We start from the raw sequence: 54214 nt of genomic DNA on the forward strand, positions 1-54214 counted from the left end.
TTTACCCACAACACGCGGCCCCGCCCCCCCGCGTCGGACTCACGACCCCCCGCGCCAACCGGCCCGACGGACTGCGGGACCGGGGGCCCCCACCTGGGGGGGCGCCCGCCCCACACCGCGCCGCACGCCTCCCTCCCGTTTAAGGTGAAGATCACCTGATACGACCGCGCACGCCCTGTAATGTAAGAGAAGCGTCAATTTTTGACGCCTGAAAGTCTCAGGGTGCGCCGGGAAGTCTGGTCGGCAACAGCATTTGCCATGCCGTCGACCACCCGGAGGTTCCCCACCGTGGCCACCCCCACGCCCACCCGCAAGTTCCTCGGTCGGCTCTCGCTCCCCGAGTCGCGCTTCGTCGGGAACGCGCTGCGCACCGAAACCGTCGGCGGCGTCCTCCTCCTGGTGGCCGCGATCGCCGCCCTCATGTGGGCGAACATCCCCGGTATCTCGGACAGCTACAACAGCGTCCGCTCCTTCCACATCGGGCCCGCCTCCCTCGGCCTCGACCTCTCGCTCCAGCACTGGGCGGCCGACGGCCTGCTCGCGATCTTCTTCTTCGTGGCGGGCATCGAGCTCAAGCGCGAACTCGTCGCCGGCGACCTCAGCGACGCCAAGGCCGCTGCCCTCCCGGTGATCGCCGCGCTCTGCGGCATGGCGGTACCCGCGCTGGTCTACGTCCTGGTCAACACGTTCGGCAGCGGCTCGATGGACGGCTGGGCCGTCCCGACCGCCACCGACATCGCCTTCGCGCTCGCCGTCCTCGCGGTCATCGGCACCTCCCTGCCCTCCGCGTTGCGCGCCTTCCTGCTGACCCTCGCCGTCGTCGACGACCTCTTCGCCATCCTGATCATCGCGGTGTTCTTCACCAGCGGGATCAACTTCCTGGCCCTGGGCGGAGCCGTCGTCGGCCTGGTCCTGTTCTGGTTCCTGCTCCGCGCCGGCGTCCGCGGTTGGTACGTGTACGTCCCGCTCGCCCTGGCCATCTGGGCCCTGATGTACAACAGCGGGGTCCACGCCACCATCGCCGGTGTCGCCATGGGCCTGATGCTCCGCTGCACCCGCGAGGACGGCGAGGAGCACTCCCCCGGCGAGCACATCGAGCACCTGGTCCGGCCGCTGTCCGCCGGACTGGCCGTCCCCCTCTTCGCCCTGTTCTCCGCCGGGGTCTCGCTCTCCGACGACTCCATCGCGCAGGTCTTCACCCGCCCGGAGACCCTCGGCGTGGTCCTCGGCCTGGTCGTCGGCAAGACCGTCGGCATCTTCGGCGGCACCTGGCTCGCAGCCCGCTTCACCAAGGCCGAGCTGAACGACGACCTGGCCTGGCCCGACGTGTTCGCGGTGGCCTCGCTGGCCGGCATCGGCTTCACCGTGTCCCTGCTGATCGGCGAACTCGCCTTCCCCGGGGACGCCGTCCTGATGGACGAGGTCAAGGCCGCGGTCCTCATCGGCTCGCTCATCGCGGCGATCCTCGCGAGCGTCCTGCTGAAGATGCGCGACCGCAAGTACCGGGCCCTGACCGAGGCGGAGGAGCTCGACGAGGACCTCGACGGCATCCCGGACATCTACGAACAGGACAAGCCGGACTACCACCTGCGGATGGCGAAGATCTACGAGGACAAGGCCGCGGAGCACCGCCGCAGGGCCGCCGCCGCGACTCCCGCCGGCTCCGAAGCGGCGGGCGGGTCCAGCGCGGGCGGCAACCGTCCGGCATGATCTGTCTGACGACGCAGGACAGCCGCCGGAAGCAGACGACAGAGGGAGATCAGAGATGAGCGCAGTGGAGGACCAGGGGACCCCGGGAGCCGAGCGCACGCTCGGCCAGCTGGTCGCCTCGGCCACCGCCGAGATGTCGGCCTTGGTGCACGACGAGATCGCCCTCGCGAAGGTGGAGATCAAGCAGGACGTCAAGCGCGCGGGCATCGGCAGCGGAGCCGCGATCGTCGCGGGAGTGCTTCTGCTCTTCTCCCTCCCCGTACTGAGTTTCGCCGCGGCGTACGGCATCCACAATCTCGGGCTCGGGCTCGCGTGGTCGTTCCTGATCGTCGGTGGCGCGTTCTGGCTGCTCGCGGGCCTCATCGGACTGCTGGCCGTATCGAAGTTCAAGAAGGTCAAGCCGCCCACGAAGACGATCGACTCCGTCAAGCAGACCGCGGCCCTCGTCGGTACCGTCAAGCCGCACCCGCGCCCGGTCAGTGACAACGTCGTGGGTGTGGCACGCTCGACCTCATGACAGCCCCCTCGCCCGACGCCGGTACCCCGCCCACCGCCGCCACGGCGGTCCGGCTCGACCTGCCCGACGGGCGGCCGGTGACCCACCGGGACGTCGCGGCGAACGGCGCGAGGTTCCACGTCGCGGAGGTCGGGGAAGGCCCGCTGGTCCTCCTGCTGCACGGGTTCCCGCAGTTCTGGTGGACCTGGCGGCACCAGCTGACCGCCCTCGCCGACGCCGGCTACCGCGCGGTCGCCATGGACCTGCGCGGCGTCGGCGGCAGCGACCGCACCCCGCGCGGTTACGACCCGGCGAACCTCGCGCTCGACATCACCGGCGTCGTACGGTCCCTCGGCGAGCCGGACGCCGCCCTCGTCGGGCACGACCTGGGTGGCTACCTCGCCTGGACGGCCGCCGTGATGCGGCCCAAGCTGGTGCGCCGACTGGTCGTCTCCTCGATGCCGCACCCGCGCCGCTGGCGCTCGGCGATGCTGGCCGACTTCGGTCAGACCCGGGCGAGTTCGCACATCTGGGGCTTCCAACGGCCGTTCATCCCGGAGCGGCAGCTCGTCGCCGACGACGGGGCCCTCGTCGGGCAGTTGATCCGTGACTGGTCCGGGCCGCGCTTCCAGGAGGACGGGGCGGACGAGGAGGCGCTGGCCGTGTACCGGCGGGCGATGTGCATCCCCTCCACGGCCCACTGCTCGATCGAGCCGTACCGGTGGATGATGCGGTCGATGGCCCGCCCCGACGGACTCCAGTTCAACCGGCGCATGAAGCGGCCCGTGCGGGTACCGACCCTGCACCTGCACGGCTCCCTCGACCCCGTGATGCGTACGCGCAGCGCCGCCGGATCCGGCGAGTACGTCGAAGCCCCGTACCGCTGGCGGCTGTTCGACGGGCTCGGGCACTTCCCGCACGAGGAGGACCCGGTGGCCTTCTCGACCGAGCTGGTGAACTGGCTGGGGGATCCCGAACCCGACCGGTGACCGGCTCTTCCGCACACCGGCACCCGGTCCGACGGTTCTTGACGGACCGTCCGGCGTCGATGACGGGTCCGCGGATGATTCGTATGTCTGTCTTACGAGCATTCAATTGCCCGACGCATAGGCCAATTGGCCGCCCCGCACGGGATTACCGACCTTGGGCCCCGGGCACAGCTCGTTGTATGGGCTGGACGCACGACTACGGTGACACCGCACGCGAACGCCGCTCGGCCACAGCGCCGGGCGATCACGACAGGACCGGTCGGGACCTTCACGACCCCCGGCTCGGAATCCCACGCATCCTGCGCCGCCGGGCCCGCTGGGTCTCGGCCAGGCTGCGCCACCCGCGCATGTAGAGACGGCGCGGGGAGACCGCGAAACCAGCAGGGGCACCGCGCGGAACGCGGTGCCCCCTCACACGTCAGTCGACGGCCGTCACAGGGCGCAGCCCTGGCTGTCGGCCCGCCGGTCGGCGGTCCGGCCGATGCGGATGTCCTCGCGGATCTCGTCCGCCGTCAGGGCGTACCCGGTGTTCGGGTCGTCGAGCGACTTCGCGAAGACGACCCCGTACACCTTGCCGTCGGGCGTGAGCAGCGGGCCGCCGGAGTTGCCCTGGCGCACGGTCGCGTAGAGCGAGTAGACGTCGCGCTGGACGGTGCCCCGGTGGTAGATGTCCGGGCCGTTGGCGTTGATCCGGCCGCGGACGCGGGCCGCGCGCACGTCGTACGCGCCGTTCTCCGGGAAGCCGGCGACGATGGCGTCGCTGCCGCTCGCCGCGTCCTTCTCGGCGAACTCCAGTACCGGGGCCTTCAGCTTGGGCACGTCCAGGACGGCGATGTCGCGCTCCCAGTCGTAGAGCACGACCTTGCCGTCGTAGAGCTTGCCCTCGCCGCCGACCTGGACGGTCGGCTCGCCGACGCCGCCGACGACGTGCGCGTTGGTCATGACCTTGCCCGGGGCGAAGACGAAGCCGGTGCCCTCCAGGACCTTGCTGCAACTGGGCGCGGTCCCGACGACCTTCACGATCGAGAGCTTCGCCTGCTCGGCCACGCCGCTGCTGGCGAGGTCCGGGTCGGGCGCCTTGACCTCGGTGATCGGCTCGTTCGAGAACGGGCTGAAGACCTGCGGGAAGCCGTTGCGGGCGAGGGTGGTGCTGAAGTCGGAGAACCAGGTGTTCGCCTGGGCGGGGAGCACTTCCGACACACCGAGGAGGATCTTGGAGTTGCGGACCTCCTTGCCCAGCGTGGGCAGCGAGGTCCCCGCGAGCAGCAGCCCGATCAGCCAGGCCACCAGCAGCATCGCGACGACGTTGACCAGCGCCCCGCCGGTCGCGTCGACGGCGCGGGCCGGTGACCAGGTGATGTGGCGTCTGAGCCGGTTGCCCAGATGGGTGGTCAGGGCCTGACCGATCGAGGCGCAGATGATGATCACGACGACGGCGATGACGACGACGGTCGTGGTGACCTGGGTGCCGTTGTCGGTCACCCGGTCCCAGATCAGGGGCAGCAGGGACACGGCGACGAGACCACCGCCGAGGAAGCCGATCACCGACAGGATGCCGACGACGAACCCCTGGCGGTAGCCGACGATCGCGAACCACACGGCGGCGACCAGCAACAGGATGTCCAGCACGTTCACGTGGGCCACCGTCTCATGCACGCCAGTCGAGCGGGACGTGACGTGAGCGGTCCCACGGCAGCTCCCAGCCCGCGAAGTGCAGGATCCGGTCGATCACCCCGGCGGTGAAGCCCCAGACCAGGGCCGATTCCACCAGGAACGCGGGGCCCTGGTACCCGCCCGGGTGGACCACCGTGACCCGGTTCTCGGGGTCCGTGAGATCCGCCACGGGCACCGTGAAGACCCGGGCCGTCTCCGCCGGGTCCACCGCGCCGACCGGGGAGGGCTCGCGCCACCAGCCCAGTACCGGGCTCACCACGAACTCGCTGACCGGGATGTAGAGCCGGGGCAGCACCCCGAAGAGTTGGACCCCCGACGGATCGAGCCCGGTCTCCTCCACGGCCTCGCGCAGCGCGGCGCGCAGCGGGCCGGTGGTGTGGGGGTCGCCGTCCTCCGGATCGAGGGCGCCGCCCGGGAAGGAGGGCTGGCCCGCGTGCGAGCGCAGGGTGCCGGCACGTTCCTGGAGCAGCAGCTCCGGGCCGCGCGGGCCCTCACCGAAGAGGATCAGTACGGCGGACTGCCGGCCGCGGCCGTCCTCGGGGGGCAGGAAGCGGCTGAGCTGGCGCGGCTGCACGGTCCCGGCCGCCGCCACCACGGGTTCGAGCCAGGCGGGCAGGCCGGTGGTCGTGAGGGTCAGGCCCTCGCGGGCGGCCGGGGCCGCCGTGGTCTCGTCCCGTGTCCCGCGCGTCATAGGCACCCCTGTCCGTGTTCTCCCACACCGCTGAACGCGGTCCGGGTACCGATTCGTTCCGCGACACCCCGTACGGCGGTACGGGGGCCGCCGGCTCCCGTTCCCTCCGTACCCGGTGCACCGCCGCTCAGGCCTCCGTACGGGCCCCCAGCGGCGGGGCCGGCAGGCCCGGGTAGTCCGGGGGCGGGGTCAGGCGCTGGCCCGGCTGCCCGCCCTTCTCGTACTTCAGCAGCTTCTCGGCCTTCTCCGGGTCCGTTTCGCCCTCTCCGTACGACGGGCAGAGCGGGGCGATGGGGCAGGCGCCGCAGGCGGGCCTGCGGGAGTGGCAGATGCGGCGGCCGTGGAAGACGACCCGGTGCGAGAGCATCGTCCACTCGCTCTTGGGGAAGATCGCGCAGATCTCCGCCTCGACCTTCTCCGGGTCCTGCTGCTCGGTCCACTTGAAGCGGCGCACCAGCCGTCCGAAGTGGGTGTCGACGGTGATCCCGGGGACCCCGAAGGCGTTGCCGAGGACCACGTTCGCCGTCTTGCGGCCGACTCCCGGGAGGGTGACGAGGTCTTCGAGGCGGCCCGGCACCTCGCCGCCGAAGTTGTCCCGCAGGGCCTGGGAGAGGCCCAGGAGGGACTTCGACTTCGCCCGGAAGAACCCGGTCGGCCGGATGATCTCCTCCAGGTCCTCGGGAGCGGCCGCCGCCATGTCCTCGGGCGTGGGGTAGGCGGCGAAGAGGGCCGGCGTCGTCTGGTTCACCCGCAGGTCGGTGGTCTGCGCGGACAGCACGGTGGCGACCAGCAGCTCGAAGGGATTGCGGAAGTCGAGCTCCGGATGGGCGTACGGGTACACCTCGGCCAGTTCCCGGTTGATCCGGCGGGCCCGGCGGACCATCGCGAGGTGGGATTCCGGCTTCGCGACCGCCACCGGCTTCGGTTTCTTGGCCGAAGCTTTGCCCTGAGGGGCGGGTGGGGCCTTCCTGGGCGCCGCCACGGGGGCTTGTTCGCCCACGGCTGAATTTTGGGTCCCCGTCACTCCTGCGGACCCCTTGGCCTGTGCTCTCACCGGCTTATTGGACACCCGGCCAGCCTAAGGGTGGGCGCTGACACCCGCCCGGACCTCAGGTAACACCACTCCGATTGGTCCCTCGCCGCACAGCACGCCCCTCCGTCCGGCATCCTTGTGATTGATCGCACTGTTTGAGCCGTCCGGCAAAATGGGGAGCGGTCCCCTGGCTGGTCGACATAGGAGAGAGACTCGTGGACGACGTTCTGCGGCGCGCCCCGCTCTTCGCGGCGCTCGATGACGAGCAGGCCGCGGAGCTCCGCGCCTCCATGGGCGAGGTGACCCTCGCACGCGGTGACGCCCTGTTCCACGAGGGCGACCCCGGTGACCGGCTGTACGTGGTGACCGAGGGCAAGGTGAAGCTGCACCGCACCTCCCCCGACGGCCGCGAGAACATGCTGGCCGTCCTCGGCCCCGGCGAGCTGATCGGCGAGCTGTCGCTCTTCGACCCGGGCCCGCGCACCGCCACCGCCACCGCGCTGACCGAGGTCAAGCTCCTCGGCCTCGGCCACGGTGACCTCCAGCCGTGGCTGAACGCCCGGCCCGAGGTAGCGACCGCGCTACTGCGCGCCGTCGCCCGGCGCCTGCGCAAGACCAACGACCAGATGTCCGACCTGGTCTTCTCCGACGTTCCCGGCCGCGTGGCCCGGGCGCTCCTCGACCTGTCGCGCCGCTTCGGCGTGCAGTCCGAGGAGGGCATCCACGTCGTCCACGACCTGACGCAGGAGGAGCTCGCGCAGCTCGTCGGCGCCTCCCGCGAGACCGTGAACAAGGCCCTGGCCGACTTCGCGGGCCGCGGCTGGCTCCGCCTGGAGGCCCGCGCCGTGATCCTGCTGGACGTGGAGCGCCTCGCGAAGCGCTCGCGCTGACGCACCGCGCCGCGCACCGCGGCAGTCGTCGTGAAGGGGTCCTGCCCGGTCGGGCGGGGCCCCTTCACGCGTCCGGCCGTACGGGTCCGCGCGCGGATCGGAGGAGAACGCGACGGGGAGAACGCGACGGATTCCGGCCGGCGGAAGGGCAGAGTGGGGGCCATGGAGCACAGGGGGCTGGACGCGGACGGGTACTTCGAGCGGGAGGGCTCGCTCGGCCGGGTGCAGCCGGCGTTCGCCGACCTCGTCGCGGCCGCCCGGGGCCGGATCGCCGAGGCGTACGGGCGCCGGCTGCACAGCGCCTACCTGTACGGGTCCGTGCCGCGCGGGACCGCCCGTCCGGGGCGCTCCGACCTCGACCTGCTGATCGCCCTGCACCGGGAGCCGACCGATGAGGACCGGGACACGACCGAGGCGCTGGGTCGTGGACTCGACGAGGAGTTCGGCGAGATCGACGGCGTCGGCATCCTGCTGTTCGGCAAGGACCGGCTGCTGAGCGAGCAGGAACGTGACGACCTGGGGTGGTTCCTCGCCTGCCTGTGCACGCCACTGCTCGGGGACGACCTCGCCGAGCACCTGCCCCGGTACCGTCCGGACGCCCTGCTGGCCCGCGAGCTGAACGGCGACCTGGCCACCTTGCTGCCCCGATGGCGCAAGCGGGCCGAGGCCGCGCGCACGGCCGCCGAGCACCGCAAGATGAATCGTTTCTTCTCCCGGCACCTGGTGCGCACCGCGTTCACCCTGGTGATGCCCCGGTGGGGAGGCTGGAGCAGCGACCTGCGCGCGTCCGCGGAGGTCTTCGGCCGCTACTACCCCGAGCGCGCCGCACAGCTGCGGGAGGCCGCCGAGGTGGCCCTGGAGCCCGTTGCGGACCCGGAGGTGACGCGCCGGTACCTGGAGGACCTGGGCCCGTGGCTCGCGGACGAGTACACGGCCCGGCTGGGCACGAAGTCGCCCCGGCCGTGAGCGAGGGCCTCAGGCCCGCGAGGAGACGTCCATGGCCTCGACGGCCCGCTTGGCCTCGACCAGGCTCGCGCCGGTGATGCCCCGGTAGACCTTGATGGCCGAAACGGTGCGGCCCTCGCGCATCAGGGCGCGCACCTCGTCCAGCCCGGCCGGCTCCGGCTCCTCGATGCCGAGGTGGTCCAGGACCAGCCCGAGCCGGCGTTCCAGCCGGTCGACCTTGTCCTCCAGGGCCTTGGCGCGCAGCGTCGCGGACGAGGTGATCCACCCGGCGGTGGCCAGCACGGCGAGCAGCACGAAGAGCGTGTTCATTCGGGTCCCCCCGGGATCAGTCCGTGATCTTGAAGGTACTCCAGCTGCGCCCGTACGGACCACGTTGCCGCCGGCCAGAGGGACCGGTCCACGTCCGCGTAGACCCGGGCGACGACCGCTTCGGGGGTGACGCAGCCGTCCTCCACGGCCGTCTCGACCTGGGCGAGCCGGTGGGCGCGGTGGGCCAGGTAGTACTCGACGGCCCCCTGGGCGTCCTCCAGGACCGGCCCGTGGCCCGGCAGCACCGTGTGCACGCCGTCGTCGACGGTGAGGGAGCGCAGCCGGCGCAGGGAGTCCAGATAGTCGCCGAGGCGCCCGTCGGGGTGGGCGACGACGGTGGTGCCGCGACCCAGGATCGTGTCGCCGGTCAGGACGGCCCGGTCGGCCGGCAGGTGGAAGCAGAGCGAGTCGGAGGTGTGCCCGGGGGTGGCCACGACCCGCATCTCCAGGCCGCCGGTTCGGATGACGTTCCCCGCGGCGAGTCCCTCGTCGCCCAGCCGCAGGGCCGGATCGAGCGCGCGGACCTTCGTACGGGTGAGTTCCGCGAAGCGGCCCGCGCCCTCGGCGTGGTCCGGGTGGCCGTGGGTGAGCAGGGTCAGCGCGATCCGCTTGCCGGCCTGCTCGGCGGCGGCGATGACGGCCTTCAGGTGGGCCTCGTCGAGCGGGCCGGGGTCGATGACGACGGCCAGCTCGGAATCCGGTTCGCTGACCAGCCAGGTGTTGGTGCCGTCCAGGGTCATGGCGGAGGCGTTGGGGGCCAGGACGTTGACCGCGCGGGCGGTCGCGGGCCCGGAGGAGACCACTCCGCGGGGCTGGCCGGGCAGGGCTGCGGCGTCGGTCATGAGGGGGCCCCCGGCCGGTCGGAGCGGACGCGCTTGGTGAACTCGTCGTGGCCCGGCCAGCTGAGCACCAGCTCGCCGTCCTCCAGGGTGGCCCGGGCGACGATGGCGGTGAGGTCCTGCGCGGCGGCGCCCACGAGCGCCGCGGCGGCGCTCCCGTACGGCTCCAGCGAACGCAGCGTCGCGATGGTGGGCGGCATCATCAGCAGCTCGCCCTTGTCGTAGCCGTCGGCCGCGACGGCGGGGCTGATCCAAACGGTCCGGTCGGCCTCGGTGGAGGCGTTGCGGGTGCGCTGCCCCTCGGGGAGGGCTGCGACGAAGAACCACGTGTCGTAGCGGCGGGGCTCGAACTCCGGGGTGATCCAGCGGGCCCACGCGCCGAGCAGGTCGGAGCGCAGCAGCAGGCCCCGCCGGTCCAGGAACTCGGCGAAGGACAGCTCGCGGCCCACGAGGGCCTGCCGGTCGGCCTCCCAGTCGTCGCCGGTGGTGTCGCCGACGACGGTGTCCGCGGTCGGCCCCGCGAGCAGCACCCCGGCCTCCTCGAAGGTCTCCCGCACGGCTCCGCACACGATGGCCTGCGCGGAGGCGGCGTCGGTGCCGAGGCGTGCGGCCCAGGCGTCCTGGTCCGGGCCGGCCCAGCCGATGCGGTGGTCCTCGTCGCGGGGGTCGACCCCGCCGCCCGGATAGGCGTAGGCGCCACCGGCGAAGGCCATGGAGGAGCGGCGGCGCAGCATGTGCACGGCGGGGCCGGCGGGTGTGTCGCGCAGCAGCATCACCGTGGCGGCGCGTCTGGGCGCGACCGGGGTGAGCGAGCCGTCCGCGAGCGCGCGGATGCGGTCGGGCCACTCCGGGGGGTACCACTGGCCCCCGGCGGGCTGGCTGGACGACGACTGACCGTGCTGACCGTTCGGCATGGCCGGATGCTACGACCATCCGGCCCGATGTTCGAGGGGCACCCGCTGTGACCTGCCCCGACGGCGGACCGGCCGGCGGCCTCCACGGGCCCCAGCGGGCGCGACCCGAGCGAACGGAGGGGGTCGGAACCGCGTGAACGGAGGAGGTCGGAGCCGCAGGAGGCGGAAGGGTCGGAGCCCCGGGAAACGGAAAGGGCCGCTGCCGGAGCAGCGGCCCGATGCCCGAAGCCCGCGCGGCCGGGCTGCGGTCGCGCGGTGCGGAGCCCGGATCAGGCTCCGGGGACCAGCTCGACCTGGATCTCGACCTCGACGGGGGCGTCCAGCGGCAGGACCGCCACGCCGACCGCGCTGCGGGCGTGGACGCCCTTCTCGCCGAGGACGGCGCCCAGCAGCTCGCTCGCGCCGTTCAGCACGCCCGGCTGGGCGGTGAAGTCCGGGGCGGAGGCGATGAAGCCGACGACCTTGACGACGCGGGCGATCTTGTCGAGGTCACCGACCACCGACTTGACGGCGGCCAGGGCGTTCAGCGCGCAGGTCGCGGCGAGCTCCTTGGCCTGCTCCGCGGACACCTCGGCACCGACCTTGCCGGTCACCGGCAGGCTGCCCTTGACCATCGGCAGCTGGCCGGCGGTGAACACGTAGGAACCCGAGCGCACGGCCGGCTGGTAGGTGGCCAGCGGAGGAACGACCTCCGGCAGCGTCAGGCCGAGCTCGGCCAGCTTCGCGTCGACGACGCCGCTCATGCCTTCTCCCGCTTGAGGTAGGCGACGAGCTGCTCGGGGTTGTTCGGGCCGGGCACGACCTGGACGAGCTCCCAGCCGTCCTCGCCCCAGGTGTCCAGGATCTGCTTGGTGGCGTGGACCAGCAGGGGGACCGTCGCGTATTCGAACTTCTTGCTCATGGGGCGAGCGTAATGCCTGTCGTGCGGGCCTCATGCGCGGCCCGTGGACCGAGTCGTTAGGCTCGGACGCTGTGAGCAGGCTCCAGGTGGTCAGCGGCAAGGGCGGCACCGGCAAGACCACGGTCGCCGCGGCACTCGCGCTCGCCCTCGCACGCGAGGGCAGGCGGACACTTCTTGTGGAGGTCGAGGGCAGGCAGGGCATCGCGCAGCTGTTCGGCGCGGAAGCGCTCCCCTACGAGGAGCGGAAGATCGCCGTCGCGCCCGGCGGGGGCGGGGGTGAGGTGTACGCGCTCGCCATCGACGCCGAACGGGCGCTGCTGGACTACCTCCAGATGTTCTACAAGCTCGGTTCGGCCGGCCGCGCGCTCAAGAAGCTCGGCGCGATCGACTTCGCGACGACCATCGCGCCCGGCCTGCGGGACGTCCTGCTGACCGGCAAGGCGTGCGAGGCGGTGCGGCGCAAGGACAAGGCCGGCAGGTTCGTCTACGACCACGTGATCATGGACGCCCCGCCGACCGGGCGGATCACCCGCTTCCTCAACGTCAACGACGAGGTCGCCGGGCTCGCCCGGTTCGGGCCGATCCACAACCAGGCCCAGGCCGTCATGAAGGTGCTCAAGTCCCCGGAGACCGAGGTGCACCTGGTGACGCTGCTGGAGGAGATGCCCGTCCAGGAGACCGCGGACGGCATCGCCGAACTGCGGGAAGCCGGCCTTCCGGTGGGCCGCGTCGTCGTGAACATGGTGCGCCCGCACCACTTGGACGAGGACACCCTGCGCTCCGCCGCCGGCGAGCACCGGGCCGAGATCGCGCAGGCCCTGTCCCGGGCCGGGCTGGGCGGCGCCCGCCGCGGCGGGCTGGCCGAGCGGCTGGTGGAGCCGCTGCTCGCGCAGGCCGCGGAACACGCGGGCCGGGTCCGCCTGGAGCGCGAGCAGCGCGCCACGCTGGCGGGGCTGGACGTGCCGACGTACGAACTCCCCCTGCTCGGGGCGGGGATGGAGCTGGCCGGGCTCTACGAGCTGGCCGCGGAGCTGCGCAAGCAGGCGGACGCCGAATGAGCGAGGGTGTGGACACCATGGGCCTGGACACTCCGCCGAGGCTGGCGGTCGACGCGCTGCTGGACGACCCGAAGATCCGGATCGTGGTGTGCTGCGGCTCGGGCGGCGTCGGCAAGACCACCACGGCCGCGGCGCTCGGCGTACGGGCGGCCGAACGGGGCCGCAAGGCCGTCGTGCTGACCATCGACCCGGCCCGCAGGCTCGCCCAGTCCATGGGCATCGACTCGCTGGACAACACCCCGCGCAGGGTCCCCCTGGAGGGGGACGGCGGGTCCGGCGAACTGCACGCCATGATGCTGGACATGAAGCGGACCTTCGACGAGATCGTCGAGGCGCACGCGGACGGCGAGCGGGCCCGGGCGATCCTGGCGAACCCCTTCTACCAGTCCCTGTCGGCCGGTTTCGCGGGCACGCAGGAGTACATGGCGATGGAGAAGCTGGGACAACTGCGGGCCCGGGACGACTGGGACCTGATCATCGTCGACACGCCGCCGAGCCGGTCCGCGCTGGACTTCCTCGACGCGCCGAAGCGCCTCGGGTCCTTCCTGGACGGGAAGTTCATCCGGGTGCTGATGGCGCCGGCCAAGGTCGGCGGCCGGGCCGGGATGAAGTTCCTCAATGTCGGCATGTCGATGATGACGGGCACGCTGAGCAAGCTGATGGGCGCCTCGCTGCTGAAGGACGTCCAGACCTTCGTGGCCGCGATGGACACGATGTTCGGTGGCTTCCGCACCCGCGCGGACGCGACGTTCCGGCTGCTCCAGGCCCCCGGTACGGCCTTCCTCGTGGTCGCGGCGCCCGAACCGGACGCCCTGCGGGAGGCGGCGTACTTCGTCGAACGGCTGGCGGCGGAACGGATGCCGCTGGCCGGCCTGGTGCTGAACCGGGTCCACGGGAGCGGCGCCGGCCAACTCTCCGCGGAACGGGCGCTGTCCGCCGCAGAGAATCTTGAAGAGGGCGGCATTGTCGATCAGGAGTCCGGGAAAGCTGGACTTCGTGACGCCCCCGACGACGGCTCCCCCGACGTGGACGAGGTCACCGCAGGACTGCTGCGCCTGCATGCGGAACGGATGCAGGTGATCGCGCGTGAACGGCGCACACGCGATCGCTTCACCTCGCTGCACCCCGAAGTGGCGGTGACGGAAGTGACCGCCCTGCCCGGCGACGTGCACGACCTCGCCGGGCTGCGGGCCATCGGAGAGTGCCTCGCGGCCGGGGTACCGGCCGGAGCGTAGGCGTTCGCAGGGTTCGCGTACGACGTGGTGCCCGGGTGATCTACCCGGCCGCCGCGTACGTCTCGTACGGAACGTCGATCTCCGCGTCGACATCCATGGTGAGGATGCCCGTACTGCGTTCGTACTCCGTGCGGGCGGTTTCGAGCAGCCGTCGCCACGAGGTGACGGTGGGACGCCGGCGCAACAGCGCGCGTCGTTCCCGCTCGGTCATTCCGCCCCATACTCCGAACTCGACACGGTTGTCGAGCGCGTCGGCCAGGCACTCGGTCCGCACCGGACATCCGGTGCACACCGCCTTGGCCCTGTTCTGTGCCGCTCCTTGAACGAACAGTTCATCCGGATCGGTAGTGCGGCAGGCTGCCTGCGCACTCCAGTCGGTAACCCAGCCCATCCCGGCGCCGTCCTCTCCCGAATCGAGGCTCCCCCACGGCGGTAGCGGCATATTCACCGCTGCCAGTTGAGGACGTTACGGAAGGTGGGCACAGTGCAACACCCCCGACGGGCCCAATCTTGAATGGTCCGAACGGACTATGGGTAAGCGGCAGATCACCCGACGGAGTGATCCGGCGACATGCCCGACCATTCCGGCGATTCGGGTGAAATCGGGGGCTGCCGGTAAGCGGCCGACAGAGCGACGGGCGAGATTCGGACATGTGTCCACCCCATTCGGGAAGGGTGAAAAACAAGCCGAGGGGTTGATGTCGCACCACACTGCTGTGACAGTTGGGGTCAGCTTAGGCCAAGGCATTCGCGTGTGTCCGGTGAATGAGAACGTAGGCTGCCCTCCATGGGTAAGAAGCGCTCGGGCGGCGGGCTCACGGGACCACAGCAGGCCGCCAAGTTCCTCGGGGTGTCCGTTCTCTCCGGAGTCGTACTGGCCGGCATCGCGATCCCGGGCGCCGGCGCGCTGGGACTCGCGGCCAAGGGCACGGTAGAGGGATTCGACGAGATCCCGGCCAATCTCAAAACGCCTCCGTTGAGTCAGCGCACCACGATTCTGGACGCGGAAGGTGGCCTGATCGCCACCGTCTATTCACGTGACCGGCAGGTCGTCCCCCTGACGGCGATCTCCCCGTACATGCAGAAGGCGATCGTCGCCATCGAGGACTCGCGTTTCTACGAACACGGCGCGGTCGACCTCAAGGGCATCCTGCGCGCGGTGAACCGCAACGCGCAGGAGGGCGGCGCCGCCCAGGGCGCGTCGACGCTGACGCAGCAGTACGTGAAGAACGTCTTCGTCGAGGAAGCCGGCGACGACGAGACGAAGGTGCGCGAGGCGCAGGAGAAGAGCCTCGGCCGCAAGATCCGCGAGCTCAAGTACTCGATCCAGGTCGAGGAGGAGCTCGGGAAGAAGAAGATCCTCGAGAACTACCTCAACATCACCTACTTCGGCCAGCAGGCCTACGGGATCGAATCGGCGGCGCAGCGCTACTTCAGCAAGCCCGCCAAGGACCTCACCATGGACGAGTCGGCGCTGCTGGCCGGCCTGGTGCAGTCGCCGAGCCGGTACGACCCCGTCAATGACACGCAGGAGGCGATGAAGCGCCGCAACACCGTTCTCCAGCGGATGGCCGACATGAAGGACATCTCGCAGGCGGAGGCGGAGGAGGCGAAGAAGAAGCCGGTCCAGCTGAAGGTGACCCGGCCGAAGAACGGCTGCATCACCGCGGTCAAGGGCGCGGGCTTCTTCTGCGACTACGTGCGCAACACCTTCCTGTCGGACCCGGTGTTCGGCAAGACGCGCGAGGACCGGGCGAAGATCTGGAACCAGGGCGGCCTGACCGTCCGCACGACCCTGGACCCGCAGTCCCAGGAGTCGGCGAACGCCTCGATCAAGGACCACGTCAACGAGGACGACTCGATCGCCACGGCCGTGACCATGATCCAGCCGGGCACCGGCCGGGTCCTGGCCATGGGACAGTCCAAGCCGTACGGCTTCGGGAAGAACGAGACGCAGATCAACTACTCCGTGGACAAGCGGATGGGCGGCTCCAACTTCGGCTTCCAGGTGGGCTCCACGTTCAAGCCGTTCATCGCGGCCGCGGCCCTCGAACAGGGCATGGCGCCGACCAAGGTCTACTCGGCGCCCAACAAGATCGACTACCCGAGCCCGATCCCCAAGTGCGACGGCAGCCAGTGGGTCAACCTGCCGGAAGGCAAGAAGAAGCTCGCGACGGCCGAGAACGAGACCGAGGACGAGGTCGGTCCCTACGCGCTGCGGACGGCGATGGAGAAGTCCATCAACACCTACTTCGTGCAGATGATCGGCGAGATCGGGCTCTGCCCGGTGGCCGAGATGACGCAGAAGCTCGGCGTGATCCCGGCCGACGGCTCGAAGCTGCCCGAGGCCCCCTCCATCGCGCTCGGCTCCGCCGAACTGTCGCCGCTGACGATGGCCAACGCGTACGCGACCTTCGCCAACCGGGGTACGTACTGCACCCCGATCGCCCTGGAGTCGATCACCGACGCCCACGGCAAGGCCCTCGCGGTGCCGAAGACCAAGTGCGAGCGGGCGATGTCCAAGGACACCGCCGACACGATCAACACCCTGCTGCGCGGAGTGGTCGACTCGGGTACCGGTGAGAAGGCCGGCCTGAGCAACCGCGACAACGCGGGCAAGACCGGTACGACGGACTCCCGTTACAACGCCTGGTTCGTCGGCTACACCCCGAACATGTCCGGCGCGGTGTGGGTCGGCTCGGGCGGCGCGAAGAAGATCTCGATGGAGGACATCACCATCGGCGGGCAGTACTACCCGAAGGTCTTCGGTGGTGGACTGCCCGGCCCGATCTGGCGCGACGCGGTCTCCGGCGCCCTGTCGGGGCGCGAGGCCCCCGACTTCGCCACGATCAGCATCCCGGAACCGCAGCTCCCGAGCGCCGGCAACGGAAACAACGGCGGCCGGGGCAACGGGAACGGCAACTCGACCCCGCCGACCCCGAACAGGCCCGGCAAGCCGAACAAGCCCGGCGGTGACGGCAAGCCCGGCGACAGCCGGCCCGGCGGCGCGACGGCCGCGGGAGCCACCGGCGGCGCGGGCGGCGCGGGCGGCGGCGGCGACTCCCAGAAGCCGCCGTTCGGCGGGATCACCGGGGAGCCCGGCCTGATCGGCGGCCGGGAGGACCAGTAGGACCGGAGCCGCATCCGTCAGCGGGACACGTAGGTCTCGCAGGACGCGCAGAACGAAGGGGAGGGCCCCGGCCGGATCATCCGGCCGGGGCCCTCCCCTTGTTCCTGTTCCTACCGATCGGCTCCCGTTCTACCGAGCCCCCGCCCGGTTCAGGAGAGCTGGCGCTTGACGACGGCGGCGACCCGGCCGCCCTCCGCCAGGCCCGCGACCTTCGGGTTCACGATCTTCATGACGGCGCCCATGGCCCGCGGCCCCTCGGCACCCGCCGCCTTGGCTTCCTCGACCGCCTGCGTCACGATCGCGACGAGCTCGTCGTCGCTCAGCTGCTTGGGCAGGTAGGCGTCGAGGAACTCGCCCTCCAAGGTCTCCCGCGCGGCCTGCTCGGCGCGGCCGCCCTGGGCGAAGGCCTCCGCGGCCTCGCGGCGCTTCTTCGCCTCCTTCGCGATCACCTTGAGGACTTCGTCGTCGGAGAGCACGCGTGCTTCCTTGCCCGCGACCTCCTGGTTGGTGATGGCGGACAGGGTCAGGCGCAGCGTGGACGAAGCGAGCTCGTCGCGTGCCCTGATGGCGTTGGTGAGGTCTTCCTGGAGCTTGGCCTTGAGCGTGGTCATGCCCATGAGTCTGCCAGGTGCGGGGGCGGTGGCGCCCGCCGGTTTTCCGCGTCTGCGACGATAGGGGGCATGCGCGCGCGTTACGGAGTCCCCCTGAAAGTCACTGCCTCGATCGCGGCGGTGGGGGCCGCGGGAGTGGCCTATGCCGCCGGATTCGAGGCCCGTTCCTTCCGCCTGCGCCGGGTCACCGTGCCCGTGCTCCCGCCGGGGATGCGCCCGCTACGCGTGCTCCAGGTCTCCGACATCCACATGGTCGGCGGGCAGCACAAGAAGCGTGCCTGGCTGCAGTCCCTGGCCGGGCTGCGCCCCGACTTCGTGGTGAACACCGGCGACAACCTCTCCGACACGGAGGGCGTGCCGGAGGTCCTCGACGCGCTGGGTCCGCTGATGGACTTCCCGGGCGTGTACGTCTTCGGGTCCAACGACTACTACGGGCCGCGGCTGCGGAACCCGGGGCGGTACCTGATCGAGAAGACCCAGGGCCGGCACGGGCTGAACGGCAACAAGCCGGTCGTCGGCGCCGTCCACAACCCCTGGGAGGGCATGCGGGACGCCTTCGACGCGGCGGGCTGGCTCAACCTCACCAACACGCGGGCCCGACTGAAGCTGGAAGGGCTGGAGCTCGCCTTCACCGGCCTCGACGACCCGCACATCAAGCGGGACCGCTACGAGCAGGTCGCGGGCGGCCCCGAGGCGGACGCCGACTTCTCGATGGCCGTCGTGCACGCCCCGTACCTGCGGGTCCTCGAATCCTTCACCGCCGACCGGTACCCCCTGATCCTCGCCGGGCACACCCACGGCGGGCAGCTGTGCATCCCCTTCTACGGGGCCCTGGTCACCAACTGCGACCTGGACACGAAGCGGGTCAAGGGCCTGTCGACGTACGAGGCCGACGGCCACCGCTCGTACCTCCACGTCTCGGCGGGCTGCGGCACCAACCGCTACACCCCGGTCCGCTTCGCCTGCCCCCCGGAAGCGACCCTGCTGACCCTGACCCCGAAGGCCTGACACCAGGGCCGGGGCGCCCCCGCGGCACCCGGGCGGCGCCTCGTGAAAACCGGATTTCGTCTCCGGGCGAGGGTCCGCTAAAGTAATCGATGTCGCCACGGCAGCAAGACGCCAAAGCGACGATCGGGGTGTAGCGCAGCTTGGCAGCGCGCTTCGTTCGGGACGAAGAGGTCGTGGGTTCAAATCCCGCCACCCCGACGCTGTAGTACCAGGTCAGGTGGCCTACTCATCGAGTAGGCCACCTGACCTGTTTTCATGTGCGGGTCCTTCCGAGTGGGGCGGGGACGGCTGTCCTCGTACTCCGCCGGCGCGGGATCCGGGTTCGACGCCGGCGGCGCGGGCCGGGCCCGCGGCGGTCAGTGGTCCAGCGGGTTCGCGCCGATTCGGGCCGCGGCTCCGCCCGCGACGTAGGCGGCGGCCGCGCAGGCCGGCTTCCGCGCGGCCTGGTCCTCGACGAGCGCGAGGAAGGCCGCGCCGAAGCCCGACCGGGGGTACGCGGCCAGTAGTCCGGCCGTGAAGGACGGGGCGAACTCCTCCACGCGCAGCCCCGAGACGTCCGCGCTCGTACCCACCTGGAGGAGGTGGCTTTCCGCGTCCTCGGCGGCGTCGACGTCGTCCCGCATGTGCAGGACGATCACCTCCTGCGCCCGCGCCCGGCGGGCGGGCGCCCAGCCCAGCCCCGCCGTGAACACCCGGGCCACGTGCCCGCCGGCTTCCTCGAAGGGCAGGGTGTGGCTGTCGAACGGCGCGGTGAGGCCCAGGTCGTGCAGCAGGGCGCTGACGTAGAGGAGTTCCGCGTCGTACGCGATCTCCCGCTCGCGCGCGTACTCGGCGGCGAAGGCGTAGGAGCGGACGGAGTGGTTGAGCAGCGCAGCGTCCGCGTACTCCGAGGCGGTCTCGAAGGCGGAGCGGGCCGTGTCGGAGTCGAGGTCGTACGGGGTCCGTATCCGTGTCATGGCCGCACCCTAGTGCGGACCCGGCTCAGGCAGTCCCTCTCGAGGGGCGGCCTGGGTCCCCCGGATGAACTCCACCGTCGACGGGGTCTCGCCGGGCCAGTTCAGCAGGGCCGGCTGCGGTCGCGTCTCCGCGAGGACGCTGCCCCGGGAAACCACGTACCGGGGGCGGACCTGACGGCGGATCGCCTCCTGCGGGGTGGGGGCGGGCAGCAGCACGAAGGAGGCCGGGGCGCCTTCGTGGATCCCGTACTCGGAGGCGTCGAGGCCCAGCACCCGGGCCGCACGGTCCGTCACCATCGAGAAGGCGAGCGGGATCTCGTCCGCTCCGGTGAGCTGGGCGGCGTACACGCCGACGAGGGCGGTCTGGAGCGGGTTGGCCGTGCCCAGCGCGTTCCAGGGGTCCATCACGTCGTCGTGGCCGAAGGCCACGTTGACGCCGGCCGCCAGCATCTCCTTGACCTGGGTGAGGCCGCGCCGCTTGGGATACGCGTCGAACCGGCCCTGGAGGTTGAGGTTGGCGAAGGGGTTGGAGACGAGGTTGATGCCCGAACGGGACAGCAGCCGCTGGAGCTTGAACGCGTAGGCGCCGTTGTAGGAGCCCATGGCCGTCGTGTGCGAGGCGGTCGCGCGCTCGCGCAGGCCCGAGCGCAGGGCCAGCGTGGCGAGCGTTTCCACGAAGCGGGACTGTTCGTCGTCGATCTCGTCGCAGTGGGCGTCGACGCGCAGCCCGTGCTCCTCGGCCAGCGCGAAGGCCGTTCCCAGCGAGGCGATGCCGTCCTCGCGGGTGTCCTCGAAGTGCGGGATGGCCCCGACGACGTCCGCCCCGCGGGCCACGGCTTCGCGCAGCAGCGCCGCGCCGTCGGGGAAGGAGACGATGCCCTCCTGCGGGAAGGCGACGATCTGCAGGGTCATGATGTCCCGCACCCGGTCACGGACCTCCAGCAGCGCGTCGAGCGCGGTGAGGGAGGGGTCGGTGACGTCGCAGTGGGTACGGACGTGCAGCACCCCGTTGGCCGCCTGCCAGCGCAGCACCTCGGTCGCCCGGTCGATGACGTCCTCGCGGGTCAGGGTCCGCTTGCGTTCGCTCCAGCAGGCGATGCCCTCCCAGAGCGTGCCGGAGGCGTTGGGGCGGGGCTGCCCGGCCGTCAGGGCCGTGTCCAGGTGGATGTGGGGTTCCACGAAGGGGGCCGTGAGGAGGTCGCCGTGGGCCTCGATCAGTACCCCGGTCGCGGGCGGTTCCTTCTGGTCGTCGTGCGGGACCACGCGCGTGACGCGGCCGTCCTCGCCGACTTCCACGTCGGAGAGGGCGTGTGCTGGTGTGTGGAGCAGCCGGGCACCCCGGACGATCATCCGCATGGGGCCAGCGTACGGACGTGGCGCTTCGTTTCACGTGAAACGCCCGTGTGCACGCGATCCGGTTTCACGTGGAACGCCGCACCGGTCGCCGCCTGCTGTTTCACGTGAAACACAGGCCGTGACCGGTGCAGAGACCCGGGGCGCGGCGGTTTCAGCCGCGCTTCGCCTGGGCCTTCTGCTGCATGCCTCGCGTCTTCGCGGCGACCGACTGCACGTCTCTGACCGCGGCCTTGGCCCGCGCCTCGGCCGCCGTGTTCTTCGCCATCGCCCGCTCGGAATCCTGGTGGCCGTGGTGACCGGTGCGCGCCTTCTTCGCCATGATCAACACCCTCTCGTCAGCGATCGGCGTACGCCCACCACCATGCGCCCGTTCGGCCCAGTCGGCATCTCGACGCGTCACCCACGCCGGTGCGGCAAGAATGGAGGGCATGACCAGCGACAGCGATGTGACCCCCGGCGACACCCCCGAGACGCGAGAGATGCCCGACTGGGAGCGGCGCTTCCGGGCCCCGCGCGTAGGCCTGCCCGAATGGGCCGAGGACGCCCCGGACCGCTCGCTCTTCGTCTCCAACGCCACCGGCACCTACGAGCTCTACGCCTGGGACCGCGCCACCGGCACCCAGCGCCAGGCCACCGACCGCCCGAACGGCACCACCGACGGCGCCCTCTCCCCCGACGGCGAGTGGATCTGGTGGTTCTCCGACACCGACGGCGACGAGTTCGGCACCTGGGTCCGCCAACCCTTCGCGGGCGGCCCCGACGAACCCGCGACCCCCGGCCTGGAGCCCTCGTACCCGGCGGGGCTCGCCATCGGTCGGGACGGCACGGCGGTCGTCGGCCGGTCCACGGACGAGGACGGATCGACGATCCACGTCGTGCGGCCGGACGGGAGCGCCCCCACCGTCGTCTACCGACACCGCGAATCGGCCGGTGTCGGCGACCTCTCCCATGACGGCACCCTCCTCGCCGTCGAGCACACCGAACACGGCGACGCCATGCACTCGGCACTGCGCGTCCTCACCCTCGACGGAGCCGGCGTCGCCGAGCTCGACGACTCCCGGGGCGGTACCGAGGAGCTCGGCCTGGAGGTGCTCGGCTTCGCCCCCGTCGCCGGGGACACCCGCCTCCTCGTCGGCCACCAGCGGCGCGGCCGGTGGGAGCCGATGGTCTGGGACGTGTCCACCGGCTCCGAGGAGGACCTGGCGATCGAGCTGCCCGGCGACGTCAGCGCCGAGTGGTACCCGGACGGGTCCGCCCTGCTCATCGCCCACAGCTTCGAGGCGCGCAGCGAGCTGTGGCGCTACGACCTGGCCGCGCGGGAACTCGTACGGGTGGACACGCCCCCGGGGTCGGTGTCCGGTGCGACGGCCCGCCCGGACGGCACCGTCGAGTACCAGTGGTCCTCGGCGGCCGAACCGGCCTCCGTACGCTCCACCGCCGGCGGCGTCGTACTCGACCCGCCCGGTTTCCGCCCGCCCGGCTCGGTGCCGGTGGAGGACGTGTGGGTGGACGGCCCCGGCGGCCGCGTCCACGCGCTGGCGCAGCGTCCCACCGGCCACGGCGACGGCCCCTTCCCGACCGTCTTCGAGATCCACGGCGGGCCCACCTGGCACGACAGCGACTCCTTCCTCGCCACCCCGGCGGCCTGGCTGGACCACGGCTTCGCGGTGGTGCGGGTGAACTACCGCGGCTCCACCGGCTACGGCCGGGAGTGGACCGACGCCCTCAAGCACCGCGTCGGTCTCATCGAGCTGGAGGACATCGCGGCCGTCCGGGAGTGGGCCGTGGCCTCCGGCCTCGCCGACCCGGCACGCCTCGTCCTGTCCGGGGGGTCCTGGGGCGGCTACCTGACCCTGCTCGGCCTCGGCACGCAGCCCGACGCCTGGGCCGTGGGCCTGGCCGGCGTACCCGTCGCGGACTACGTCACGGCCTACCACGACGAGATGGAGGCCCTGAAGTCCCTCGACCGCACGCTCTTCGGCGGAACCCCGGAGGAGGTCCCCGAACGCTTCGAGGCCTCCTCCCCGCTGACGTACGTCGATGCCGTCACCGCTCCCGTGCACATCGCCGCCGGGGTCAACGACCCGCGCTGCCCGATCCGTCAGATCGACAACTACGTCGAACGCCTCGCTGCCCGCGGCGCGGTCCACGAGGTGTACCGCTACGACGCCGGGCACGGCTCGCTGGTCGTCGAGGAACGCATCAAGCAGGTCCGCATGGACCTCGAATTCGCCCTCAAGCACCTGAAGCCCTGATGCGGAGGCCCCCGGGCCGCAGCGGCACCTGCCGGCCCGGCCGCCTCCGGGCGGCCGGGCCGGCGGCCGGGCGGGCTCCGGGCCGTGCCCCGGAGGCGGGCCGGCCCCGCGCCCCCCGTACGGTGGTGGCGTGCACCGGTTTCTCCTGACCCCGCGCTGGTGGGGGATCAACGTCTTCGTCGCGCTCGCCATCCCCGTCTGCCTGTTCATGGGGTCCTGGCAGCTCGGCCGCTTCGAGGATCGTGTCGGCAGCCACCGGGAGGCGACCGCGCAGCGGCCCGCCGACCAGGCGGCCGCCCCGCTGGACTCCCTGCTGCCGGTGACCACGGAGACCTCCGGACGGCTCGCCTCCACCGCCGGGGAGTACGGGCGCCAGCTGCTCGTCCCCGAGCGGCAGCTCGACGGCCGGGAGGGCTTCTACGTCCTGACCCTGCTGCGCACCGACTCGGGCCGGACCGTCCCCGTCGTACGGGGCTGGCTGCCGGGGCCGGCCGACGCGGCCAAGGCCCCGACCCCGCCGACCGGGCGGGTCGAGGTCAGCGGCGCCCTGCAGTCCTCGGAGAACTCCGGGACCAAGGGCGTCCACTCGCAGGGCGGCCTGCCGGAGGGTCAGCTCGGGGTGATCGGGTCGGCCACGCTGGTCAACCTGGTGCCCGATCCCCTCTACGACGCCTGGCTGACGGTGCAGACCCCCGTCGACGGGATGACGCCGGTCCCCGCGAAGGCCCCGAACAACACCGGTCTCGACCTGAAGGCCTTCCAGAACCTCGGCTACACCGGCGAGTGGTTCGTCTTCGTCGCCTTCGTCATCTTCATGTGGTTCCGGCTGTACCGCCGCGAGGTGGAGACCCTGCGCGACGCCGAGGCCGGCCTGCTGCCGGCCGCCCCGGGTGCGACCACCGGATCCCTCCCCGAGGCCGGCCCGGACGCGGCCTCCGCGCCCGACGCCGATGCCCCGGCCCCGGCCTCCGCTACGGCGCGGCCGCGGGAATGATGCCCGTCCGGTAGACCGTCCCGCCGCAGGCCGCCGGGATCGTGGTCTGCGTGATCGGAGCCCCCGCAAGCGGCGTGCCGGGCGTGTGGGACACCGCCACGCCGGCCGGGTCCGGCGCCGTGGTACCGCTCAGCGGGTCCGCCGCCGCGGCCGGGCTCACGGCCGAACCGTCTTCGGACGCGGGCTCCGCCGAACCGGCCGGACGCTGCGCCGGGCCGCTCTGCTCGGCGGGCTCGGCCGAGGGGCTCGGGGACGCCGCGGGGCAGGACTCGGCGGACGGCACCCAGGCGAAGCGCACCTCGTAGGCACTGTTCGGGTCGAGCACCAGCTGGGGCCTCTCGGTCGACGGGGCGGGGAGCAGCCCGCTCGCCGGGTCCCCCTCCCGGTGGCCCGTGACCGTCACCGCGGGGCCCTTCGCGGGGGGCGTCGTCGCCAGCGAGGCGGCCGTCACCCGGTCCGGGCCGGTGACCGTGCAGCCGCGTGCCGACACGTTGGTGACCTGGAAGCTGCCGTACACCTTGCCGTCGCGCTCGGGGGCGCGGGCGCTGCCCCGCACGCCCAACTGCTCGGAGGTGCAGGCGGGGACGACCCCGGGTGCGGCCACCGGGGGCGTTCGCTCGATCGCCGGTCCGCTGCCGGTCGCCGCGCCGGCCGTGGCCCCGGTGCCGGACGGGCCGGTCGTGACGCCGCCGGACGGGGTGACGCTCGCCTGCGGGGACGGCTGTTCGCCGGTGCCGTCCTCCAGGGTCGGGCCGGTGGACCGCGTCGGCCTGGGCTGGTTGCCGGCTCCGGCGCCGTTGTGGCGGGGCTCCGCGGGGTACCCCGTATTGCCGCCCTGTGCCTGACCGTGTCCGGCCATCGCCGAGTGGTCGGTGGTGGTGCCCTGTTCGCCCCCCAGGTGCAGGGCCGCCGGAACCGCGGTCGCGGCCAGCAGCACCGCCGCTGCCGCCCCCACGACGGCCTGGCGTTTAAGGGCCCGACGGGCGGGCACCGCGTGGCGCAGGCGCTCCAGCGCGCCGTCGGAGGGCTCCAGGCCCTGGACGGCCCCCGCCAGCAGGCTCCGTAGCGCCTGTTCGTCACCCTCGTGTCCGGCGGTTCCCGCCGGGTCCGCCGGATTCTTCTGGTCGTCCGTCATGACTGCGCAGCCTCCATCGCCACCCTCAGCGCGGCAATGCCCCGCGAACCGTACGCCTTGACCGAGCCGAGCGATATGCCGAGCGTCTCGGCGACCTGGACCTCCGTCATGTCCGCGAAATAGCGCAGCACCAGCACCTCGCGCTGGCGGCGCTGGAGTCCCCGCATCGACTTGATGAGGTCGTCGCGCTCCAGTTGGTCGTACGCGCCCTCCTCCGCGCTCGCCATGTCCGGCATCGGCTTCGAGAGGAGCTTCAGGCCGAGGATGCGGCGGCGCAGCGCGGAGCGCGAGAGGTTCACGACGGTCTGGCGCAGGTAGGCCAGCGTCTTGTCCCTGTCCCGGACCCTGTTGCGGGCCGAGTGGACCCGGATGAACGCCTCTTGGACGACGTCCTCGCAGGAGGCGGTGTCGTCGAGGAGGAGGGCGGCCAGGCCGAGGAGCGACCGGTAGTGGGCCTGGTAGGTCTCGGTGAGGTGATCGACCGTGGTCCCCGCGACGACGACCTTCTCGGCGGCGGCCGGCTCGCCGGCCCCCGCCGCGGAGGCCCCGGCCTCGGGCGCACCGACTGCCGTCGGGTCCGCGGGCGTGCCGACCGTACCCGCGCTATCGCGGGGCGAGGGCACGCGGCCGCTCGGGGTCGGCAGGGCGGAGGGCGTGGCGGGCGGGGCGCCTGCCGGCGGGACGGGAACGATCACGGGGAAGCCGCCGGGTGCGCCGGTGCGTCGCCGCGACGGGACGATTCCGGTGCGTGCGGGTACGACGGCGAAGTCGAGCAATGCCTCTGCCACGCCCTTTGGACACGTATCCCTCCGTCAGGGTTGTACGCGCGAGGCGGAGTCCTTTGCGTTTTTCCCGTTGCCCTCATGCGTACCCGCTCTTCCCGGTTGCCCCGTTTGTCCAGGCGGCAGTCGGGCCATCACCTTGATCAAGGGATCGCCACCGATCCTACAAAGCGATTTACGCGAATTCACCCGCGATGAGTTCCGAGATCTGAGCGGCATTCAGGGCGGCGCCCTTGCGCAGGTTGTCGGCGCACACGAAGAACTCCAGGGAGCGGGTGTCGTCGAGCGAGCGCCGCACCCGTCCCACCCAGGCCGGATCCGTCCCGGCGGCGTCCGCCGGCGTCGGGAACTCCCCTGCGGCCGGGTCGTCGACGAGGACCACTCCGGGCGCGGCCTCCAGGATCTCCCGGGCACGCACCGCGTCGACCTCCCGCTCGAACCGGGCCCGCACGGTGAGGGAATGGCCGATGACGACGGGGACCTGTACGCAGGTCACGGCGACCGGCAGCGCGTCCAGTTCCAGGATCCGCCGGGTCTCCGCGCGTACGGCCAGCTCGTGCGAGGACCAGCCGTCGTCGCACAGCTCACCGGACCAGGGCACGACGTTCAGCGCGAGCGGGGCCGCGAACGGGCCGGTGTCCTCGCCGACGGCCCGGCGGACGTCCCCGGGCTGCTCGCCCAGGGAGGTTCCGGCGACCAGCGACAGCTGGCGGCGCAGGGTCTCGGAGCCGGCCCGACCGGCCGCACCGGCGGCCTGGTACGAGGAGACGGCCAGGTCGGCCAGTGCGTACTCGGCGTGCAGCGCGCCCAGCGCGGCGATCATGGCGGCGGTCACGCAGTCGGGGCCGGCGACGATGCCGCGCGGCCGGATCCGTACGGCGTGGCCGTTCACCTCGGGCACCACCAGGGGAACCTCGGGGTCGTCCCGGAACGCGGCGGAACGGTCCACCACGACGGCACCGCGCGCGGTGACGACGGGGGCCCAGCGCGCCGAGACCTCGTCCGGGGTCAGGAAGAGCACGATGTCGCCCACGCCGAAGCCGTCGAAGGCGTCCTCGGTGAGGGCGATCACCTCGATCTCCTCGCCGCGCACGGCCAGCACGCGGCCGGCCGAGCGCGGGGTGGCGATCAGGCGTATCTCGCCCCAGATGTCCGCCCGTTGGGACAGGATCCGGAGCAGGACCGAACCGACCGCACCGGTCGCCCCGACCACGGCGAGCGCCGGGCCGGAGGACCGGGGCGGGTTCATCGTCCGGTGCCTCCGTAGACGACGGCCTCGTCGCTGTCGGAGTCGAGCCCGAAGGCCGTGTGCACGGCGCGGACGGCGTCGTTGACGTCGTCCTGGCGGGTCACGACGGAGATGCGGATCTCGGAGGTCGAGATCAGCTCGATGTTGACGCCCGCGTCGGACAGCGCCTGGAAGAACGAGGCGGTGACGCCCGGGTTGGTCTTCATGCCCGCGCCGACCAGCGAGATCTTGCCGATCTGGTCGTCGTAGCGCAGCGAGTCGAAGCCGATCTGGCCCTTCGCCTTCTCCAGGGCGTCGATGGCCTTGTGGCCCTCTGCCTTGGGGAGGGTGAAGGAGATGTCCGTGAGGCCCGTGGAGGCCGCAGAGACGTTCTGCACGATCATGTCGATGTTGATCTCGGCGTCCGCGATGGCGCGGAAGATCGCCGCGGCCTCGCCCGGCTTGTCCGGGACCCCGACGACAGTGATCTTGGCTTCGGAGACGTCGTGCGCGACTCCGGAGATGATGGCGTGCTCCACCTGCGCGTCCCCTTGCGGATTCTCGTTGCTGACCCAGGTGCCCGGCAGTCCCGAGAAGGACGAGCGGACGTGGATCGGGATGTTGTAGCGGCGCGCGTACTCGACGCAGCGGTGCAGCAGCACCTTGGAGCCGGAGGCCGCGAGCTCCAGCATGTCCTCGGAGGAGATCCAGTCGAGCTTCTTGGCCTTCTTCACGACGCGGGGGTCCGCGGTGAAGACGCCGTCGACGTCGGTGTAGATCTCGCAGACCTCGGCGTCCAGCGCCGCGGCCAGCGCCACGGCGGTGGTGTCCGACCCGCCGCGGCCCAGGGTGGTGATGTCCTTCGAGTCCGCGGACACGCCCTGGAATCCGGCGACGATGGCGATGTTGCCCTCGTCCAGCGCGGTGCGGATACGGCCCGGCGTCACATCGATGATGCGCGCTTTGTTGTGCACCGAGTCGGTGATCACGCCCGCCTGGCTGCCGGTGAACGACTGGGCCTCGTGGCCCAGGTTTTTGATCGCCATGGCCAGCAGGGCCATGGAGATCCGCTCTCCGGCGGTCAGCAGCATGTCGAACTCACGCCCGGCAGGCATCGGAGATACCTGCTCGGCGAGATCGATCAGCTCGTCCGTAGTGTCGCCCATCGCGGAAACCACGACGACCACCTGGTGGCCGTTCTTCTTGGCATCCACGATCCGCTTGGCGACGCGCTTGATGCCCTCGGCATCGGCTACGGAGGAGCCTCCGTACTTCTGCACGACAAGGCCCACGTGCGCTCCTCGCTCGGTTCGTCTCATTTTCCGGATGCAGTCTAACGAGCGGCCGCGATACGACCGCTTCGTGCCACATCATGAGACGAAAAGATCAGCGGACCGGTTGCCCGAGCGGGCCCCGGCGCGACCGGCGCGCGGCCCGTCACTTGCGGCCCAGCCCGCCCAGTTCCTCCGCCATGACCTGCCCGGCCTGCTCCGCCAGATCGTCCTCGGTGATGTCCTCGTCCGTGTCCAGGCCGTCCAGGGCGGCCAGCGGCTGGTCGAGCCGGACGTGCGCGATCAGCGACTGGAGGGCGCGCAGCGTGGCCGAGGCCGTCGGACCCCAGTTGGTGAAGTACGAGAACTGCCACCACCACAGCGCCTCGGTGATGCGACCGGCCTGGTGGTGGATGAGCCCGTGCCGCAGGTCGGCGACCACGTCGGCCAGGTCGTCGGAGATCCGGTGCGGGACCGGGGCCTTGCGCGGCTCGTACGGATCGAAGACCTCGGAGTAGACGTCGACCGGCTCCAGCATGATCGCGAACCGCTCGCGCAGGTCGTCCACGTCCGGCTCCGGACCCAGGTCGGGCTCGTAGCGCTCTTCGGGCAGGACGTCCTGGTACGCGCCCAGCCGGCCGCCCGCCAGCAGCAGCTGGGACACCTCCAGGAGGAGGAAGGGCACGGCACTGTCCGGGTCCTCGCCCTTGGCCACCATGGTGACCGCGACGATGAACGACTCGATCTGGTCCGCGATCGAGGCGGCGAAGTCGTCCGGATCCTGGCCGAGGGCGTGCAGCGTTGCGTCAGACATCGAGAAGTCGCCTTCCTTCAAAGGCCCGCCCGAGCGTGACCTCGTCCGCGTACTCCAGATCTCCCCCTACGGGGAGCCCGCTGGCCAGGCGGGTGACCTTGAGGCCCATGGGCTTGATCATGCGGGCGAGGTAGGTGGCGGTCGCCTCGCCCTCCAGGTTCGGGTCGGTCGCCAGGATCAGCTCCGTGACCGTACCGTCCGCCAGGCGCGTCAGCAGCTCCCGGATCCGCAGGTCGTCCGGGCCGACGCCCTCGATCGGGCTGATCGCGCCGCCGAGGACGTGGTACTTGCCCCGGAACTCGCGGGTCCGTTCGATCGCGACGACGTCCTTCGACTCCTCGACCACACAGATGACCGTGGTGTCACGGCGCGGGTCGCGGCAGATGCCGCACCGCTCCTCCTGCGCCACGTTCCCGCAGACCGCGCAGAACCGGACCTTGTCCTTCGCCTCCAGCAGCGCGTGCGCGAGGCGCCGGATGTCGGTGGGCTCGGCCTGCAGGACGTGGAAGGCGATCCGCTGCGCGCTCTTGGGCCCGACGCCGGGCAGCCTGCCCAGTTCGTCGATCAGGTCCTGGACCACGCCTTCGTACAACGGACTGCCTTCTCTCGTTCGGTGGGGGCTCGGTTGATGTCGGACGGGGCGATCTCGCGCCGCGCCGGTGCTAGAACGGCAGGCCGGGAATGCCTCCGCCGCCGCCCAGCATCTGAGCGAGCGGGCCCATCCGCTGCTCCTGGAGCGCCTGGGCGTTCTCGTTGGCCGCCTGAACCGCGGCGACCACCAGGTCGGCAAGGGTCTCGGTGTCCTCGGGATCCACGGCCTTCGGATCGATCACCAGCGCGAGCAGTTCACCGGAACCGGTGACGGTCGCCTTCACCAGTCCGCCGCCGGACTGACCCTCGACCTCGGCGGCGGCCAGCTCTTCCTGGGCCGCGGCGAGATCCTGCTGCATCTTCTGGGCCTGCTGAAGCAGCTGCTGCATGTCGGGCTGGCCACCACCGGGAATCACAGGGCACTCACTCCTTCGGAACGCTTGGTCAATCCGAGCCTACGTGGTCCCCGCGCGGCGCGCCCTACGCCGGGAGGACCAACTCTTTCGAGTGAGAGATACGGCGTGCGCGTACCTGCTGGGGCCCTCCGTGCGGGCGGAAAACCGGGGTTTCGTCGTCCATGGCCCGTCATTCGAAGGTAGGAAGAGCATGCGCACCATTGCGCACACGCGCACCACGACACGTCAGCGCAGGCAGAGGGAGTGCCGGGTGAGTCAGCCGGAGATGCAGCCCGAGGGGCCACCCCGGGATCCCGCGGAGGACGGCGACGGCGACCTGACCGGCCGGCCGTTCCCGCTCGGGGACTGGGGCGAACCCGCCGAGCGGCTCGACGAGCTCTACCGGCGCGTCGAGGCCGACGCGCTGCGCACCGCCGAGTGGTACCTGTCCGACCGGGCGTGGAAGCGCCGCGGTGCGCGGGCCCTGCGGGTGGGCGCGGCCGCCGGTGCGGTCACGGGCGCCGCGATGCCCCTGCTGGAGCTGACGGGCTCGGCGCCGGGCGCGTCCGCGTACGGGTACCTGTGCCTGCTGTTCGCCGCCGCCTGCCTGGCCTGCGACCGGTTCTTCGGGCTCACCTCCGGGTGGATGCGGGACGTGGCGACCGCGCAGGCCGTGCAGCGGCGCCTCCAGACGCTCCAGTTCGACTGGGCCTCCGAGAACGTGCGCGAGGTGCTGGGGCCGACCGAGGGCACCGCGAGCGAGGCCGCCGAGCGCTGCCTGACGGTGCTGCGGCGCTTCTCCGAGGACGTGACGGAGCTCGTGCGCTCGGAGACGGCGGACTGGATGGTGGAGTTCCGCGCGGGCCCGGCGCCGCTGGTGATGCAGTCGCTGGCCGGCTCCACCGTCCGCTCCGACCCCGGCATCCCCCCGGCGCGCTTCCCCCTCCCCCCGGGCACCCGCCCGAACATGCCGCGCCAGCGTCCGCCGGAGCAGCCGCGGTGAGGTGCGGGGCGTAAGGGGTGCGGAGCGTAGAGGCGCGGTGGCGGGAGCCCGGGTGCGGGGCGGTGGCGCCCCGCACCGGCCCCGCACCCGTCGCGCGGCCGGTCCGGCGGGTCCGGCGGGGTCGCCCGGCTCAGCTGAAGATGATCATCGATCCCTGGCCGAGGCTGCGTGTCGCCGCCGCGTGCAGCCCCAGCCACACGTGGCGCTCCCGGGCGAAGGGGCTCTCGTCGTACGGGATCGGCCCGGCCGATTCCTCCAGCGACGTCGGCCGGCCCGGCGGCGCCGGTGCGGCGGGCGGGTTCCCCGGGTCTATTCCGATCGCCGGGGCGACGACGGCCAGTTCCCGCAGCAGCCCCTGCGCGGACCCCAGCGGTCCGCCCCCGGCCAGCAGTTCCTCGTTGGCCAGCGGAGCCGCGAAGTCCACGGGCACGTAGGCCCCGGCGTGGTCGTAGTGCCACACCAGGTGCGACTGCTGCGCCGTGGGTTCGAACATCTCCAGCAGCTGCTCGTAGTCCCCGCCCAACTCGTCCACCGGGGTCACCGGCAGCCCGCAGATCTGCAGCAGGTACGCGCGCCGCAGGAAGTGCAGCGCGTCGTAGTCGAATCCGGCCACGGGGGCCACGTCCCCGCTCAGGCCCGGCATGTAGGCGAACACGGGGACGGACGGCAGTCCCGCCTCGCCCAGCGCCTTGTCGTACGAGGCGATTTCCTCCGCGAAGGGATTGTCGGGGCTGTGGCACAGCACATCGACGAGGGGGACCAGCCACAGGTCACAGGCCACGCGGGCTCCGATCGGTCGGATCAGTCGTGTCGACTGCCACTGATCCCGTCAGCGTAGTGCGCCGGACACGCTCCGCGAAGGGGTGCGCAAGGACCCGGGGGTGCCGGCGCTCACCGACGGGGCGGGGCCCGGGGCCGGGCGCCGCGTCGCGGGACTCAGAGTCCGGCGGCCCAGTCCAACCCGTGCTGGTTGTACGCGCGCACGATGCGACGCACCTCGTCCGCGTCCGCCAGCGTCACGGCCTCGACCAGTTCGTTGTGCCCGTCCCAGAGCGCCGTCCGCAGTTCCGGCGCACCCTGGAGGTACGGCACGGAGAAGACCCAGCACTGCACCCTGATGCGGTGCAGGAACTCGGTTATGTACGTGTTGCCGACCAGCGTGCTCAGCTCCCGCCAGAACCGCAGGTCGTAGCCGATCAGCACTTCGAGCGAGCCGCTCCGCGCGGCCTTGCGCGCCTCCTCCGCCCGGCGGCGCACCGACACCAGCATCTCGCACGCCCCGGGCGCGGTGCCGCGCTCGACGAGCCGTCGGAAGATGCCGTCCAGGATCAACGTCCGCGCTTCGATCATGCCGACGAAGTCGGCGACGGAGTAGACGCGGACCCGGAACCCCCGATGCGTGGCGGACTCCAGCAGCCCTTGCGCGGCGAGGTCCACGAGGGCCTCGCGCACCGGCGTCGCCGATACCTCGTACTGCTCGGCGATCTGCTTGACCGTGAACTCGGTGCCCGGCGGGAGCCGTCCCGCGAGCACCTCGTCACGCAGCGCGTCCGCGATCTGCTGCCGAAGGGTGTTGCGGGTGACACCTCCGCTGCCTGGCATAGGGGTCCGTCTCCTCCATAGATCTTCGGACACCTTAGGCCAGGCAGCGCGGCCGAAACCGAACGGTTTACGCACCAGTACGCGACGGGAAGCAGCCGGCGCGCGGCGACCGTCCGGCCGGTATGCGGACATACCACTCGCTATCCGGACGCTATCCGGACGTTCAGGCTCCGGTCGTGTGCCGGTCCGCGACCGTCAGCGCGTCGTCGAGCAGCGCCAGACCCTCCTTGGCCTCGGCCTCGGTGATCGTGCAGGGCGGGACGACGTGCGTCCGGTTCATGTTGACGAACGGCCACAGCCCGGACGCCTTGCAGGCGGCCGCGAATTCGGCCATCGGCGCGTTGGCCGAGCCCGCCGCGTTGTACGGCACGAGCGGCTCGCGCGTCGCCTTGTCCCGTACGAGTTCCAGGGCCCAGAAGGTACCCAGACCCCGAACCTCGCCGACCGACGGGTGCCGCTCGGCGATCTCGGCGAGCGCCGGGCCGATCACGTTCTCACCGAGGTGGGCGGCGTGCTCGACGATGCCCTCCTCCTCCATCGTGTTGATCGTCGCGACGGCCGCCGCGCAGGCCAGGGGGTGGCCGGAGTACGTCAGTCCGCCCGGGTAGGGGCGTGTGGCGAACGTCTCGGCGATCGCCCCGGAGATGGCGACGCCACCGAGCGGGACGTATCCGCTGTTGACCCCCTTGGCGAAGGTGATCAGGTCCGGGGTGACGTCCCAGTGCTCGGCGGCGAACCACTTGCCGGTCCGGCCGAAGCCCGACATCACCTCGTCCAGGATGAAGACGATGCCGTGGCGGTCGCAGAGTTCGCGCACGCCGGCCAGGTAGCCGGCGGGCGGGGTCATGATCCCGGCGGTGCCGGGCACCGACTCCAGGATGATCGCGGCGACGGTCTGCGGGCCCTCGAAGGCGAGGGTGTCGGCGAGGTGCGCGAGCGCGCGCTCGCACTCCTCGGCCTCCGTGGTCGCGTGGAAGGGCGAGCGGTAGAGGAACGGGCCCCAGAAGTGCACGACACCGGCCGAGGCGGTGTCCGAGGGCCAGCGGCGCGGGTCGCCGGTCAGGTTGATCGCGGCGGCGGTGGCCCCGTGGTACGAGCGGTAGGTGGAGAGCACCTTCTGACGACCGGTGTGCAGCCGGGCCATCCGTACGGCGTTCTCCACGGCCTCGGCGCCGCCGTTGGTGAAGAAGATCTTGTCGAGGTCCCCGGGGGTGCGCTCGGCGATGAGGCGTGCGGCCTCGGAGCGGACGTCCACGGCGAAGCCGGGCGCGAGGGTGCAGAGCCGGCCGGCCTGCTCCTGCACCGCCGCGACCACCTTGGGGTGCTGGTGGCCGATGTTGGTGTTGACCAGTTGGGAGGAGAAGTCGAGGAAGCGGTTTCCGTCGTAGTCCCAGAAGTACGACCCCTCGGCACCGGCGACGGCGAGCGGGTCGATCAGGGCCTGGGCGGACCACGAGTGGAAGACGTGAGCGCGGTCGGCGGCCTTCACGGTCGCGCCGGTGACATGAGGGGTCATGCGGTCACGCTAGAAGTGCGCAGGTGGGGAGGGATATCGGCGGACTGTATGGGGGTGGGGGGCCATCCTCGGCAGTCTGTCCGCCACGCATGGGAGTCGGGGGTTGACCAGGTTCGCCCACGGAGGTCGTTGACAGCATGCTGACGAGATGACAGTCTATTGTCATCTTCCTCGCCGAAACCGCTGGAGGCACACCATGAGCGAGACCCCGCGCAAGCCCGTCCACCTCGCCGTCTACGACACGTACGCGGACTGGGAGACCGGCCACACCACCGCGCACCTCACCCAGCGCGGCCACGAGGTCCGTACGGTCGGACCCGCCGCCGGACTGCCGGTCACCACGATGGGCGGCCTCCGCATCCAGCCCGATCTGGCGCTCGCGGAACTGCGCCCCGAGGACTCCTCGCTGCTGATCCTCACCGGCGCCTCCCTGTGGGACACCGGTGACGACCTGGCCCCGTTCGCGGCGAAGGCCCGCGAGTTCCTGGCCGCCGGGGTGCCCGTCGCCGCGATCTGCGGGGCCACGGCGGGACTCGCCCGCGAAGGCCTGCTGGACGGCCGGCGCCACACCAGCGCGATCTCCTTCTACCTCGCGGGGCAGCCGGGCTACGGCGGCGCCGAACAGTACGTCGACGCGGACGCCGTCACCGACGGCGACCTGATCACGGCCGGCCCGACGGAGCCGGTGGCCTTCGCCCGCGAGGTCTTCGCCCGCCTCGACGTGTACAAGCCGGACGTCCTGGACGCCTGGTACCGACTGTTCCACCACTCCGACGAGAGCGCGTACCCGGTCCTGATGGCGGCCGAGGAGGCCGGCGATGCCTGATCCGCTCCCGCAGGAGGAGGGGGCGGGGGCCCGGGCGGGGGACGGGACGGAGGGCCTGTCGCCCCGGGCCCGGCAGGACCTGCTGAGCCGCACCGCGCTCGGGGTCTTCCAGCTGAACGGCCAGTTCCTCGCCGTCTCGGAGGAACTGGCCCGCCCGGCCGGGCTCACGGCCGCGTGGTGGCAGGTCCTGGGCGCCGTGCTGCGGGAGCCGCTGCCCGTCGCGGGTGTCGCCCGGTCCATGGGCATCACCCGGCAGAGCGTGCAGCGCATCGCGGACCTGCTCGCCGCCAAAGGACTCGCCGAGTACGTGCCGAACCCGGCCCACCGGCGCGCGAAGTTGCTGCGCCCGACCGAGGAGGGTCGCGCCGCGATCGCCCGCATCCACCCGGGCCACGCCGCCCTCGCCGGGCGCCTCGCCGAGGAACTGGGCGAAGCCGCCTTCGCGGAAACGGCCCGCGCCCTGGAACGCCTCTCCACGGCCCTCGCCGCCATCACCTCGACGCCCGACGCGTAGCGGCGACCCTCGGGGCCCGGCCGCCGGGCAGGTCGCGGGGGTTCCCGTACGGGTCGCTTCGGCGGCAGGACACGTACGGGTCGCGTCGGCCCCGGCGGCGCAACCGGCCGGGCGGCCGGAACCGTCCCTCCCCCTGCGGAGCCCACCGCACTACGCTCGGCCCGTCCGGCCAGTGTCAGGGGGAAGGACCACCCGGCGATGGAACAGTTGCGCCCCGCCGATCCGCATCACATCGGCCCCTACCGCCTCCTGTGCCGGCTCGGCGCCGGCGGCATGGGCCAGGTGTACCTCGCCCGGTCCGACCGGGGGCGCACCGTCGCCGTGAAGCTCGTGCACCCCGCCCTGGCCCGCCACGAGCAGTTCCGCAGCAGGTTCCGCCACGAGGTCGCGGCCGCCCGGCGGGTCGGCGGGGCGTGGACGGCGCCCGTGCTCGACGCCGACACCGAGGCCGACGTCCCCTGGTTCGCCAGCGGCTACATAGCCGGCCCGAGCCTGCGCCAGGCCGTGAGCCACGACTTCGGCCCGCTCCCCCCGCGTACCGTACGGATCCTGGCCTCCGGCCTCGCCCGCGCCCTCCAGGACATCCACCGTGCCGGGCTGATCCACCGGGACCTGAAGCCGTCCAACGTCCTGCTGACCGTCGACGGACCCCGCATCATCGACTTCGGCATCGCCCGACCCCCGCAACGCCCCCCGGGCGATCCCGACGCGGGCCTCACCCGGACCGGCGAGCTCATCGGCTCCCCCGGGTTCATGGCCCCGGAGCAGGTGCTCGGCGGGCCGGTCACCCCCGCGTGCGACGTGTTCTGCCTCGGCGCCATCCTGGCGTACGCGGCCACCGACCGGCTGCCCTTCGGCGACGCGCGGCAGCCCGGCGGCGGCCCGGGGCTACTGCTGCGCATCATCGAAGCGGAACCGGACCTGGACGGCGTACCGGCGCAGTTGCGCCCGCTCGTGGCGGCCTGCCTGCACAAGGACCCCGCCGCGCGGGCGGATCCGGCGGAGGTGTTGGCGCGGGTCGGGGCGGGGGACACCGCCGCCGACGGGCGGGTTCCGGAGCCCTACGGGCGGGTTCCGGAACCCGACGGGCGGGCTCCGGAGCCGTGGCTTCCGGCGCCGCTGGTGGCGCAGCTGGGGCGGCACGCCGCCCAGCTCCTCGACCGCGAGCACGGCGGCCCGGACCGGGCGCCGCTGGTGACGGGGGAGCAGGCGGGGGCCGAGGCGGGGGCGCCATGGGGGTCGCGCACGCCGAGTGCACCGGGCCCTCGGACTCCAGGGGATCCAGGGGATCCAGGGGATACAGGGCATCCAGGGGATCCTCGGATGCCCGATGGGCGTGCTCGGATACCGCAGGCCGCGCCCTTACCCGCGCCGATGCCCCCGCTGCCGGTCGCACCCGCACCTGTGCCGTCGCCGGAGGCGCGGCCTGCCGCCCGCGCCCACGAGCCGCCGACTGCGGCATCCTCATCCGGGGCCGGGGCCGGGGCCGGGGCCGGGGCCGAATCGGGGTCCCGCCCGCATCTCGCGTCGACGGTGTTCCTGCTGGCCGTCGCCGTCGTCGTCGCCGTGGCAGCGGGCGGCTCGGTGTACGCCGTCATGAACGGGGAACCGGAACGGCCCTCCCCCGCCCCGGCACCCACCGCGTCCGTCGTCCGCCCCGGCCCGCAGTCCGCACCGCCGACGGGGAGTCGTGGCGCGGACCCGGCCGAAGGCCCCCGCACCCTACCCAAGGGCTACACCGGTACCTGGCGCGCAACCCACGGCTCCTCGACCTGGCACCTGACCTTGGCCCCCGGTGCGGTGGGGGATCCCGTCATGACCCTCCGCGTCGAGAACCCGGGCTACGTCTGCTCCTGGCGGGCGACTCTGCGAAAGGCCCCTGACCCGGTGGAGCTCGACGCCTCCACCGTCGCCCCCGGAAGCCCTCCCACCTGCACTTCCGGCAGTCGGAGCCGGCTGCGGCTGCTCCCCGACCGGACGCTCCGGCGCGAGCTGGAGGAGGCGTCGATTCCCCCTCTCACGTATCACCGGGAGTAGTCCGGGGCGATTGTGTCGAAGTCAATAAGCCTGCAAGCAAAGCTTGTTGCGCGAGAAGGGCCCATCGCACACTGCGGCACATGGAGCCGTTGAAGGTAGTGGCACAACTGTGGGAGCGGATCGAGGCACGCGACTGGAACGGCGTGAGCGGGCTCATCGCCGAGGACGCCGTCATCGAATGGCCGGTCAGCGGCGAGCGCATCGTGGGCCGGGCCAACTTCATCGCCGTCCTCCGCGACGAGGGGGAAGCGGGCGACGCAGGGGGCTCCGGGGGTGGGGACGAGAGAACCACCGGACAGGTCGAGGTCCTGCGCATCCTCGCGGACGGGGACCTCGTCGTCACCGAGGTGGAGATACCCGAGGACCACGTCCTGTACCGGGCCGTATCCCTGTGGACCGTACGGGACGGGGAGATCGTCGGAGCCCGCGAGTACTGGACCAGCCCCGGCCAGGACCCCGCACCCCGCTGGAGAGCGGGATACGTCGAACCCCTGGTGGCAGACTGAGCCGCGTGCTCACACAACTCGCCGCCGCGACCGGGGTACTGGCCCTGCTGACCGTCGTACCCGGCCCGGACATGGCGATCGTGACCAGGCGGGCCGTCTCGCGCGGGCGTGCCGACGGGCTGCGCACGGTCGGCGGGATCGCCGTCGGGCTGCTGCTCTGGGGCGCCCTCACCGTGGCCGGACTCGCCGCGCTGCTCGCCGCGTCGGCCGAGGTGTACCTGGTGGTCAAGCTCGCGGGGGCGGCATACCTGTGCTTCCTCGGCATCCAGTCCCTGCGCCGGCCTCCCGGTGCGGGCGAGGAGGTGCCGGGGCACGGCGGCGACGGATCGGCCGGCGCGTGGCGCACCGGCCTGATCGCCAACGTCCTCAACCCGAAGATCGCCGTGTTCTACACCGGCCTGCTGCCGTCGCTGGCCCCGGAGGGGCTGCCTCCGGCGGCGGGGATGGCACTCCTCGTACTGGTCCACGTGGTGCTGACGATGGTCTGGCTGAGCACCTACGTCTACGTCCTGTCCCGCGCCCGGCGCTTCTTCGCCCGCCCGCGCGTCCGTCGGACGATGGATCGGGTGACGGGCATCGTCCTGATCGGCTTCGGCGTGCGGGTGGCGACGTCGGCCACGTAGCTCCGGGGTAGGGGTCGCCTGCGCCCCGCGAGCTATCGGACCAACCGGTCGAGCTCCTCGGAAATGGCCGCCCGGACCGCGTCGTGGCGGGGGGCGAGCGCGTACCGGTCGCCGCGCCAGAACTCCTCGTCCTCGTAGAGCCAGACCGGCAGCCGGACGATGTCGTCGGCCTCCCAGTCGTAGCGCGGCCAGATGTGGGCGTGCAGGTACGGGTCGGTGTTGCCGAGGATCTCGATGTTCACGCGCCGGAAGCCCGGGTCGAGGCGCGCGCAGGCACGCTCGACGGCCTCCGCGAGACGCTCCAGGTCGGAGAGGTAGGCGATCCGCCGCGCCGGCGGCAGGTCGGAGAGCCGGGTCACGGCGGGGTCGTCGACCAGCAGCACGGTGTACCCGGGCAGGAACTGCCGGTCGCCGATGGCCGCGAATCCGGAGTCGAGGCGGCGCAGGACGGTGGGGTTCTCCCCCCGGTGCGCGCTGCCTATGCGGTCTTTTCGCCAGTCGGCAGGGCCGTCGATGTCGTTCATCCCCGGACCGTATCGGAGGACGGGGTGAGGGTTGCGTAGGGGCCGTCAGATGGCTCTCCGGTAGGGCCAGTCATACCTGAGAGCTACGCGCGAAGGCGGCTCCGCAGCGTGACGCCGACGAGGCCTCCCGATTTCTAACTTCGGTACCAGATCGGGCGCTTGCCCGCTCGGGACCGCAGAAGAAGGAAGAGGGAACACGCCATGACCACCGGCAACCGCATCCGCCGTACTCTGCTGGCCGGCCTCGTTGCCGCAGCCGTCGTGTTCCCCGTGTCCGCGGCGGCGTCGCCGCAGGCTCCCGCCCCCTCGCCCGCAACCTTCGCCTACTCCGCGACGGCGCAGGAGCGGTACACCGCCAACCTCGCCAACCTCACGGAGGCGGCCGGCAGGGCACAGGACGCGGGCCACCTCACGCGTTCCGCGAAACTGCGGACCATGGCCGGCGCTCCGGCGCCGGTTCCCCACGGAGCGTCCGAGGAGGCGGGCCCCGCCAAGTTCCTCGCCTTCGACGGCCGGGGCCGGGGGCGGGCCGTGGAGGTGCTCGGCGATCTGGGCACCGCAGACCGGATAGCGGTTCTGGTGCCCGGCTCCGACACCACCCTGGACACCTACGCACGCTTCCGTGAGGGGGCGTCGGCACTCCAGCAACGACTCCGGGCCGATCATCCGCGCTCCGCCGTGGTGGCCTGGCTCGGCTACGACACCCCGGGCACGGTCAGCACCACCGTCCTGACGACCGCCCGCGCCGACCTCGCCGCCGCCGAACTGGAGCCCTTCCTCTCCCGGTTGCGGAACCTCACCGTCGCCGGGGCCCGGATCTCGCTGCTCTGCCACTCCTACGGCTCCGTCGTCTGCGCCCGCACCCCGACCGGCTCCGAGGTGACCGACATCGCCCTCTACGGCAGCCCCGGCACGAGAGCCGAAACCGCCGCCGACCTTCCCACCGGGGCCCGGGTGTGGGCGGGCCGGGGCAGCGAGGACTGGATCGGGGGCGTCCCCCACGTCCGGCTCGGGTCGGTCGGATTCGGTACCGACCCCGTGGAGCGCGCGTTCGGGGCCCGTCCCTTCGATGCGGGCGCGGCCGGCCACAGCGACTACCTGAAGCCCGGCAGCACCTCCCTGGCCTCCTTGGCCCGCATCGTTCTCGGCCCCCCGGCCGCGGCGCCTCCGGCCACCCTCGGTGCGCACCCTTCGCCCGCGGCCCGGAGCACCCCGGCCGACGGCGTTCCGCTCGACGCTCCCCGCGGGGCGGCCGTTACTGCCGGCCCTGCTCCCCGCGCCGCCTCCGGCTCGGCGGCCCTGCCCTTCCTCTCGGCTCCGGCCGACGTGCTCACCCTCCGGGAGGTTCCGCGTGCTTAGGCTCTCCGCCCGCTGGTCCGCCCTCGCGGAGCGCTTCGACCGGGCCACTCCCGCCGACCGGAACCGGCCGGTGGACGCCTTGCGGGCGCTCGCGATCCTGGGGGTGGTCCTCGGGCACTGGCTGGTCACCGCGCTGACCACCACCGCCGAAGGCGGCCTGAGGACCACCAGCCCGCTGGCCCACCAGCCCTGGCCGGCCCCGCTCTCCTGGGTGTTCCAGACCCTGGCCGTGTTCTTCCTGGTCGGCGGTCATGTCGCGGCCAGGGGGCACGCCTCGGCTCGAGCGCGCGGGATCCCGTACGGCACCTGGGTCGGGCAGCGCCTCGGACGGCTGTTCCGACCGGTGGCCGCGGTGCTCGGCCTGTGGGGCCTCGCGGCGGGCGGGATGCTGCTGGGAGGGGCGCAGGTGGACACCGTCATGACGCTGCTCGAGCTGGTGTGGTCGCCGCTGTGGTTCCTGTTGGTGTTCGCCGTGCTCACGGCTGCCACCCCGCTCGTCGCCCGGCTCTCACCGGTATGGCCGGCGGCTGTGGTGCTGGCCGTGGATGCGTGGCGGTTCGGCTTCGGCGGCCCTGAGTGGATCGGCTGGGTCAATGTAGCCGCCGGCTGGCTCGTGCCCTACACCCTGGGGGCGGCCTGGTCCCGGGGAGCGTACGCCGGGCGGCGTCCGGCTCTGCTCCTGTGTTCCGGTGGAGCGGCGGCCACGGTGGCGCTGGTGGTGTGGTGCGGGTACCCGGCGTCGATGGTGGGGGTTCCCGGCGCGGCCGTCTCCAACCTGAACCCGCCGACGTTGGCCGCCGTCGCCTTCGGACTGGCCCAGTGCGGCCTGGTCCTGCTGCTCCGGGCACCGCTGGACCGGGCGCTACGGCGGCCCCGGGTCTGGGCGGTGGTGGCACTGGTGAACCTGTCGGCGATGACCGTCTTCCTCTGGCATCAGACCTCGATGATGGCCGTCACGGCCGTCGGGCTGCTGTTCTCCTCCGACGTGCCCGGCCTGCACACCACACCTGCCTCGGCTTCCTGGGTCGTCGCCCGGCTGCTCTGGCTCCCGGTGTTCGCGGCGGCCCTGGCCGTCTGTTGGGCAGCGTTCCGCTGCTACGAGCACCCCCGTCCCACCCGACGCCACCGGGCCCGCCCCACCGCCGCTGCGGTGGGGGGCGCCGACCTGGCCCCGTCCCCCGTCCGGGCCGCGGCCCTGAGGCAGGCCCCGGCCACCGTCCCCGTCCCTGGCCCGAGGGGCGTCCGGGTTCGACCGACTGCCGTCGAGGAGATCACCCATGCCTAGGCTGACCCGTGTGAACAAGCAGCCCGCGCGCAGGGATACGTCCCCGCGGACCGAACCCGTCGAGCGCGGAACTCCCCTCGGCGAGCTCTTCACACTGCGCCACGACCCGCTGCCGCGGATGGCCCGACCGCGGTGGCTGGCCCGGCTGCCGCACGTGGCGGTCCTGCTCCTTGCGGCCTTCTTCGGCCTGACTACCCATCATGAACTCGTCGAGTACTACCGGTTCACCGATGGCCTCCCGGTGGTGGCGGCGGGGCTGACCGGCGCGTCCATCGCCCTCGCCTTGTTCCGCCCGATACCCGCCTGGTGGCTCGGCCTGTTCACCGCGGGGCTGGTGGCCGGCGTGACCCACGCCCATGTGAGGCAGAACGAACCCTGGCCCTGGCTGCCGAGCGGGTACGTGGCCTTCGCCCTGATCATCCTGCTGGTGGCGCTCCGTGTGTCCCCCCGGACCACCGTTTCCGTCGTCGCCCTCTCCACGGGCCTCACCGGCCTGACCGAGCTGTTCTTCGGTCCGGTGCGGGGCGCGAGCACGTTCGTCGTGTGCAGCGTCCTCTTCGGGATCGCCGGGCTCCTCGGGTACGCGTTGCGCGCCCTGCGGCTGGCCCGCCGGCAGTTGGTCGTGCAGGAGACCGTGGCCGAGGAGGAGCGGGCGCGGCGGACCCTGCTGGAGGAACGCAGCAGGATCGCGCGGGAGTTGCACGACGTGGTCGCCCACCACATGTCGGTGATCTCCATCCAGGCGCAGGTCGCCCCGCATCTGGTGGAGAACCCGTCCGAGGAACTGAGGGAGAACCTGGCGGGCATCCGGCAGAACGCCCTGGAGGCCCTCACCGAGCTGCGCCGGGTGTTGGGCGTACTGCGTTCCGAGCAGCCGGAGGATCCCGCCAACCCCCATCACCCGCAGCCGACCCTCGCCGAACTGGAAGGCCTCGTCGACAACGTGCGGGGCGCGGGGTTGGAGGTCACCACCGAGACGGCGGGCATCCGCCGGCCGCTGACGCCGGGCGTCGAGCTGACCGCGTACCGGATCGTGCAGGAGGCACTGAGCAACTGTCTGCGTCACGCGCCCGGTTCGCGGGTGGAGGTCGGCATCGCGTACGGGCCGCGTGATCTGCACCTGTGCGTCGCCAACACCGCTCCGACCCGGCTCGCGCCCCCCTCGCCGGGAGCGGGCCACGGGCTGCTCGGGATGCGGGAGCGGGCGGGCATGCTGGGGGGCGAACTGGTGGCGGGCCCGCGGCCCGACGGCGGTTACGAGGTGAGTGCCGTCCTACCCCTGGACCCGTCGGTCGGGTCCTCCTCCGAGACGAAGAAGGACAGATGAGCACTCCGATCAGGGTGATGATCGCCGACGACCAGATGATGGTGCGGCAGGGTTTCACCGTGCTCCTGAACACGCAGCCGGACATCGAGGTGGTCGGCCAGGCCGTGGACGGCGCGGACGCGGTGGCGAAGGTCGCCGAGCTGGTTCCGGACGTGGTGCTGATGGACATCCGCATGCCGGGGATGGGTGGCATCGAGGCCACGTCGATCATCACCCGCACGCCCGGTTCGGCGGTGAGGGTGCTCGTGCTGACCACCTTCGACCTCGACGAGTACGTCTACGAGGCGCTGCGCGCGGGCGCCTCCGGGTTCCTGCTCAAGGACGCCTCGGCGGAGCAGCTCGCCGAGGCGGTGCGCGTGGTGGCCGGCGGTGAGGCCCTACTGTCTCCGAACATCACGAAGCGGCTGATCACCGAGTTCTCCCGGCTGGGGGCACCGCGGGCTCCGTCGAAGGCGCGGATCGAGGCGCTGACGGAGCGGGAGACCGAGGTGCTGTCGTTGATCGCCCAGGGCCTGTCCAACGCGGAGATCGCGGAACACCTGGTCGTGGCGGAACAGACCGTGAAGACACATGTCAGCCGGGTCCTGGTGAAGCTGGGCCTGCGGGATCGGACCCAGGCGGCGGTGTTCGCGTACGAGACGGGTCTGGTCCGTCCGTCGGGCTACTGAGGCGCCCGCGTAGTCCCTGAGAGGGACCCGCAGAAATCCCCTTCGCTACCGACGCGGGCGACCACAGCGCCCACCTACGGTTCAGGTATGACCGAGACGACCACCGGGGCCACCCCCCGACCGCCAGAATTGCGGATGGCCACGGGCATCATGCAGAGCCTGCGTGATGACCTGATCACCCACGCCTTCGCCTACCGTCCGCTCCCGCCGATGCCGACGGACGGGCCGTTGACCCGGCGGCTGTCACCGAGGATGGCCGCGAGGGTGGCGTACCTGCCGCACGCGGCGATATGCGCGACGGCCTTCTTCGTGGTCCTGCTGGCGAGTGCGAACACCATCAGTGGGGCGCCCCTCCAGCACCTGGTGATGGGGCTGATCGCGGCGACCCCGCTGCTGATGACCCTGGTACGGCCGGTGGGAGCCTTCTGGGCGGCGTTGGCGGCCACCGCGGTGCTCTCCGTCCTTCACGGCCAGAGTTTCACCTGGCCGTGGTCACCGAGCACCTTCGTCGCCTACCTCGCGACGGTGACCGTCGTGGCGGCGCGGACCCGGCCCCGGGTGGCCGGCTGGATGTGGGTCATCACGGTGGTGTTCGGCGCGGTCCTGCCGATCCTGGTCGGCTCCTCCAACGCGGGGGAGGCCGCCCCGATGGCCTTCGCGTCGGCGGTGGCACTGCTGGTGGTCACGGTGCGCAACACCCGCAGGGAGGCGCGTCAGGAGGTCTCGGCGCAGCAGGAGGTGACGGCCGTCGAGCGGGATCGGCGGACGCTGCTGGAGGAGCGGACGACGATCGCGAGGGAGCTGCACGACGTGGTCGCCCACCACATGTCGGTGGTGGCGATCCAGGCCGAGGCGGCCCCGTACCGGGTGAAGAACCCGCCGCCGGAGCTGGAGGCGGCGTTCGTCACCATCCGGGAGAACGCGGTGGCCGCGCTGACGGAGCTGCGCCGCGTACTGGGTGTGGTCCGTTCCGCGGACTACGAGGCGCCGGACGCCCCGCAGCCGACGCTGGCCTCGATGGAGGGGCTGCTGGCCAACGTGCGGGAGGCCGGTCTGAGGGTGGAGAAGACCGTCACCGGTGCGGTGCGGGAGCTGCCGCAGGGGGTGGAGCTGTCGGCGTACCGGATCATTCAGGAGGCCCTGAGCAACAGCCTGCGGCACGCGCCGGGTGCGGTGGCCGAGGTGGAGGTGTCCTACGTGCTGGGTGGTCTGGGGGTACGGGTCGTCAACGGCCCGCCGGTCGGTGATGTCCGCCCTTCGCCGGGTGCGGGGCACGGGATCACCGGGATGCGGGAGCGGGTGGCCATGCTGGAAGGTGAGATGACCGCCGGGGTGAGCGCGGACGGCGGGTACGAGGTGGCGGTGTTCATACCGGTGCGCAGCCGCCCCGAGTCCGTGGAGGAGTCGGCATGACGATCAGGGTGCTCATCGTCGACGACCAGATGATGGTGCGCGAGGGCTTCTCGGTCCTGCTGAACGCGATGGACGGCATCGAGGTCGTGGGCGAGGCCGTCGACGGCCGGCAGGCCATCGCCCAGGTCGCGGCCCTGCGGCCGGACGTGGTGCTGATGGACATCCGCATGCCGGAGATGAACGGACTGGAGGCGACGCGGCAGATCGTGGCTTCCGACACGGATGCGAAGGTCCTGGTCCTGACCACCTTCGACCTCGACGAGTACGTGTACCAGGCGCTGCGGGCAGGCGCGTCCGGGTTCCTGCTGAAGGACGCTTCCGCCCGCCAGCTGGCGGACGGGGTGCGGGTGGTCGCCGCCGGGGAGGCACTGCTGGCCCCTTCGGTGACGAAGCGTCTGATCGTGGAGTTTTCCAAACTGGCGGAGGCTCCCCGCCTCGCCGATCCGGCGGGGGTGACGGAACTGACAGAACGGGAGACGGAGGTGCTCGTCCTCATCGCCCAGGGCCTGTCCAACGCCGAGATAGCGGACCGGCTCATGGTCGCGGAGTCCACGATCAAGACGCACGTGAGTCGCATCCTGGTGAAACTGGGCCTCCGCGACCGAACGCAGGCGGCGGTGTTCGCCTACGAGACCCGACTGGTGACGCCGGCGTAGCGCTCGACAAACCCTGAGTCTGAGTGCCCGTCAGGATGTGCGGGTGGGGGGTACTCCACGACCCCTGAGTGGATGCCGGACGCCCACCTGTTGGGGCACCACGAGCCGGACCGCCTCCGGGGGCGCCGGGTCGTCCTTCAACGGGTGCCGCAACGACAGCCGGCGCATCACGGACCGGCTCGGCACGGCGGGCACACCACGAACCGCGCGGCACCGTTCGGGACACCACGGACCGGAGCAGCACCGTTCGGGACACCACGGACCGGAGCGGCGCGCGCTCCCATGACCCCGCGTGGCAAGAGGCGTCGGCCGGACGTTTCCGGCGTCGCGACTCGCCCGGGCTTCCACGCACGGCTAGTCGCCCGCAGGGCGCGCATGCGCGCGGCGGGCGCCCTTTCCCCAGCGTGGACCCGCGGCCCCGCTCCGCCAGGTGGTGCGGTGAGCCCTTGCCGCACCGGGGAAACGGCCTACGCTGCGAGGATGGGTTTTGATCCGTGGGACGCCGCGTTCGTAGCCGATCCGTACCCCGCCTACCGGGAGTTGCGGGAGCAGGGGCGGGCCCTGTGGTCCGAGGCGACCGGGCAATGGCTGGTGCCGCACTACGCCGACGTGAACGGGCTGCTGCGGGACCGCCGGTTGGGCCGCACCTACCTGCACCGGTTCTCGCACGAGGAGTTCGGGCGCGAGGCGCCGCCGCCGGAGCACGAGCCGTTCCACACGCTCAACGACAACGGCATGCTGGACCTGGAGGACCCCGCGCACGGGCGGGTGCGTCGGCTGGTGGCGAAGGCGTTCACGCCGCGCACCGTCGAACGGCTCGCGCCGGAGGTGGAGCGGCTGGCCCGCGAACTGGTCGACGGGCTAAGGGAAGCCGGGGGCGGCGACCTGCTGACCTCCGTCGCCGAACCGCTGCCGGTCGCGGTCATCGCGGAGTTGCTCGGCATCCCGGAGTCCGACCGTGGCCTGCTGCGCCCGTGGTCGGCCGACATCTGCGGCATGTACGAGCTGCGTCCGGACGAGGAGACCGCGCGGCGGGCGGTGACGGCGAGCCTGGAGTTCAGCGCGTACCTCCGGGAGTTGATCGCGGAACGCCGCAACCGCCCCGGGACGGATTTGATCTCCGGGTTGATCGCCGCCCACGATGACGAGGGGCGGCTCAGCGAGCAGGAAATGATCTCCACCTGCGTGCTCCTGCTGAACGCCGGACACGAGGCGACCGTCAACACGACCGTGAACGGCTGGTGGGCCCTCTTCCGCAATCCGGAGCAGCTCGCGGAGCTCCGCGCGGACCCCGGAGCGGCGGATCCGAAAAAGTTGTCCACAGCTGTGGATGAACTTATGCGCTATGACACGCCCCTCCAGCTGTTCGAGCGCTGGGTTCTCGAAGACATCCAGGTCGGAGGCACTTTTATCCCCCGCGGGGCGGAGGTCGCCCTGCTCTTCGGCTCCGCGAATCGGGACCCGGCTCGGTTCACAAACCCGGACGAACTGGACCTCGCGCGGGCCGACAACCCGCACCTGACCTTCGGAGCGGGCATCCACTACTGCCTGGGAGCCCCGCTGGCCCGACTGGAACTGGCGGCCTCGTTCGGGGCACTGCTGGAGCCGGGCCTCCCGCCACTGAGGCTCGTACGGGAGCCCCAGTGGCAGGACGGCTACGTCATCCGCGGCCTGCGCGAACTGCTCGTGGAGTTCTGAGCCGCCCGGAGCCCGAAGCCCCGACCCCCGGCGGCCCCGTCGCCCACGGCACGCCCCACCGACGGCCCCGTCACCCCACGGCCCGTCACCCCACGGAACGTCACGCCACGGCTCGTCACCCAGGCGCCCCGTCAGTCGGCGATGTCCACGTGCATGTTGAACCGGACTCCGTTGATCTTCACCAGCAGGTTCCCCTGCACCTTGCGCCGGGCGAGGGTCGCCCCGACCGCCCCCTTGCCGAGCGCCGCCTTGTCCTGCGGGGCGTGGCTGACGAATTCCGTGAAGAGGCCGCCCCCGGCGAGCCCGGCGGCCTGCCGCCATTCATCGCGCAGTTCGCCGTACGTGTCCGCGTCCATCGGGGAGCCGCCGAGCCCCAGGTTGATGCGCTCGCCGCCCACGTACGCGTCGGCACACTGCTTGAGGATGGACGGGACCAGCGTGTCCTTGAGGCTGTAGTGCACCTTCACCGCGGCCAGCAGCCCGCTCGGATCGCCGGACAGCTTGGCCTTGCGCGCGTCCTTCGCGCCCGACTTGAAGATGTCCTCCCTGTCGCTGTCGATGGTCTTGCGAGCCTGCTCGAAGCCGTGCTCGGGGTTCTGTGCGATCCCGACCGACAGGTCCCACTTGCCCGCGGGCACCCACTCGGGGTCGAACCCGATCTCCTGGCAGTAGTCCCTGAGGTTCTGGTCGGCTTCGGCCGCGGACTTGGCGTACTTCGGCATGCGTCCCCTCCGATGTCGTTCGTTCGTGCAGCGACGCGGTCCAACGTGCCACGCGGGGGACGGCCCGTCAGGCATATCACCCAGATGGTGAAAGGGGTCTGCGCATGGGGCGACTGAGGCGGCCAGGAGAGCCGTGCCTCGCGTCCCCGGGCTGGATCACACCAGAATCGCAGCGCCGCCCCCACAACCGGCCGCAGGCCACCGCCCCCCGCCCCCACTCCCTCACCGGTCGACTCCCTCCCCCTCCCGGGGGACGATGGACAGGGGGCTTCGGCACGTCAAAGGACTGATCATGTTCGAGGAAACCAAGGCGTTCAGCGGATTCGCGGTCAACGACATCCCCCGGGCCAAGGAGTTCTACGGCGGCACGCTCGGCCTGCGCGTCAGCGAGGAGAACGGCATGCTCGTGCTGCACCTCGCGGGCGACACCGACGTGCTCGTGTACCCGAAGGACGACCACGAGCCCGCCGGTTTCACGATCCTCAACTTCCCCGTACCCGACGTCGAGCGCGCGGTCGACGAGCTCACGGCCGCCGGCGTCTCCTTCGAGCGCTACCCGGGCTTCGACACGGACGCCAAGGGCATCGTGCGCGGCAGCGAGGGCCCGCCCATCGCCTGGTTCAAGGACCCGGCGGGCAACGTCCTGTCCGTACTCGAACCGATGTGACCCCCGGGCGCAGAAGCACAGGGGCGTCAGGACAACACGACGGCAGGACGGCAGGACGGCACGACGGCACGACGGACGGACGCGGGGACGCGGGCGCGCTGCGGTGGCGGCGCCCCGGGCCCCTGCCTAGCGTGGGCAGCGCATCCGGACACGCACCCCCGCACCCCTCCCGCACACGTCCCCCGCGAGAAAGGCCCGCCCCATGCCCGCCACGTCCGACAAGCCCTCCATCGTCCTGGTCCACGGCTTCTGGGGCGGCGCCGCCCACTGGGCCAAGGTGATCACCGAACTGCGCCGGCGCGGCTTCGGCGACCTGCACGCCGTGGAGAACCCCCTGACCTCCCTCGCCGACGACGCCGAACGCACCCGCAAGATGGTCCGGCAGATCGCCGGACCGGTGCTGCTGGTGGGGCACTCGTACGGCGGCGCGGTCATCACCGAGGCCGGCGACCTGCCGAACGTGACGGGGCTGGTGTACGTCGCGGCGTTCGCGCCGGACAGCGGGGAGAGCCCGGGGCAGATCACCGAGCAGCACCCGCCGGCGGCGTTCGCGAACATCGCGCCGGACTCCGACGGCTACCTGTGGGTCGAGCAGGACGCCTTCCACGAGAGCTTCGCGCAGGACCTCACCCCGGAGGAGGCGCTGGTCATGGCGGTGACGCAGAAGGCCCCGCTCGCGTCGACCTTCGGTGACGCGGTGAGCACGCCGGCGTGGCGCACGAAGCCGTCCTGGTACCAGGTGTCCACCGAGGACCGCATGATCCACCCGGACAACGAGCGCCGCATGGCGGAGCGGATGAACCCCCGCAAGACCATCGAGCTGAACGCCTCCCACGCCTCACTGGCCTCCCAGCCGGGCGCGGTGACGGACCTGATCGAGGCCGCCGCGACGGACCTGTCCGGCCGCTGACGGTCGGCGAAAGGCCCCGACGGCCCCCGCCTACCCCCGCGGCAGGGTGAGGGCCCACGCCGACCGGCGCAGGGTCCACGTACGCCGCCTGACCGGGCCCGTCAGGACCTGGTTGGCCCGGTAGCGGAAGTCCGCCCCGGAGACCGTCACCGTCTCGGCCCGGCTCGTCAGCGGCAGGCCGCCCGAGAGCCGGACCACCACCTCCGCGGGCCCACCCTGCTCGGGCGTCCGTACGGCGACGTCCTCGACGGGGTGGTCCAGGTCCGCCAGGACCACCCCGTCGACCTCGATCCGCAGCCGGTGCACGGGGCGCGCCTCGGGCGCGGCCGGGCTCGGCAGCAGCGTGCGCAGCAGGGAACGGTACGTACCGCCCCACCGCGCGACCGCCTGCGTGCGCGGGGGCGGCGGGATCCGCAGCCCGCCCAGCACCACCGCGTCGCTGTCGTCGACGAGGAGGTCCCTGGTCCGCGCCACTCCGTCGAGGGCCGCCCGCGCCGCCGGCACCGCCGACAGCGGCACCCCGAGCGCCCCGGCCAGCGCCAGTGAGCCCGGCGGGCCGACCGGGACCAGCGAGAGGACGCCCTCGCCCATTCCGCGCTCCCGTTCCCGGTGCAGCAGCCCCACCGCGCGGACCAGCGCGCGGTCGTCACCCACGATCACCGGCCGCCGATGACCCCGGCGGGCGAGGGCCCGCGCAAATTCCTCCTGCGAATCCGGGAGGCAGATTTTCGCCGCCGCTCCCGCTGACAACACATCCTTCGCGATTCGCACGGACTCGCCGTCAAGACGGCGGGCGACCGGGTCGACGAGCACGAGCAGGCCGCCTACCGGCGCGCCCGCATGGCTCATGGTGGGCTCTGGAGCCGACACCTCGGTCCTTCCTCGGGTAGCATCTTTGTGCAAGAGGCCCTTGCGCTATTGCGCCAGGGCCTTCGTCTATTCCGGGGTACCGGTCCGACGGCTCAGCCTGCGGTGTACATCGTCGTACGCCCCCTGACCTTGGACATGCCCCATCCGGAAGAGGTGTACGCCTGTGCCCGCTCTTGTGCTGCTCGGAGCTCAGTGGGGTGACGAGGGCAAGGGAAAGGCCACCGACCTGCTCGGTGGATCCGTTGACTATGTAGTGCGATACCAGGGTGGTAACAACGCCGGCCACACGGTCGTCGTCGGTGACCAGAAGTACGCACTGCACCTTCTCCCCTCCGGCATCCTCTCACCCGGATGCACCCCGGTCATCGGCAACGGTGTCGTCGTCGACCCGGCCGTCCTGCTCTCCGAGCTTCGCGGCCTGAACGAGCGCGGCATCGACACCTCCAAGCTGCTCATCAGCGGCAACGCGCACCTGATCACGCCGTACAACGTCACCCTCGACAAGGTCGGCGAGCGCTTCCTCGGCAAGCGCAAGATCGGTACGACCGGTCGCGGCATCGGCCCGACCTACGCGGACAAGATCAACCGCGTCGGCATCCGCGTGCAGGACCTGTACGACGAGTCGATCCTCACCCAGAAGGTCGAAGCGGCGCTGGAGGGCAAGAACCAGCTCCTCGCGAAGCTGTACAACCGCCGCGCGATCGAGGCGGAGGCGATCGTCGAGGAGATGCTCCAGTACGCGGAGCAGATCAAGGGCTACGTCGCCGACACCACCCTGATCCTCAACAACGCGCTCGACGAGGACAAGGTCGTGCTCTTCGAGGGCGGCCAGGGCACCCTGCTCGACGTCGACCACGGCACGTACCCCTTCGTCACCTCCTCGAACCCGACCGCCGGCGGCGCCTGCACCGGCACCGGCGTGGGCCCGACGAAGATCAGCCGCGTCATCGGCATCCTCAAGGCCTACACCACCCGCGTCGGCGCCGGCCCGTTCCCGACGGAGCTGTTCGACGAGGATGGCGAGGCCCTGCGCCGCATCGGTGGCGAGCGCGGTGTCACCACCGGCCGTGACCGTCGCTGCGGCTGGTTCGACGCCCCGATCGCCCGCTACGCGACCCGCGTGAACGGCCTGACGGACTTCTTCCTCACCAAGCTGGACGTGCTGACCGGCTGGGAGGAGATCCCGGTCTGCGTCGCCTACGAGATCGACGGCAAGCGCGTCGAGGAGCTCCCGTACTCGCAGTCGGACTTCCACCACGCGAAGCCGATCTACGAAACCCTCCCCGGCTGGTCCGAGGACATCACCAAGGCCAAGACCTTCGCGGACCTCCCGAAGAACGCCCAGGCGTACGTCAAGGCCCTGGAGGAGATGTCGGGCGCCCCGATCTCCGCGATCGGCGTCGGCCCCGGCCGCACCGAGACGATCGAGATCAACTCGTTCCTCTAGGAACACCCGACGGAGCGGGGCAGACGGCGCGTACGCCGTCTGCCCCGCTCCGTCGTTCCCGGGACCCGGGCCGCCGTCGCCCGACTCAGCAGAACGCCTCCTTCGCCACGGCGGCGCCCTTGTTCCAGCCCTGACTGAACTGCTGGTTCGCCGAGGCCGGCGCCGTCGCCGCGCAGTTCGCCCTGACGGCGTCCCAACCGGCGACGATGCCGGCCTTCGAGGTGGTGCCGGTGGTCGTGGTCGTCGTACCGCCGCCGCTGCACTGGGTGACGGTCGTGCCCTGCCGGATCGAGTACGTGGCGTCCTTCTTCTGCTTGGCGATCGTGAAGGTGCCGTCCGGACTCATGCTGAAGCCGGCGCCGATGCCCGTGGACGATTCCAGGAACGCGGGCCCCGGCAGGAAACCGCCGCCGGAGACGTTCACCGTGCCGTCCGGCAACACGCCCGACAGCGAGCACGTGGCGGCGGGGACGACCGCGGGAGCCGTCGGGGCCTGGGCGAAAGCGGTGGATCCGAGAGCGAGGGAACCCACCACCACGGGGGCGAGCAGGGTCAACCGCGTACGTCGGTTCATGGTGTTTCCTCCCGTGCGGGAGAGGGGGCAGGAGAGGCTGGACGTCGGCGTGCCCACGGAGCGGCGCGCGACCCCCTCCAGGGCCCGGGGCACCGGCACGGCGGCCGGAAGGCCGGACATGTCCGCCGCTTTCCATCGTCTCCCGCCCACCCGTACGTGTCGACCGCGCCGGACGGGCTACGCGGCCCCCACGCCCGGAGCCGCGTACGTACGCAGGGTCACGCCGTGCCGGGTGTGGAGGCGGAAGATCTCGAAGGCCGCCAGCGCCGTGGTCGCCACCGCACCGCCGACGGGAAGCGTCCAGGTGTCCTCGGGCCAGGTCCCGACGGACCAGAACACGCTCTGGATGACGAACTCCCAGGCCAACACGACCGTCAACAGCGCGGGCAGCGCCTGGTGGACCTCCACGGTGCGGAACATGTGCCGGGACGCGGCGGGCACCGCGAACCAGATGAAGGCGGCCCCCCGCGCCGCCATGGCGATGCCGACCACGATGGCCACGTACGTCACCGGCGCCCCGGCGCCGAAGTGGGCCGGCACCAGCAGCATGCAGGCGACCGCCGCCCCCACCAACAGGACGTGTCCGAGGAAGGCCCCGACCGCGATCAGCGGTCCGCGCAACTGCGCCCTCATACGACCCCGGTGCCCGGGCCGGGCGGCGGCGATGAACACACCCACCACCAGTGGCACGCTGACCAGCAACAACACGGGCGTCAACGCCACCTTGAGCAGCCCGTCCCAGAGCCAGAGGACGAGGTACTTCCCCTCGCTCATGGCGATCGGCACCTTCACCAGCAGCGCCGTCGCCAACCCACCCCAGAACCGCACGGCTTGCAACGTCCGCACGCGCGGGTCGTGCAGCACGGCACGCGCGTCCGGCTCCATGAACCGCTCGACGAGCAACCGGTCCCGGTTTCCCCCGACCTCACCCAAGTCCCCCTGCATTCAACGATGTTGACATCGAAGGGCGAGCGGAAGCCACCCTTCCCCGGGGCGCATCCAGGTCGTTCTCAGGGCGGCGGACGGGGCGGGTCAACGGGCGGCCGTGATCGTCGGGCCCGGTTCGGTCACCGGCGCCTGCCGGACCGGTGACATCCGAGCCCGGTCGCAGCCGAACGAGGCCGTACGGCGAGGGGGTTGGGGCCGTACACCGGACGAGGGCGTCACCGCCCACCCCGCTCAGCGTCCGCCCCTGGCGCCGGCGCCGCGCCTACCACGCCAGCTGCGCGATTTCCT

56 protein-coding genes and 1 tRNA gene (1 of these 57 cut by a window edge) are annotated in these 54214 nt (G+C 71.8%); 28 read left to right on the forward strand and 29 right to left on the reverse strand.

What is annotated here, in order from left to right; translation table 11 throughout:
• Positions 1 to 288: 288 nt before the first annotated feature.
• The 3 genes from nhaA to ACFY0I_RS05770 are packed head-to-tail and all read left to right on the forward strand — an operon-like array spanning position 289 to position 3195.
• Positions 289 to 1710 (forward strand): Na+/H+ antiporter NhaA, encoded by a 1422-nt coding sequence (gene nhaA, locus ACFY0I_RS05760; RefSeq protein WP_388890724.1) that lies wholly within the window; start codon positions 289 to 291, stop codon positions 1708 to 1710.
• A gap of 55 nt (positions 1711 to 1765) precedes the next feature.
• Entirely contained in the window at positions 1766 to 2227 is a 462-nt protein-coding gene (locus ACFY0I_RS05765) for a phage holin family protein (protein ID WP_388890727.1), read from the forward strand.
• A complete protein-coding gene (locus ACFY0I_RS05770) occupies positions 2224 to 3195 on the forward strand; it encodes an alpha/beta fold hydrolase (protein ID WP_388890730.1) in 972 nt (323 codons plus the stop codon). Before ACFY0I_RS05765 ends, ACFY0I_RS05770 begins: the two co-directional genes overlap by 4 nt.
• 432 nt (positions 3196 to 3627) lie before the next feature.
• Here the strand turns inward: ACFY0I_RS05770 and ACFY0I_RS05775 are convergent, their stop codons facing one another.
• The 3 genes from ACFY0I_RS05775 to nth all read right to left on the reverse strand — a co-directional run bounded on the left by ACFY0I_RS05775 (position 3628) and on the right by nth (position 6560).
• Positions 3628 to 4830: a MarP family serine protease gene (locus tag ACFY0I_RS05775; protein ID WP_388890733.1), complete on the reverse strand. Its 1203-nt coding sequence runs from the start codon at positions 4828 to 4830 to the stop codon at positions 3628 to 3630.
• Positions 4831 to 4843: 13 nt separating this feature from the next.
• On the reverse strand, positions 4844 to 5560 hold the full coding sequence (locus ACFY0I_RS05780; RefSeq protein WP_388890735.1) for an NUDIX hydrolase: 717 nt from the start codon (positions 5558 to 5560) through the stop codon (positions 4844 to 4846).
• Positions 5561 to 5687: 127 nt separating this feature from the next.
• Positions 5688 to 6560 carry an endonuclease III gene (nth, locus tag ACFY0I_RS05785; protein ID WP_388890737.1) on the reverse strand — a complete coding sequence of 291 codons (873 nt, stop codon included), beginning with the start codon at positions 6558 to 6560 and terminating at the stop codon, positions 5688 to 5690.
• 248 nt (positions 6561 to 6808) lie between these two features.
• Between nth and ACFY0I_RS05790 the strand changes: the two genes are divergently transcribed.
• Complete coding sequence (locus ACFY0I_RS05790; RefSeq protein WP_003981529.1) at positions 6809 to 7483, forward strand: Crp/Fnr family transcriptional regulator; 675 nt, start codon at positions 6809 to 6811, stop codon at positions 7481 to 7483.
• Between the two features lie 162 nt (positions 7484 to 7645).
• Complete coding sequence (locus ACFY0I_RS05795; protein ID WP_388890740.1) at positions 7646 to 8449, forward strand: nucleotidyltransferase domain-containing protein; 804 nt, start codon at positions 7646 to 7648, stop codon at positions 8447 to 8449.
• 9 nt (positions 8450 to 8458) lie between these two features.
• Here ACFY0I_RS05795 and ACFY0I_RS05800 read toward each other — a convergent pair whose 3' ends face one another.
• The 5 genes from ACFY0I_RS05800 to ACFY0I_RS05820 all read right to left on the reverse strand — a co-directional run bounded on the left by ACFY0I_RS05800 (position 8459) and on the right by ACFY0I_RS05820 (position 11412).
• Positions 8459 to 8758 carry a hypothetical protein gene (locus ACFY0I_RS05800; protein WP_388890742.1) on the reverse strand — a complete coding sequence of 100 codons (300 nt, stop codon included), beginning with the start codon at positions 8756 to 8758 and terminating at the stop codon, positions 8459 to 8461.
• A complete protein-coding gene (locus tag ACFY0I_RS05805; RefSeq protein WP_388890744.1) occupies positions 8755 to 9600 on the reverse strand; it encodes an MBL fold metallo-hydrolase in 846 nt (281 codons plus the stop codon). The genes ACFY0I_RS05800 and ACFY0I_RS05805 overlap by 4 nt, the downstream gene beginning before the upstream one ends.
• Positions 9597 to 10511, reverse strand: coding sequence for an NUDIX hydrolase (locus ACFY0I_RS05810; protein ID WP_388890747.1), 915 nt, complete (start codon positions 10509 to 10511; stop codon positions 9597 to 9599). Before ACFY0I_RS05810 ends, ACFY0I_RS05805 begins: the two co-directional genes overlap by 4 nt.
• Before the next feature lie 269 nt (positions 10512 to 10780).
• Positions 10781 to 11254, reverse strand: coding sequence for a RidA family protein (locus tag ACFY0I_RS05815; RefSeq protein ID WP_388890750.1), 474 nt, complete (start codon positions 11252 to 11254; stop codon positions 10781 to 10783).
• Positions 11251 to 11412 carry a DUF4177 domain-containing protein gene (locus ACFY0I_RS05820; RefSeq protein ID WP_008742438.1) on the reverse strand — a complete coding sequence of 54 codons (162 nt, stop codon included), beginning with the start codon at positions 11410 to 11412 and terminating at the stop codon, positions 11251 to 11253. The genes ACFY0I_RS05815 and ACFY0I_RS05820 overlap by 4 nt, the downstream gene beginning before the upstream one ends.
• A 71-nt stretch (positions 11413 to 11483) precedes the next feature.
• On the opposite strand from ACFY0I_RS05820, the gene ACFY0I_RS05825 reads away from it, so the two are divergent.
• Together ACFY0I_RS05825 and ACFY0I_RS05830 are read left to right on the forward strand one after the other, a co-directional pair.
• Positions 11484 to 12470: an ArsA-related P-loop ATPase gene (locus ACFY0I_RS05825; RefSeq protein WP_388890752.1), complete on the forward strand. Its 987-nt coding sequence runs from the start codon at positions 11484 to 11486 to the stop codon at positions 12468 to 12470.
• A 17-nt stretch (positions 12471 to 12487) separates the two neighbouring features.
• Positions 12488 to 13705, forward strand: a complete 1218-nt coding sequence (locus ACFY0I_RS05830; RefSeq protein ID WP_388891780.1) for an ArsA family ATPase — start codon at positions 12488 to 12490, stop codon at positions 13703 to 13705.
• A 40-nt stretch (positions 13706 to 13745) separates the two neighbouring features.
• Here ACFY0I_RS05830 and ACFY0I_RS05835 read toward each other — a convergent pair whose 3' ends face one another.
• Positions 13746 to 14096 (reverse strand): WhiB family transcriptional regulator, encoded by a 351-nt coding sequence (locus ACFY0I_RS05835; protein WP_053676911.1) that lies wholly within the window; start codon positions 14094 to 14096, stop codon positions 13746 to 13748.
• 396 nt (positions 14097 to 14492) lie between these two features.
• On the opposite strand from ACFY0I_RS05835, the gene ACFY0I_RS05840 reads away from it, so the two are divergent.
• Positions 14493 to 16835, forward strand: a complete 2343-nt coding sequence (locus tag ACFY0I_RS05840) for a transglycosylase domain-containing protein (protein WP_388890755.1) — start codon at positions 14493 to 14495, stop codon at positions 16833 to 16835.
• A 149-nt stretch (positions 16836 to 16984) separates the two neighbouring features.
• Here ACFY0I_RS05840 and ACFY0I_RS05845 read toward each other — a convergent pair whose 3' ends face one another.
• A complete protein-coding gene (locus tag ACFY0I_RS05845) occupies positions 16985 to 17446 on the reverse strand; it encodes a GatB/YqeY domain-containing protein (protein ID WP_281208029.1) in 462 nt (153 codons plus the stop codon).
• A gap of 69 nt (positions 17447 to 17515) precedes the next feature.
• On the opposite strand from ACFY0I_RS05845, the gene ACFY0I_RS05850 reads away from it, so the two are divergent.
• Entirely contained in the window at positions 17516 to 18454 is a 939-nt protein-coding gene (locus ACFY0I_RS05850) for a metallophosphoesterase (protein WP_388890758.1), read from the forward strand.
• A gap of 124 nt (positions 18455 to 18578) precedes the next feature.
• Positions 18579 to 18652: transfer RNA gene (locus tag ACFY0I_RS05855), tRNA-Pro, on the forward strand.
• Between the two features lie 158 nt (positions 18653 to 18810).
• Here the strand turns inward: ACFY0I_RS05855 and ACFY0I_RS05860 are convergent.
• The 3 genes from ACFY0I_RS05860 to ACFY0I_RS05870 all read right to left on the reverse strand — a co-directional run bounded on the left by ACFY0I_RS05860 (position 18811) and on the right by ACFY0I_RS05870 (position 21085).
• Entirely contained in the window at positions 18811 to 19410 is a 600-nt protein-coding gene (locus ACFY0I_RS05860; RefSeq protein WP_388890760.1) for an HD domain-containing protein, read from the reverse strand.
• A gap of 9 nt (positions 19411 to 19419) precedes the next feature.
• Entirely contained in the window at positions 19420 to 20766 is a 1347-nt protein-coding gene (gene codA, locus ACFY0I_RS05865; RefSeq protein ID WP_388890763.1) for a cytosine deaminase, read from the reverse strand.
• Between the two features lie 151 nt (positions 20767 to 20917).
• The gene (locus tag ACFY0I_RS05870; protein WP_363057109.1) at positions 20918 to 21085 is read right to left on the reverse strand and encodes a hypothetical protein; all 168 of its coding nucleotides are present in this window, start codon (positions 21083 to 21085) and stop codon (positions 20918 to 20920) included.
• A gap of 109 nt (positions 21086 to 21194) precedes the next feature.
• On the opposite strand from ACFY0I_RS05870, the gene ACFY0I_RS05875 reads away from it, so the two are divergent.
• Positions 21195 to 23021: a prolyl oligopeptidase family serine peptidase gene (locus ACFY0I_RS05875; protein ID WP_388890765.1), complete on the forward strand. Its 1827-nt coding sequence runs from the start codon at positions 21195 to 21197 to the stop codon at positions 23019 to 23021.
• A gap of 130 nt (positions 23022 to 23151) precedes the next feature.
• Positions 23152 to 24015: an SURF1 family protein gene (locus ACFY0I_RS05880; protein ID WP_388890767.1), complete on the forward strand. Its 864-nt coding sequence runs from the start codon at positions 23152 to 23154 to the stop codon at positions 24013 to 24015.
• Here the strand turns inward: ACFY0I_RS05880 and ACFY0I_RS05885 are convergent.
• The 7 genes from ACFY0I_RS05885 to ACFY0I_RS05915 form a co-directional block, all read right to left on the reverse strand.
• A complete protein-coding gene (locus tag ACFY0I_RS05885; RefSeq protein ID WP_388890769.1) occupies positions 23993 to 25150 on the reverse strand; it encodes a hypothetical protein in 1158 nt (385 codons plus the stop codon). The genes ACFY0I_RS05880 and ACFY0I_RS05885 overlap by 23 nt on opposite strands.
• Positions 25147 to 25926: a SigE family RNA polymerase sigma factor gene (locus ACFY0I_RS05890; protein WP_388891783.1), complete on the reverse strand. Its 780-nt coding sequence runs from the start codon at positions 25924 to 25926 to the stop codon at positions 25147 to 25149. The genes ACFY0I_RS05885 and ACFY0I_RS05890 overlap by 4 nt, the downstream gene beginning before the upstream one ends.
• A 181-nt stretch (positions 25927 to 26107) precedes the next feature.
• Complete coding sequence (locus ACFY0I_RS05895) at positions 26108 to 27181, reverse strand: aspartate-semialdehyde dehydrogenase (RefSeq protein ID WP_388890771.1); 1074 nt, start codon at positions 27179 to 27181, stop codon at positions 26108 to 26110.
• Complete coding sequence (locus tag ACFY0I_RS05900) at positions 27178 to 28452, reverse strand: aspartate kinase (protein ID WP_319192213.1); 1275 nt, start codon at positions 28450 to 28452, stop codon at positions 27178 to 27180. The genes ACFY0I_RS05895 and ACFY0I_RS05900 overlap by 4 nt, the downstream gene beginning before the upstream one ends.
• A gap of 145 nt (positions 28453 to 28597) precedes the next feature.
• Positions 28598 to 29245 carry a DUF5063 domain-containing protein gene (locus ACFY0I_RS05905; protein ID WP_388890773.1) on the reverse strand — a complete coding sequence of 216 codons (648 nt, stop codon included), beginning with the start codon at positions 29243 to 29245 and terminating at the stop codon, positions 28598 to 28600.
• Entirely contained in the window at positions 29238 to 29837 is a 600-nt protein-coding gene (gene recR, locus ACFY0I_RS05910) for a recombination mediator RecR (protein ID WP_319192216.1), read from the reverse strand. Before recR ends, ACFY0I_RS05905 begins: the two co-directional genes overlap by 8 nt.
• Positions 29838 to 29907: 70 nt before the next feature.
• Positions 29908 to 30252 carry a YbaB/EbfC family nucleoid-associated protein gene (locus ACFY0I_RS05915; RefSeq protein WP_362875360.1) on the reverse strand — a complete coding sequence of 115 codons (345 nt, stop codon included), beginning with the start codon at positions 30250 to 30252 and terminating at the stop codon, positions 29908 to 29910.
• 250 nt (positions 30253 to 30502) lie between these two features.
• Between ACFY0I_RS05915 and ACFY0I_RS05920 the strand changes: the two genes are divergently transcribed.
• Entirely contained in the window at positions 30503 to 31234 is a 732-nt protein-coding gene (locus ACFY0I_RS05920) for an SLATT domain-containing protein (protein ID WP_388890776.1), read from the forward strand.
• Between the two features lie 130 nt (positions 31235 to 31364).
• On the opposite strand, the gene ACFY0I_RS05925 is transcribed toward ACFY0I_RS05920, so the two are convergent.
• The 3 genes from ACFY0I_RS05925 to ACFY0I_RS05935 all read right to left on the reverse strand — a co-directional run bounded on the left by ACFY0I_RS05925 (position 31365) and on the right by ACFY0I_RS05935 (position 34352).
• The gene (locus tag ACFY0I_RS05925; protein WP_388890779.1) at positions 31365 to 32015 is read right to left on the reverse strand and encodes a hypothetical protein; all 651 of its coding nucleotides are present in this window, start codon (positions 32013 to 32015) and stop codon (positions 31365 to 31367) included.
• A gap of 155 nt (positions 32016 to 32170) precedes the next feature.
• Positions 32171 to 32836, reverse strand: coding sequence for a GntR family transcriptional regulator (locus tag ACFY0I_RS05930; RefSeq protein WP_388890782.1), 666 nt, complete (start codon positions 32834 to 32836; stop codon positions 32171 to 32173).
• Between the two features lie 163 nt (positions 32837 to 32999).
• Positions 33000 to 34352 (reverse strand): aspartate aminotransferase family protein, encoded by a 1353-nt coding sequence (locus tag ACFY0I_RS05935; RefSeq protein WP_388890785.1) that lies wholly within the window; start codon positions 34350 to 34352, stop codon positions 33000 to 33002.
• Between the two features lie 196 nt (positions 34353 to 34548).
• Here ACFY0I_RS05935 and ACFY0I_RS05940 point away from each other — a divergent pair, with 196 nt between their 5' ends.
• From ACFY0I_RS05940 to ACFY0I_RS05960, 5 genes are all read left to right on the forward strand, one after another.
• The gene (locus ACFY0I_RS05940; RefSeq protein WP_388890787.1) at positions 34549 to 35178 is read left to right on the forward strand and encodes a type 1 glutamine amidotransferase family protein; all 630 of its coding nucleotides are present in this window, start codon (positions 34549 to 34551) and stop codon (positions 35176 to 35178) included.
• Complete coding sequence (locus ACFY0I_RS05945) at positions 35171 to 35692, forward strand: MarR family winged helix-turn-helix transcriptional regulator (RefSeq protein ID WP_388890790.1); 522 nt, start codon at positions 35171 to 35173, stop codon at positions 35690 to 35692. Before ACFY0I_RS05940 ends, ACFY0I_RS05945 begins: the two co-directional genes overlap by 8 nt.
• Positions 35693 to 35890: 198 nt before the next feature.
• Positions 35891 to 37729 (forward strand): serine/threonine-protein kinase, encoded by a 1839-nt coding sequence (locus tag ACFY0I_RS05950; protein ID WP_388890793.1) that lies wholly within the window; start codon positions 35891 to 35893, stop codon positions 37727 to 37729.
• An 80-nt stretch (positions 37730 to 37809) separates the two neighbouring features.
• Entirely contained in the window at positions 37810 to 38235 is a 426-nt protein-coding gene (locus ACFY0I_RS05955) for a nuclear transport factor 2 family protein (protein WP_388890795.1), read from the forward strand.
• Positions 38236 to 38240: 5 nt separating this feature from the next.
• Positions 38241 to 38858: a LysE family translocator gene (locus tag ACFY0I_RS05960; RefSeq protein WP_388890797.1), complete on the forward strand. Its 618-nt coding sequence runs from the start codon at positions 38241 to 38243 to the stop codon at positions 38856 to 38858.
• A 32-nt stretch (positions 38859 to 38890) separates the two neighbouring features.
• Here the strand turns inward: ACFY0I_RS05960 and ACFY0I_RS05965 are convergent, their stop codons facing one another.
• Entirely contained in the window at positions 38891 to 39382 is a 492-nt protein-coding gene (locus ACFY0I_RS05965; protein ID WP_388890800.1) for an HIT family protein, read from the reverse strand.
• Between the two features lie 201 nt (positions 39383 to 39583).
• Here ACFY0I_RS05965 and ACFY0I_RS05970 point away from each other — a divergent pair, with 201 nt between their 5' ends.
• The 7 genes from ACFY0I_RS05970 to ACFY0I_RS06000 all read left to right on the forward strand — a co-directional run bounded on the left by ACFY0I_RS05970 (position 39584) and on the right by ACFY0I_RS06000 (position 47788).
• On the forward strand, positions 39584 to 40741 hold the full coding sequence (locus tag ACFY0I_RS05970) for an alpha/beta hydrolase (protein WP_388890803.1): 1158 nt from the start codon (positions 39584 to 39586) through the stop codon (positions 40739 to 40741).
• A complete protein-coding gene (locus ACFY0I_RS05975) occupies positions 40734 to 42026 on the forward strand; it encodes an acyltransferase (protein WP_388890806.1) in 1293 nt (430 codons plus the stop codon). Before ACFY0I_RS05970 ends, ACFY0I_RS05975 begins: the two co-directional genes overlap by 8 nt.
• Positions 42019 to 43353, forward strand: a complete 1335-nt coding sequence (locus ACFY0I_RS05980) for a histidine kinase (protein ID WP_388890808.1) — start codon at positions 42019 to 42021, stop codon at positions 43351 to 43353. Before ACFY0I_RS05975 ends, ACFY0I_RS05980 begins: the two co-directional genes overlap by 8 nt.
• Positions 43350 to 44021 carry a response regulator gene (locus ACFY0I_RS05985; RefSeq protein ID WP_388890810.1) on the forward strand — a complete coding sequence of 224 codons (672 nt, stop codon included), beginning with the start codon at positions 43350 to 43352 and terminating at the stop codon, positions 44019 to 44021. Before ACFY0I_RS05980 ends, ACFY0I_RS05985 begins: the two co-directional genes overlap by 4 nt.
• 87 nt (positions 44022 to 44108) lie before the next feature.
• Positions 44109 to 45434 (forward strand): sensor histidine kinase, encoded by a 1326-nt coding sequence (locus ACFY0I_RS05990; protein ID WP_388890812.1) that lies wholly within the window; start codon positions 44109 to 44111, stop codon positions 45432 to 45434.
• On the forward strand, positions 45431 to 46090 hold the full coding sequence (locus ACFY0I_RS05995; RefSeq protein WP_362875346.1) for a response regulator transcription factor: 660 nt from the start codon (positions 45431 to 45433) through the stop codon (positions 46088 to 46090). The genes ACFY0I_RS05990 and ACFY0I_RS05995 overlap by 4 nt, the downstream gene beginning before the upstream one ends.
• Before the next feature lie 480 nt (positions 46091 to 46570).
• Complete coding sequence (locus ACFY0I_RS06000) at positions 46571 to 47788, forward strand: cytochrome P450 (protein ID WP_388890815.1); 1218 nt, start codon at positions 46571 to 46573, stop codon at positions 47786 to 47788.
• Between the two features lie 131 nt (positions 47789 to 47919).
• Here ACFY0I_RS06000 and ACFY0I_RS06005 read toward each other — a convergent pair whose 3' ends face one another.
• Complete coding sequence (locus ACFY0I_RS06005) at positions 47920 to 48510, reverse strand: hypothetical protein (protein ID WP_388890818.1); 591 nt, start codon at positions 48508 to 48510, stop codon at positions 47920 to 47922.
• 292 nt (positions 48511 to 48802) lie between these two features.
• Here ACFY0I_RS06005 and ACFY0I_RS06010 point away from each other — a divergent pair, with 292 nt between their 5' ends.
• Positions 48803 to 49177, forward strand: coding sequence for a VOC family protein (locus ACFY0I_RS06010; protein WP_362875343.1), 375 nt, complete (start codon positions 48803 to 48805; stop codon positions 49175 to 49177).
• Between the two features lie 202 nt (positions 49178 to 49379).
• Positions 49380 to 50087: an alpha/beta hydrolase gene (locus ACFY0I_RS06015; RefSeq protein WP_388890822.1), complete on the forward strand. Its 708-nt coding sequence runs from the start codon at positions 49380 to 49382 to the stop codon at positions 50085 to 50087.
• Positions 50088 to 50117: 30 nt separating this feature from the next.
• On the opposite strand, the gene ACFY0I_RS06020 is transcribed toward ACFY0I_RS06015, so the two are convergent.
• Complete coding sequence (locus tag ACFY0I_RS06020; RefSeq protein WP_388891786.1) at positions 50118 to 50936, reverse strand: diacylglycerol kinase; 819 nt, start codon at positions 50934 to 50936, stop codon at positions 50118 to 50120.
• A 184-nt stretch (positions 50937 to 51120) separates the two neighbouring features.
• On the opposite strand from ACFY0I_RS06020, the gene ACFY0I_RS06025 reads away from it, so the two are divergent.
• The gene (locus ACFY0I_RS06025) at positions 51121 to 52404 is read left to right on the forward strand and encodes an adenylosuccinate synthase (protein WP_388890825.1); all 1284 of its coding nucleotides are present in this window, start codon (positions 51121 to 51123) and stop codon (positions 52402 to 52404) included.
• Between the two features lie 85 nt (positions 52405 to 52489).
• Here ACFY0I_RS06025 and ACFY0I_RS06030 read toward each other — a convergent pair whose 3' ends face one another.
• From ACFY0I_RS06030 to ACFY0I_RS06040, 3 genes are all read right to left on the reverse strand, one after another.
• Positions 52490 to 52978 (reverse strand): hypothetical protein, encoded by a 489-nt coding sequence (locus ACFY0I_RS06030; RefSeq protein WP_388890828.1) that lies wholly within the window; start codon positions 52976 to 52978, stop codon positions 52490 to 52492.
• Between the two features lie 177 nt (positions 52979 to 53155).
• A complete protein-coding gene (locus tag ACFY0I_RS06035; RefSeq protein ID WP_388890831.1) occupies positions 53156 to 53923 on the reverse strand; it encodes a hypothetical protein in 768 nt (255 codons plus the stop codon).
• A gap of 265 nt (positions 53924 to 54188) precedes the next feature.
• Positions 54189 to 54214, reverse strand: the end of a protein-coding gene (locus tag ACFY0I_RS06040) for an alpha/beta hydrolase family protein (protein WP_388890833.1). 856 nt of this gene lie beyond the right edge of the window; the window shows 26 of its 882 coding nt (coding positions 857–882); its start codon lies beyond the right edge, outside the window; the stop codon is at positions 54189 to 54191.

Source organism: Streptomyces sp. NPDC001568, assembly GCF_042893755.1.
GTDB lineage: Bacteria > Actinomycetota > Actinomycetes > Streptomycetales > Streptomycetaceae > Streptomyces.

Excerpts from the sequence above, each read along its gene's own strand:
- codA (WP_388890763.1), bottom strand. The coding sequence starts at position 20,766 with ATGCGGATGATCGTCCGGGGTGCCCGGCTGCTCCACACACCAGCACAC.
- ACFY0I_RS05905 (WP_388890773.1), bottom strand. The coding sequence starts at position 29,245 with ATGTCTGACGCAACGCTGCACGCCCTCGGCCAGGATCCGGACGACTTC.
- ACFY0I_RS05995 (WP_362875346.1), top strand. The coding sequence starts at position 45,431 with ATGACGATCAGGGTGCTCATCGTCGACGACCAGATGATGGTGCGCGAG.
- ACFY0I_RS06015 (WP_388890822.1), top strand. The coding sequence starts at position 49,380 with ATGCCCGCCACGTCCGACAAGCCCTCCATCGTCCTGGTCCACGGCTTC.
- ACFY0I_RS06005 (WP_388890818.1), bottom strand. The coding sequence starts at position 48,510 with ATGCCGAAGTACGCCAAGTCCGCGGCCGAAGCCGACCAGAACCTCAGG.
- ACFY0I_RS05820 (WP_008742438.1), bottom strand. The coding sequence starts at position 11,412 with ATGAGCAAGAAGTTCGAATACGCGACGGTCCCCCTGCTGGTCCACGCC.
- ACFY0I_RS05780 (WP_388890735.1), bottom strand. The coding sequence starts at position 5,560 with ATGACGCGCGGGACACGGGACGAGACCACGGCGGCCCCGGCCGCCCGC.
- ACFY0I_RS05815 (WP_388890750.1), bottom strand. The coding sequence starts at position 11,254 with ATGAGCGGCGTCGTCGACGCGAAGCTGGCCGAGCTCGGCCTGACGCTG.
- ACFY0I_RS05950 (WP_388890793.1), top strand. The coding sequence starts at position 35,891 with ATGGAACAGTTGCGCCCCGCCGATCCGCATCACATCGGCCCCTACCGC.
- ACFY0I_RS05795 (WP_388890740.1), top strand. The coding sequence starts at position 7,646 with ATGGAGCACAGGGGGCTGGACGCGGACGGGTACTTCGAGCGGGAGGGC.
- ACFY0I_RS05965 (WP_388890800.1), bottom strand. The coding sequence starts at position 39,382 with ATGAACGACATCGACGGCCCTGCCGACTGGCGAAAAGACCGCATAGGC.
- ACFY0I_RS05830 (WP_388891780.1), top strand. The coding sequence starts at position 12,488 with ATGGGCCTGGACACTCCGCCGAGGCTGGCGGTCGACGCGCTGCTGGAC.
- ACFY0I_RS05930 (WP_388890782.1), bottom strand. The coding sequence starts at position 32,836 with ATGCCAGGCAGCGGAGGTGTCACCCGCAACACCCTTCGGCAGCAGATC.
- ACFY0I_RS05770 (WP_388890730.1), top strand. The coding sequence starts at position 2,224 with ATGACAGCCCCCTCGCCCGACGCCGGTACCCCGCCCACCGCCGCCACG.
- ACFY0I_RS05970 (WP_388890803.1), top strand. The coding sequence starts at position 39,584 with ATGACCACCGGCAACCGCATCCGCCGTACTCTGCTGGCCGGCCTCGTT.
- ACFY0I_RS05980 (WP_388890808.1), top strand. The coding sequence starts at position 42,019 with ATGCCTAGGCTGACCCGTGTGAACAAGCAGCCCGCGCGCAGGGATACG.
- ACFY0I_RS05810 (WP_388890747.1), bottom strand. The coding sequence starts at position 10,511 with ATGCCGAACGGTCAGCACGGTCAGTCGTCGTCCAGCCAGCCCGCCGGG.
- ACFY0I_RS05935 (WP_388890785.1), bottom strand. The coding sequence starts at position 34,352 with ATGACCCCTCATGTCACCGGCGCGACCGTGAAGGCCGCCGACCGCGCT.
- ACFY0I_RS05870 (WP_363057109.1), bottom strand. The coding sequence starts at position 21,085 with ATGGCGAAGAAGGCGCGCACCGGTCACCACGGCCACCAGGATTCCGAG.
- ACFY0I_RS06000 (WP_388890815.1), top strand. The coding sequence starts at position 46,571 with ATGGGTTTTGATCCGTGGGACGCCGCGTTCGTAGCCGATCCGTACCCC.
- ACFY0I_RS05955 (WP_388890795.1), top strand. The coding sequence starts at position 37,810 with ATGGAGCCGTTGAAGGTAGTGGCACAACTGTGGGAGCGGATCGAGGCA.
- ACFY0I_RS05985 (WP_388890810.1), top strand. The coding sequence starts at position 43,350 with ATGAGCACTCCGATCAGGGTGATGATCGCCGACGACCAGATGATGGTG.
- ACFY0I_RS06035 (WP_388890831.1), bottom strand. The coding sequence starts at position 53,923 with ATGCAGGGGGACTTGGGTGAGGTCGGGGGAAACCGGGACCGGTTGCTC.
- ACFY0I_RS05840 (WP_388890755.1), top strand. The coding sequence starts at position 14,493 with ATGGGTAAGAAGCGCTCGGGCGGCGGGCTCACGGGACCACAGCAGGCC.
- ACFY0I_RS05860 (WP_388890760.1), bottom strand. The coding sequence starts at position 19,410 with ATGACACGGATACGGACCCCGTACGACCTCGACTCCGACACGGCCCGC.
- ACFY0I_RS05875 (WP_388890765.1), top strand. The coding sequence starts at position 21,195 with ATGACCAGCGACAGCGATGTGACCCCCGGCGACACCCCCGAGACGCGA.
- ACFY0I_RS06020 (WP_388891786.1), bottom strand. The coding sequence starts at position 50,936 with ATGAGCCATGCGGGCGCGCCGGTAGGCGGCCTGCTCGTGCTCGTCGAC.
- ACFY0I_RS05895 (WP_388890771.1), bottom strand. The coding sequence starts at position 27,181 with ATGAACCCGCCCCGGTCCTCCGGCCCGGCGCTCGCCGTGGTCGGGGCG.
- ACFY0I_RS05835 (WP_053676911.1), bottom strand. The coding sequence starts at position 14,096 with ATGGGCTGGGTTACCGACTGGAGTGCGCAGGCAGCCTGCCGCACTACC.
- ACFY0I_RS06030 (WP_388890828.1), bottom strand. The coding sequence starts at position 52,978 with ATGAACCGACGTACGCGGTTGACCCTGCTCGCCCCCGTGGTGGTGGGT.
- ACFY0I_RS06010 (WP_362875343.1), top strand. The coding sequence starts at position 48,803 with ATGTTCGAGGAAACCAAGGCGTTCAGCGGATTCGCGGTCAACGACATC.
- ACFY0I_RS05850 (WP_388890758.1), top strand. The coding sequence starts at position 17,516 with ATGCGCGCGCGTTACGGAGTCCCCCTGAAAGTCACTGCCTCGATCGCG.
- ACFY0I_RS05945 (WP_388890790.1), top strand. The coding sequence starts at position 35,171 with ATGCCTGATCCGCTCCCGCAGGAGGAGGGGGCGGGGGCCCGGGCGGGG.
- ACFY0I_RS05845 (WP_281208029.1), bottom strand. The coding sequence starts at position 17,446 with ATGACCACGCTCAAGGCCAAGCTCCAGGAAGACCTCACCAACGCCATC.
- ACFY0I_RS05800 (WP_388890742.1), bottom strand. The coding sequence starts at position 8,758 with ATGAACACGCTCTTCGTGCTGCTCGCCGTGCTGGCCACCGCCGGGTGG.
- ACFY0I_RS05765 (WP_388890727.1), top strand. The coding sequence starts at position 1,766 with ATGAGCGCAGTGGAGGACCAGGGGACCCCGGGAGCCGAGCGCACGCTC.
- ACFY0I_RS05885 (WP_388890769.1), bottom strand. The coding sequence starts at position 25,150 with ATGACGGACGACCAGAAGAATCCGGCGGACCCGGCGGGAACCGCCGGA.
- ACFY0I_RS05805 (WP_388890744.1), bottom strand. The coding sequence starts at position 9,600 with ATGACCGACGCCGCAGCCCTGCCCGGCCAGCCCCGCGGAGTGGTCTCC.
- ACFY0I_RS05990 (WP_388890812.1), top strand. The coding sequence starts at position 44,109 with ATGACCGAGACGACCACCGGGGCCACCCCCCGACCGCCAGAATTGCGG.
- ACFY0I_RS05940 (WP_388890787.1), top strand. The coding sequence starts at position 34,549 with ATGAGCGAGACCCCGCGCAAGCCCGTCCACCTCGCCGTCTACGACACG.